We start from the raw sequence: 54,910 nt of genomic DNA, 5'->3' as shown, positions 1-54,910 counted from the left end.
CCTCCATCTATTTTCAGTAGTCGGCTTGAAGGTAGTCCTCAGAGGGCGTCTTGCACTCAGCTTTTCAGGACACAATATTGTGATGCTGGGACAGGAGAATATCGGGACACCCGGCGCTGTTCATCCGCGAAGAACTAACCGCGGTTCGGGGGCGGTGTTCGGCGCGTATGGCGGTGGTCTGCTGCCGGGCTTGAAATGGAACCCGGAGCAATTGTTCATCCTGCTGATCGTGCCGATCTTCATCGCTGCGATAGCGGCCTGGCTGAAAAACCGCAGCAATCGATCGAACATGACCGGGGTGGCGCATTAAACTAGCGCTTCAAACACCCCACTATGCCGTCCTGGATTCCTGCATGAACGTCAATGACGCAAGTTTCGAAGAACTGTTGGACGCCCTGCACGACGGCGTCTACATCACCGACGGCGATGGCAACACACTCAAGGTCAACAAGGCCTACGAACGCTTGACCGGCCTCAACAGTGCCGAACTGGTGGGGCGCTCCATGCAAGTGCTGGTCAATGAAGGGACGATCTCTCAGTCCGCCACCCTGCGGGTTTTACGCGAAGGCTTGCCCGTTTCGGTAATGCAGAGCGTGAGTCACGGGAAAAAGCTGTTGGTCAGCGCAACACCGATCTTCGACAGCGTCAAACGCATCCGTTACGTGGTCAGCACCGTACGCGACATGACCGAGTTATTGCGCATGAAGCATGAGCGTGACGAACTGCATCAGCTCAAACAACTGCGCAACAGCACCGCGCAATTGCATGCCGGTCAACGCGACGAACTGTTGAACTCCCTGCCCGTGGCGGACCAAAAAGTTTCCGGCCGGGTCTTCGCCCTGGCGCGCCAGGTGGCCAGCAGTTCGGTGAAGGTGCTGCTGCAAGGCGAAACAGGAGTCGGCAAGACCCTGGTCGCGCAATACATCCACAATGCCGGCCCCCGTGCCAAGGAGCCGTTTCTGGCACTCAATTGCGGTGCACTGCCGGAAAATCTCATTGAGGCCGAACTGTTTGGCTATGTCCCCGGTGCCTTTACCGGCGCCGGGCCAAAAGGCAAGCGCGGTCTGCTCGAACTGGCCCACCACGGGACGTTGTTTCTGGACGAAATTGGCGATCTGCCGTTGGCGGTCCAGGTCAAGTTGCTTAAGGTGATCGAAGAAAATCGCTTCATTCCGGTTGGCGGGCTGGAGCTCAAGGAAGTGGACGTGCGGATCATCAGCGCCACCCATCATGACCTCAAACAGCGGGTGGCACAGGGGCTGTTCCGCGCGGACCTGTACTACCGACTCAACGTCGTCCCCATCCACATTCCCGCCCTGCGCGAGCGGAGTGAGGAAATCCCGGCGCTGTTGCATTTCTACCTGGAGACCTGCAACGGCCGTTACGCACGCCAGGTGCAGTGGAGCCTGGAAGCGCTCGACTTGCTGTGTGAGTACGCCTGGCCAGGCAATATCCGTGAGTTGATCAACGTGGTGGAGCGGCTGGTGGTGACCACCCTGGGCGACACCATCGAGGCGCTGGATCTGCCCGAAGAGATACTCAACCTCAGCCCGCAGGACACCGACCAGGGCCGCCTGCCGCTGCGCAAGATTGTCGAGAACGCCGAACGCACAGCGATTCGCGCGGCACTGCGCTTGCACAAGACCACTCGCCTGGCGGCGAAGGCCTTGGGTGTGAGCCAGGCCACCGTGGTGCAAAAAATGAAACGCTGGGAACACTCTGACTGACAACGTTTGATTAGTATTTGGATAAAACAGCCCCCAGGCGATCAGGATCCTGATCACAACTCCCCTGCATTAATCCCGCCTGTTTCCCGCAAAGCCCCGCCATCCGGGGCTTTGCGCATTCTGGCACGCCATTCGCTATGTCCAGTTGACACGCCCTTGCGCAAACAACAACTACATAGGACGAGCCGATGACTGCCTCAGCGTTCAAAATCGCCAATCGACTGATTACCGGAGAAGCCGCCATCGAGCAGCTATCCGTTGAACTCACCCGCCTGAATATCAACTTTCCGCTCATCGTCACTGATGTGGTGCTGGTCAAGTCCGGCACGGTAGACCTTGCCCTTGCGCAACTGGGAGGTCGGCGTTACGGCATCTTTGATCAGGTCAAGCCTGAACCCGAGATCGCCATCGTTGAAGACTGCACCCGCGCATTCCACGAAGGCGGCTATGACGGCCTGATCGGCCTCGGAGGCGGCAGCGCCATTGACATCGCCAAAGGCGTCGCGGCCTTCGCCGGGCATGACGGCCCGTTGGCCGACTTGTTCGGCGTCGACCTGGTCAAGCAAAAGGGCCCTGCCCTCATCGCCATTCCGACCACCGCCGGCACCGGCTCGGAAGTGACTAGCGTCGCGATCTTTTCCGACAAGCAAGCGCAACTGAAAAAGGGCATCGTCAGCGACTACCTGCTGCCGGATGTCGCCCTGGTCAGCCCGGCCATGACCCTGACCTGTCCGCGCAGCGTCACCGCCGCCAGTGGCGTGGATGCCCTGGTTCACGCCATCGAAGCTTATCTGTCGGTCAATCGCTCGCCGATCACCGACGCACTGGCACTGGGCGCCATCAAATTGATCGCCAAGGCCCTGCCCAAGGCTTATGCCAACCCGGCCGACCTGCAAGCTCGCGAAGACATGGCCACCGGCAGCCTCATGGGCGGCATGGCCTTTGGCAATGCCGGCGTCGGCGCGGTGCATGCGTTGGCCTACCCGTTGGGCGGTCGCTTCAACATCGCCCATGGCGTGAGCAATGCCTTGCTACTGCCGCACGTGATGCAGTGGAACAAGTTGGCTTGTGTCGAGCGTTTCCGTGATATCGCCGAAGCGATGGGCCTGCGCGTGTCCCACCTGAGCGACCCGCAAGCCGCCGATGCCACTGTGCAGGCCATGGCCGATCTGTGTGAGGCGGTGGAGATTCCCAAAAGCCTGCGCGCCTTTGACGTTCCTGAGGACGCCATCCCGGCCATGGCCGAAGAGGCCAGCAAGATCGAGCGCCTGATGCGCAACAACCCGCGCCGCCTGAGCGCCGTCGATATCGAGAAAATCTATCGCTCGGCGTTTTGATTGGCGCCCTCAAACCGTTCAGCGCTCGATGACTCATCGAGCGCTCACCTACAAGATCAATAAAACAGGTGCAGCCTATGTCCAGTTCCCCTGAATCACGATACGAAAGTCCGTACATTGCCCTTGGCCCTTTCAAGGTGCGCTTGCCGTTTATCCACTACAAATTCGAGTTGCCGGACTACCTGCAAGGTTTGCTGATGTGCGCAGTCGACCTGGCGGCGATCCCGCTGATGACCGAATTGCTCGGGATGCCATTCGAAGTGGCACTGGCAGTGGTCATGCTCAACGGCTTGCTGTACCTCACCCACCACTTGCTCGGCGACCCGACCGTACCGGGCTGGATCACCCCGGCGGTGCCGCTGTTGATGGCCTATTGCGCAACCTTTCCGGTGGGCCCGGAACGTGTCCATGCCTTGATTGCGTTTCAATTGATGCTCGGCGTGTTCTCCATTGCGCTGGGGGCCACGGGGATGGCGAAACGCGTGTTCACCTACATACCGGCGGCCATGAAATCCGGAATCATCGTCGGCGCGGGCCTGAGTGCAGTGATCGCGGTGTTTCAGGTGGGTGGCAAGTTTGACGCGTTCCCATGGACGATCTCCATCGCGGTGGGCCTGGCGTTCTACCTGATTTTTTCCCAGCACTTCCAGGTACTCAAGCAGAAGAACGCGTTCTGGTGGAACTTCGCCAAGCTCGGCATCCTGCCGATTGTCCTGCTGGCGGTGGTCATCGCTCCGCTGTTCAACGAGGCGCCGTGGCCGACCATTCAATGGGGCATCAGCCAGCCGGACTTCATTGGTTTGTGGACCCACTACACGGTGTTCGGTCTCGGCATACCGCCTTTGTCGATGTTCATCTCGGCAATTCCAACGGTGCTGGCGGTGTACATCATCGTGTTTGGCGACGTGCTCAGCGCCAAGGTACTGCTGGACGAAGCTGAACAGATCCGCACCGACCAGAAGATCGACTACAACCCGGACCGCGCGCACCTGATCTTCGGCGGACGCAACGCCATCATGAGCATCTTCGGCCCCGACGTCGCCATGTGCGGACCGAAGTGGGCAGCCATGCTGGTGGTGATCATCGAACGTTTCAAGGGTGGGCCGAAGGCAATGGGTTCGATCATTGGCGGTGTCGGCTCATTCCGCTGGGGGACCAATACCGGGCTGCTGCTATTGCCAGTGGTAACCCTGGTGCAACCGATTCTGGGCGTCGCGCTGTCCCTGACCCTGCTGATCCAAGGTTATGTCAGCGTGCGTCTGGGCATCCTGGAAGCGCGAAGCCAGCGTGACCTGGGTATCGCCGGGGTGATCGGCGCGGTGCTGGCAATCAAGGGCGCGAGCTGGGCGTTCGCCATCGGCGTGGTGTTGTGCTTGCTGATCTACGGCAAGAACTTTTTCCGTGGCGAAAACGACAGGACCTTTGCCCGTGACCTGAACACGCCAGAGACGTTGCCCGAGACGCCGTTGAAACCGGCCACGGTTCAAAGTGTGGCCGAGACGGCGACAGTCGAATAAGGCTTCGATCCTCGTTCATGGCGCGCGGCGTAGTGCCGGCCAGCACATCCAAACATTGATGTTGGCTGACACTACGCCATCGCGAGCAAGCTCGCTCCCACAGGGTATTGGGTGTTTGGAGGATTGCGCTCGGTCAGGCGTTTGCCCCGGCGTAGACGCGACGCTCACCCGCTCGTTGCATCCATCGCTCGCATCGATAGTCACCATCAGCGCAATGAAGTTCTCATAAAAAATCCTCGGCGTAACATCCGCTCCATACCCAACCAATAACACCCCGGAGCACACCATCATGAAACGCCAAATCATCCTCAGCATCGCTTTCTCGGTTTTTGCAGTTAACGCTTTCGCCGCTTCCTCTGCTCACCCGGTCGTCGCTGAAGGAGGTTCGGATCGCCTGATCGAAAACCGCGTCGCTGAAGGTGGCTCGGATCGCCTGATCGAAAACCGCGTCGCTGAAGGTGGTTCGGATCGTCTGATTGAGAACCGCGTCGCTGAAGGCGGCTCGGATCGCCTGATCGAAAACCGCGTCGCTGAAGGTGGTTCGGATCGTCTGATCGAAAACCGCGTCGCTGAAGGTGGTTCGGATCGTCTGATCGAAAACCGCGTCGCTGAAGGTGGTTCGGATCGTCTGATTCAAAATCGTACTGCATGAATGAGTGGCTTTACCGCGACACTCGAAAAAGGAACCGGCCTCATCAGCCGGTTTTTTTTGCGTTTTTTTGCCCAGTTGCATCGTCAGATGGATTATTGTCGATGCTCGCCAAGGTAGCCGAGGGTGGGGTTTCGGCGTGTTGGCGTCTCATCAACTGCAGCAAACGGAGTCACTTACATGGAAGTCATCAATCAGTTGCAACCCGCAGAGTGCGCAGGCATGGAGGACATCCGACGTGAGATCGATGCTCTTGATCAGAGCGTTATCAAGCTGTTGGGCAAGCGTTTTCACTACGTGCTGGCGGCCTCGAAGTTCAAGACCTCGGCGACTTCGGTGCGTGCTCCGGAGCGTTTCAAGGCGATGTTGGCGACACGTCGCGAGTGGGCCGAGGCCGAGGGCCTGAGCCCGGATGCCATCGAGAAGATGTACAGCGATCTGGTGAACCACTTCATTGCCGAAGAGATGAAACACTGGGCGGCCCATCAAGCCGAAACCTGATTATGGTGTCCGGGCTGCCTGTCAGGCAGCCTCGCGACCCTTCAGTAAGTCCCTTCCCGCATCCATCGTCTGACCTCAGCCTGTATGGCATAAGCCGGCGCTTCCACAGCATTGAAATCTTGTGTATAGCGCTGGGCAAATTCCTCTACCCCCCATTCTTGAAACTGCTGCACATGCTTTAGTTCATGAGCCCAGAGCGCGATGTTCTGTTCTGCGGCTTGAGCGTCCCGGAAGAGGATGATGTCGATCAGCGTCACGGCACCGACATCGGGGTTTTGCAGCATGGCAGTGGCGGTGCTGAATTCGCCGTTGTCGCTAATTTTGTAGCGCGCGGTATCGAGGACGCTGGGGTCGTACCAGCGCAGCAGTTGCGCCCGGATGTGCGGTGGAATGGGTTGGAGGCCGGCGTTGGCTGCTTCAGCGCGGGCCTGGGTCAGCCACAGCGCCAGGGCAGGTGTCGCGATCTGATAGATGCCATCTGGCAAGGGGCCGAGCACCTGTCCCGGATCTGGCAGGCAGATGCAGCCGTCCAGGCACACTTGTTTCTCGCCAGCTGGGCAGGCGTTGGTCTGGGCTGGCGCTTCAAGCGTCAGGCAAAGAGCAAACAGCGCCATCAGGCGCGGGGTGATGGGCGACATTGGGCGCTCCAGGGGCGGACGCAGCGCGAACAGTGGATCACCATTGATCGACGACTCGCATAGCTTTAGCGTAGCCCTGAACACACGTTGGCGATCCACAAGGTTACTCAAGCTCCCCTACTCTGCGCGCGCATGCTCCAACACCACTTCCAATGGGTGGCGCAGTTGCCTGTTGGCCTGGCGCTTTACCTGACTGCGGCAGGAGTAACCCGTTGCCAGTGCTTCACCCATCGCGTCCAGCTTGCCGGCCCATGACTGCTCGAAAATGGTCCGCGAGGTGTCCTGGTTTCGCGCCTCATGGCCGTAGGTACCGGACATGCCACAACAGCCGGTCGCCTCAGTCACCAGCTTAAGCCCAAGCCTTGCAAACACTGTTTCCCATTGCGAAGTGCTGGCCGGCACATTGGTCTTCTCGGTGCAGTGCGCCAACAAACGGAATGTCTGGGTAGCGGGATGCGGGTTTTCGGGCAACACATCGAAGAGCCACTCCTGAGGGAGCAAGACTTTCGGGCAATCATTGAGCCCCGGTACTTTTTGATACTCCTGACGGTAGACCAGCGTCATCGCTGGATCCAGGCCCACCAGCGGTACTTCGCAGTCTGCCAGTGCCTTGAGCTGATGGGCGTTGCGGATCGCCGCCTTGGCGAATGCGCCGAGGAAGCCCTGTACGTGCAAAGGCTTGCCGTTGGCGCTATAGGGCGCCAAAAACACCCGATAGCCCAACTGATGCGCCAACTGGATAAAGCTCGCCAGCAACGGGGTTTCGAAGTAACGAGTGAAGGCGTCCTGCACCAGCACCACGCTACGCTCACGTTGAGCAGGCGTCAGTTCTCGCAGGGCCGGCACGCTGGCGACAACGACCTTGCAGCGGGTCAACGTGGCCTGCAAGTCGTAGCGGTTGATCAGCGGACTGTCGAGCATGCCGACGTGTCGCTCAAGCAAGCGGCTCATCCATTTCGAGCCCATTACCGCGTTGTACAGGCCCGGCGCATAGGCCATGTAAGGAATGGTGAACTCCAGCGAGCCGATCAGGTAGTCGCGAATCGGGCGTTGATAACGACCGTGGTACAGCTCCAGAAAACGCGAGCGGAATTCCGGGACGTTGACCTTGACCGGGCATTGTCCCGCACAGGATTTACAGGCCAGACAGCCCGCCATCGCGTCGTAGACTTCGTGGGAGAAATCCGCCTCGCCGCGCGAGCGCGCCAGGTTATTGCGCAACCGCGTCGGCAACCCGCTCAACCACGACAATTTGCCCCGCGCCGCTTCCAGAACATCAATATTGGCCGCGCCTTGCAGACGCAACCACTCGCGAATCAATGACGCCCTGCCCTTCGGCGAATGCTGGCGTTCACGGGTGGCTTTCCACGACGGGCACATCGCATCGTTGGGGTCGTAGTTGTAGCAAGCGCCGTTACCGTTGCAGTGCACGGCGGTGCCGAAACTTTGCCAGACGCGCTCGTCGATTTGCCGATCCAGATCACCGCGCAGTGTCACTTCGTTGACCTTGAGCAAGCCTTGGGCGGCATCCGGCGGCGTGCAGATCTTGCCGGGATTGAGCTGATTGTGTGGGTCGAACGCGCCCTTGAGCGATTGCAGCGCCGGGTACAGTTCGCCAAAAAACTCAGGAACATATTCCGAACGTAAACCCTTGCCGTGCTCGCCCCACAGCAGCCCACCATAACGCAGGGTCAGCTCGGCCACGGCATCGGAAATCGGTTTGATCAGAGCGGCCTGGGCCGGGTCTTTCATGTCCAGCGCCGGGCGCACATGCAACACACCGGCATCGACGTGACCGAACATGCCGTAGGCCAGACCATGGCTGTCCAGCAAGGCGCGGAACTCAGCGATGTAGTCGGCCAACTTCTCCGGCGGCACGGCGGTGTCTTCAACGAAAGGCTGCGGGCGAATCTCGCCTTCGACGTTGCCCAGTAGCCCGACCGAGCGTTTGCGCATGGCGTATACACGGGTCACTGCTTCGGCACCTTCGGCCAACGTGTGGCCCAGCCGCTCGATCGTTGTGTCGGCCTGCAGATGCTCCACGAACGATGCCACGCGAGCGTTCACTTGCGTCAGGTCTTCCCCGCTGAACTCCACCAGATTGATGCCCAGCGTCGCGCGCTCGGCGTCGGTCGGGAAATACTCGGCGACGCTGTGCCAGACAATGTCTTTCATCGCCAGCAGCAACACCTTGGAGTCCACGGTTTCGATGGACAGCGGCTTGTGCGCCAACAGCGCGTTGGCGTCGCGCAGCGCATCCATGAAGCTGCCGTAGCGTACGTTCACCAACACCGAGTATTTGGGAATCGGCAGCACGTTGAGCTTGGCTTCGACAATGTAGCCCAACGATCCTTCTGCACCGCAGAGCACGCTATTGAGGTTGAAACGCCCCTGCTCATCGCGCAGGTGCGCCAAGTCGTAACCGGTCAGACAGCGGTTGAGCTTGGGGAACACCGACTCGATCAAGTCGGCCTGGGTTTCCTGAATCTGCCGCGCGGTGCGGTACACCTCGCCGATGCGGCCGGGCTGCGTACACACCGCCTCCAGCTCCGCATCGGAGAGAGGCTGGCTGTGCAGGCGCTCACCGCCGAGCAGTACGCTGTGCAGCTCCAGCACATGATCGCGGGTCTTGCCATAGGTGCAGCTGCCCTGGCCACTGGCGTCCGTGTTGATCATGCCGCCCACGGTGGCGCGGTTGGAGGTCGACAGCTCCGGGGCGAAGAACAGCCCATGAGGTTTGAGCGCGGCATTGAGCTGGTCCTTGACCACGCCCGCCTGCACCCGCACCCAACGCTCGGCGACGTTGATTTCCAGAACCGTGTTCATGTGCCGCGACAAGTCGACCACGATGCCATCGGTCAATGACTGGCCGTTGGTCCCGGTGCCGCCGCCCCGCGGGGTCAGCTTGATTTGGCGAAAGCGTGGTTCGGCCATCAAGGTAGCGATGCGCACGATGTCGTCCGCGTCCAGGGGGAACACCGCCGCTTGCGGCAAACGCTGGTAAATCGAGTTGTCGGTCGCCAGCACGGTCCGAGTGGCATAGTCGGCACTGAGCTGACCGCGGAAGCCGCTGGCGCGCAGGGCTTGCAGAAATTCCGGGTACTGTGCCGCGGGTTCAACGGTCGTCAACTGGGCGATCATCGCAGGATGGTCTCTTGTAGGTCTAATCACGGAAAAATCAAAACACTTGTCGCCTGAGCATTAATGGTTCAGCCTCAGGTCGTCGGCTGCGCCAATGATCCTGCAGGTTCTGGTGCCGGACAAACGGATAATCCTGCTGCTATCGATGACTTTTACGAATGAATTACCGCCACCTCACCCCCTCGATGTCGTTGCTGCTGGCCTTTGAAGCCGCCGCCCGACATGAAAGCTACACCCGCGCCGCGATGGAACTCTCACTGACTCAAAGTGCAGTCAGCCGCCAAGTCCAGGCGCTGGAACAGCAACTGGGCCTGACGCTGTTTCGCCGTGAAGGCCGGCAGGTGCAGTTGACCGATGTCGGTCGTCTTTATCAGCGGGAAATGACTGAGGCGCTCGGACGCATCCGCAGCGCCACGTTGCAGGCAATGGCTTATCAATCAGGCAGCGGCACGTTGCGCCTGGCCACATTGCCGACCTTCGGCTCGAAGTGGTTATTGCCGCGCCTTCATGACTTCTACAAAACCCATCCCGGTATGCTGGTGCACATCAACTCCCGGATCGACGCCATCGACTTTGAAACCAGCGGCATCGATGCCGCGATCATTGTCGGCAATGCCGATTTACCGGGCCTGATCAGCCATCGCCTGCACGCAGAAGAAATGATGGTGATCATTTCGCCGCAAGCGGCCCAGGCCCATGACGACTGGACACCGGAGCGCATTGGTGGACAGATACTGCTCAATGTCACGAACAATCCCAACGTTTGGGGCGAGTGGTTCAGCCACCACGGCTTGCCCCATCGAATGATGCGCCTGGGGCCAAGTTTCGAACTCACCTCGCACTTGATCCAGGCCGTCAGAGCCGGCATCGGTATCGGTCTGGTGCCGCGTATTCTGGTGGCCGACGAGCTGGCCAACTCAGAGCTGATCAGCCTGGACCTGCCTTTCGCCAGTCAGCGCAGTTACTACCTGACCTATCCGCCGCGCAATGAAATGCTACCGTCACTCATGGCGTTCCGTACCTGGTTGCTGGAACAGATATGAATGCAGTTTTCAATCAGTGCCGACATCTACGCAAAGGGCTTCAAGCAGTACCTGCTCCAGGATGACAAAAAAACATTTGATGTGAGCCTGTTTCAATGCCTGCGGCCGGGTCACCAGATAGACCTCCATATCTGGAAGTTGGAGATCCGGGAACACCCCGATCAGGTCTTTCGCCAGAATACGGGGCAGCACTGCCACGCCCATACCTCGCTTCACCGATTCGAGCTGAACAGCGAATGAGTTCACGCTGATCTGCGTGCGATCCAGCCCCGCAGCCTTTGCCGCACACATTTGCGGCAACATATCCAGCGGAGGAAGCAAGGCAATATTGACCGCAGTGGCTGGCGTCACTCCTGGAAACCGCTTCAGATAACCTGCATCGGCGAAGACACCGTAAGCGAGCCTGCCTATGGGGCGATAAATCAGCGACGGCTCGCCCAGATGAACTGTGCGTATTGCAATGTCTGCGGCGCCGCGGACAATCTTGTGAAAGTCGGCGGTTATCAGCAATTCCACCGAGCATCGTGGGTGCGCAGAGGTGAAGCGACTCGCGGCCTCCAGCACGCAAGACGAGAATCCCTCTCCTGCACTGACCACGACACTACCAGATAGCTCTGTGTGTAACTCGGACATGCCCGTAACGGTTTGACGCCTCAAGCCCGCTTCAGCAGCCAGGGCAACGTCCACGAGGGATTGGCCTCGCGGGGTCAACCAGCATCCTTCAACGCCCCGCTCGACGAGTGGCTCGCCAAGTGCACCTTCAAGCTGGGTCAGCCGTCGCGACACCGTAGACGCAGCGACCCCCAGCAATTGGCCGGCCTGAAGAAAGCTACCGCGCCGCGAGACGGCCAACAGCAGACGAAGATCATCCCAATTTGCTTGCAACGCCATGCTTCATAGCCTCCCTGGTCTGCATATATGCAAAGCCATTATGCAGTAGTCGCTGTTTTTCGACAGAGACCTCAAAGGTATATCTACAGACCCTCGAAACGAATGGAATGGAACGGACTGTATGACTACTGGCCCCAACGACTTTGCGGAACGCGCCGCCAGCGCCTTCAATCGCCGTGATGTGGAGGCGATGCTTGCGCTGGTTTGCGAAGACTTCATCTACTTCGATGGGATGGGGATGCAAACCGGTCGCGAATCCATGCGCCAGCGAGAAACCGCATTACTCGAAGCGTTCCCCGATGCCCAGCTGACCTTCAGCCCATTTGCCGTCGATAACGATCGTTTAGCACTGACCGCCTTCCTGACCGGCACCTTCACCGCACCATTAGTGCTGCCGGACCGGGTGATTCCACCCCATGGTCGCCACATCGCCGTGTACTACGCCGCACACTTCACCTTCAAAGACGGGCTGGCCATTCGTGAAGAGGCCTTCTTCGACAGTGCGGTGTTGATGTCATTTTTTAGCCGATCAAACTGAGGATTGAGAGATGCACAGCGTATTCGTTACTGGCGCAACAGGCTTGCTGGGCAATAACCTGGTGCGTGAATTGGTCGCTCATGGCTGTACGGTCAAAGCGCTGGTCCGATCAAGGGCCAAAGGTGAACAGCAATTCAACAACCTGCCGGGGGTGGAACTGGTCGTAGGGGACATGGCCGATGTCGACGCATTCGCAGCGACGCTGCAAGGCTGCGATACGGTATTTCACACTGCGGCGTTCTTTCGCGACAACTACAAGGGCGGCAGCCACTGGAAGGAACTCGAAAAGATTAACGTGTCTGGTACGCGGTGCCTGCTTAACCAGGCCTACCGCGCCGGTATTCGACGGTTCATCCATACGTCTTCCATTGCCGTGCTCGACGGCGCACCTGGCACGTCCATCGATGAGACATGTCTGCGGGCCGACGCCGATGCGGATGACTACTACCGTAGCAAGATCCTCGCCGACCGTGTCGTCTTGTCGTTCCTGGAGGTCCATCCCGAGATGCATGCCTGCATGGTCCTGCCTGGCTGGATGTGGGGCCCAGCCGACATTGGCCCGACCTCCTCGGGACAGTTGGTCAACGATGTCGTGCGCGGCAAATTGCCCGGACTGATCCCCGGTAGTTTCTCCGTTGTCGATGCCCGCGATGTGGCATTGGCGCAGATTGCCGCCGCCAGGCATGGACGGCGCGGTGAGCGCTATCTCGCGGCGGGCCGGCATATGACAATGCGTGAGCTGGTGCCTGTTCTGGGACGTATAGCGGGCGTCAAGACACCCGTTCGACAATTACCGCTGGCCTTTCTATACACTTTGGCGGCGGTGCAGGAAATCTATGCGCGTATTACCGGCAAGCCCATCCTGCTGAGCATGGCCACGTTGCGCCTGTTGGTACGAGAGAAGGACCGCTCGTGTTTCAACCACAGTAAAAGTGAAAAAGAGCTTGGCCTGAGTTTCCGGGCGCTAGAGCTGACAATCACCGACACCGTGGCGTGGTACCGTGATCACGATTGGTTTGAAACACACACCAGGACAAGGACGTAAACATACTGTGAGCAGGAAAATAATCCTGATGCGCCACGGCCAGCCAAAGTTGGTCGCAACCGAAAAAATGTCAGCACTCGATATGAAAGACTGGATCGAACACTACAACCAGTCCGAAATCACCAACCAACCCGTCCCGGATGCCAGCATGCAGCTCGCCGCAACCGCCACGGTGGTTGTCTCAAGCGACGCGCCTCGTGCGCTGACTTCCGTCCAGGCGCTTGGCCTGAAGCCCGCCCTCGTCGACGCGCTTTTCCGTGAAGCGCAACTGCCTTATGGTCACTGGAAACTGCCACGGCTATCGCCGTTTACCTGGGCATTTATCCTTCGAGTCTTATGGTTGTGCGGTTACTCACGCAGCGTCGAATCCGTCGGCACGGCGAGGATGCGCGCCAGCACGGCAGCTCAACGACTTCAGTCCCTTGCCAGCGAAGGACCGGTTCTGCTGCTCGGTCATGGCATTATGAATCGAATGATTGCCAAACAACTGGTGGCAGATGGATGGACTCGCCAAAACCGTAATGGCAGCCAGTATTGGAGTGCGACGGTGTATCAACACGGCGGTGTTTAATAGGTGCCTGTTGAGCGACATTGCGCCAGACCTGCACCAGCATGGTCAACCGGGCCGACGCCAAGGCTCCATAGGTAATGGTTTAGCGTTGATCTATAAGGGCGACTAAATTACAGCGGAGCGAGCAGCTTTCGACCCTGAACTGACGTTGACGAGTGTCCGTTCAGGGTCGATTGCAGCCCTTTGTGACCGGCAGAAATCAGCCAAAAGGAGCCAGTCGCAAGTGTCCAGCAACAAGATTCGAAGGACCTGTATTTATTTTCATTAGTGTCAGGATGCCCCACTACACGGCATAAAAACGTTTGCTCACTGTTGAAAGTCTCCTGGACTGCTCTACGCTTCACGACAGGGCGCCCCGACCAACTCGCAGGCTTAGGCTGACGTTGGTGCCCTATTGTCAGTAATACTCAGCCCCCAAGACTGTACTGAGGCCCTCAGCTGATAACAGGGGTGCGCCCTGCCTTTTCACCACGAATTATGTCAAATGGAGAATTGCAAATATTCGGCCTATAGGTGGTCCCTAAATTGAACGAATTCATTCCTGACGCTGTGCGGTTGTCGCAAATCTTTTCACAAGCAACAGCCCCGACGTTTTTCCTTGGTGCAATAGCTGCGTTCGTTTCGTTAATGACTTCGAGGTTATCAGCTGTCATCGACCGTACACGGGTACTCAATGCGATCCCCGAAGACGACCAGAGGCGTGCGCACCTCAGGGCCGATCTGGAGCGATTGAGGCGGCGGGCTGACTTATTGAACGCTGGTATCCTGTCTTCTTTGCGCGGCGGACTTTGCGCCACCCTGCTGCTCGCTATCATCTTTGTAACTGAGTTCATGGGCTTCAAGTACGCTTATGGTGCCGGCCTTCTTTTTGTAATTGCCACATTCTTCCTCGGTGTGGGTCTGTTTCGCTTCGCCCAAGAAGCTAAAATCAGTGTCAGTGCGGCGGATGAACACCTTTGACCGATTCAAATTCTTGGTGCTAAGTCCGGAGCCCCGGAGGCACGGCCCCCAGACGCGACGAATTCCCCCTGACTTCGGGGGCATCTCTGATAGTCCGCTATGGGTTCATTACAACCCTTCGTGACAGACTGCAATCGGCCGATTGTGACGAAAAAGTCGGCCGGGCCTGGCTAGCAATGCATTGAACGGTGAAAGTGTCTTTTTTTGCACGCGGCTACATCAAATCTGGCCCTGAATCTTCTGCGCAAGTCTCGGACTTCAATCTCAAGCGCGTACTTTTCAGCCATGACAACCGAAGTCGACTTTTTCAACAGAATTGGCTCAATGTGAAGTTTCCCTGGTCATTGCTCGAATCAAAAGTACCGTCATGACTCCGTGCAGAATGACCACGGGCCACAAGAGAACCCCACTCGAATTGCCCGAGATGCCAACGTAGGTGAGATACACCGTCACGGCTGCGTTATAGATCAACATGCCGAACAAGGGTGAGCGGGGCCAGCAGGCGACGCCCAATGCGATGAGGGCGATACCGGCAACGCGGACGATGACGCCCGTTAGTTCGATGCCAAGCAAAAGTTGCCCTACCAGCGACGGGACAAGTATCAGCGCCACGCCAGTGGCTGCCTCGATGATTGCGGCGAAAACAAGCAGTCCTTTCATCCTATGGGCGCTCCATCCCGGGCTGCATGGGTGCAAGACTGCACAGCCCTGAGGAATTGGTTAATCCGATTGCGACTAAGCCTTAGTGCTTATCGTGATTAGCCTTGGTGGAAAGTTCCAATCCTGCAGCAATACTCCACTGTGCTCGAAAACCATTCGAGTATAGCGTGGGGTAATAAGTCATGAGCTTAAGCGTCTGCGAAGTGAAAGAATCTCGTCTTTCGTTAATCAAGCGATGCCTTCGCCAGCCGTTATTGCACTTTCTAATCGCCGGTTTTGCGCTCTTTGTGCTGTACGGAGGTTTGCACCGTTCACCCCTCAATCAAGATCCGCAACGCATCGAAATTACCCCTGAAGTTGTTCAGCGGATCGCGATTTCCTGGCTGGCACGATGGCAACGACCCGCATCGGAGCAACAGTTGCAGGGCATGATTGATGAATATGTGAAAGAGGAAATCCTTTTTCGCGAAGCACTGAAACTTGGCCTGGATAAAGACGACACCATCATTCGTCGCCGACTGGCGCAAAAAATGGATTTCCTCGCAGAGGATGTAGCGTCGCTTCGCGAACCTGCACCCGGCGTACTTGAGGCTTGGTACAACCAGCATCAGGACCAATATGCCCCACCGCCACTTGCGACCTTCCGTCATTTGTTCTTCGCCATGGACAAACGCGGCTCGGATGCGCGAATGCAGGCTCAGGCTGCATTAAGTGGCCTGACAGACAAAAACAGTGGTGAAGGCGATGCCTTCATGTTTAAAAACGCCTACACAGAACAATCCCAGGATCAGGTGGCGCGGGTCTTTGGTTCAACGTTCGCCATTTCATTGTTCAAGCAAACGCCGGGTAGTTGGGTGGGGCCTGTGGAGTCAGGTTTTGGTTGGCATCTAGTGTGGATTGATACGCTGGCCAAACCACCGGCACCGCCCTTCGAAACCGTGGCCCAGCAGGTCAAGTCCGATTGGTTGTCCAAGCAACGCAGCGAATCGAAACGCGCCAATTTCGAGGCCCTGAAAGCACGCTATGAAGTCGTGGTGATGATGCCGGCATCGACCAGCGGGATTGTTTCCACTCAAACGGGGCGGCCGTGATGAGGTGCACGGTCTGGCTGCTGTTGGTGCTTTTGTTCATGGGGCAGGCGGCCATGGCCCATGAGTCCCGCCCCGCTTACCTGGAAATCAACGAAACGGCCGCCGGGAGCTATAACGTACTGTGGCGCACGCCGGTGCTTTCAGGTGTGCGATTGCCGATTGCGCTCCGGTTTGCCGAAGGTGTGCGCACTGTCGTTGAGCCCGTGGAAAGCGAACTGAACGATTCACTGATCGAGCGTCGAGTCATTGATACCGGTCCCGCAGGACTGATCGGGCAACGCATCGAATTTATCGGCCTGCAAGCGAGCATCACCGATGTGCTGGTGCGTGTCTCGCGCCTGGACGGCAGCCTGACGACCACCCTTGTCCACCCCGCGCAACCCTGGATAGAGATCGCCGCCACGCCGGGAGCGTTCTCGGTGGCCGGTGCATTTCTGGTTCATGGCATACAACACATCCTGGGGGGGGGCGATCACCTACTGTTCGTCTTCAGCCTCCTGCTGCTGGTGAGTAATGGCTGGATGCTGGTGAAGACCATCACCGCATTCACCCTCGCCCATTCCATCACTCTGGCACTCGCGACACTGGGTGCGGTGCGGCTGCCCGGCCCTCCTGTTGAAGCGACGATCGCGCTGAGCATTCTGTTGCTGGCAGTTGAAATCGCCCGCAAGAACCGTGGTGAAATCAGTTTCACCACCCAATGGCCATGGGTGGTGGCGTTCTGTTTTGGCTTGTTGCACGGCTTTGGTTTTGCCGGTGCGCTGGCGGAAATTGGCTTGCCGCAACGTGACCTGCCCCTGGCGCTGTTCACCTTCAATGTCGGCGTGGAAGTCGGCCAGTTGATGTTCGTCGCCGCTGTGCTGAGCCTTCGCGCACTGTTACTGCGTTTTCGACTGGCACTGCCCATCGCACAAAAGCTGATTGTCAAAACCCCGGAGATTTCAATCGGGTGTTCAAATGGATCGTCGGCAGCTTGAGCCACCCGATCAAGGAGCTGATTGATCCGAAGGTTGCCGGCAACATCTGGCAGCAGAGCATCACCATTGCCGACAAGTACTACAAGCCCGGCAAGTTCACCACGTTTGTCGCCTATGAATGGACCTCAGCCCCCAACAATCAAAACATGCACCGCAATGTGTTTTTCCGCGATTCGAAGAAGGTGCCGGATCTGCCCTTCACGGCCATCGATTCGGACAAACCGGAGGATTTGTGGGGATGGATGGACGATCAACGCAAAAAAGGCAACGAGGTGCTGGCGATCTCCCACAATGCCAACCTCAGCAACGGCCTGATGTTTCCGGTGGACGTAGATGACCGTGGCCGCCCCATCGATACCGCCTGGGCCGAGACGCGGATGCGCAATGAATCCCTCACCGAAATTCACCAGGTAAAGGGCACCTCAGAAACCCACCCCGAACTGTCGCCGACAGACGAATTTGCCAATTATGAAATCATGAATTTCCTGCTTGGCATCGACAACAGCACATCGAAACTCAATGGCAGTTACGTCAGGCAAGCCTGGCAAAACGGAATGGCTTTGCAGCAAGCTCGTGGATACAACCCTTACAAAATGGGCGTGGTCGGCGCCAGCGACTCGCACAATGGGGTGATTCCTTATTCGCAGAGCAACAACTTCGGCTCCCACGGCTTTACCGACAGCACCCCGGCGGCGCGTCTTTCCGGCAAACAGAATTCGGGCTTGATGGCCTTGCAAACCAGCACGTCCGGTTTGGCCGGTGTCTGGGCCGAAGAAAATACCCGTGAATCGATCTTCGATGCCATGAAGCGTAAAGAAGTCTATGGCACCAGCGGCGTGCGCATCCCCGTGCGCATGTTTGGTGGCTGGGGCTTCGACAGCAGTGTGTGGAATGAAAAAGACTGGGTGCATGCCGCCTACGCCAAGGGCGTTCCCATGGGCGGCGACTTGCCGGCAAAACAGGGTAAACAGACTCCGTCCTTCGTGGTATGGGCGGTCAAGGATGCCGACGATGGCAACCTCGATCGAATCCAGATCATCAAGGGCTGGACCAAAAACGGCCAGACGTTCGAGAAGATCTACGACGTCGCCTGGTCAGGTGATCGCCAACTGGACCAAGACACCGGCAAGGTCCCACCGGTGGGTTCCACGGTCGATGTTTCCAAGGCGACTTACACCAATAATATCGGTGCCACCGAGCTGAAAAAAGTTTGGGTCGATCCGGATTTCGATCCGGCCCAGCACGCGTTCTACTACACCCGAGTGCTCCAGATCCCGACACCGCGTTGGAGTACCTATGACGCGGCCAAGCTGCAAGTACCACCTCCGGCTGACGTTTCGGCCACCGTCCAGGAACGCGCGTGGACTTCGCCGATCTGGTACACGCCGAATGCTGAGGACAGCAAGCTTGTCGCTGGTGGCAAAACCATCGATCAGCTGAAAACCGAAGGTGCCAAAGCGCTCACTAACGACCAGTTGCAAGCCTACGTGGAGGGCAAAACCTTGAAGGTGCGCAACACGGTCACCGGCCAGACGTTTGAAATCGTTTATGGCTCCGACGGACAACGCCTGATCATCAGTGTCGATGGCAAGCCGCCTGCGCAAGGGGAATACCTGAACATGCTGCATGACGGACAGTTTGGCGTGCCGGCCAAATATGAAATAAAGGATGGGCATCTAATGACAACACTCGGCGGCACACCCTTCGAGGTCACGGTATTCGAGCAAAACGGCAAATACATGGCGGCTCGCAGCAATGAGTTCGGCTATGCGAATTATGAGGTTGAAGAGGTCAAGTAGCGCCGAGGCCCAGGCCACCGAGCAGTGGTTGTGGAACTTCGGCGTGGCCTACGACAGCAGCGCCGTCTCGGACAGCAACCGCAGCGTGGTCGTGCCGATGAACGAAGAATGGCGCATTGCCACAGGCGCCACCTATGCTCTGAACAAGGACACCGATGTCAACGTCAGTTGGGTCATGGCATGGCTCGGCGATATGCCGGTGGAGCAGACCAAATCCGTATCGGGCAATCGAGTATCCGGTCAATTCGACAATGCCTGGATTCAAGCCCTGACCGGGAACATGACCTGGCGATTCTGATGCACAGTAAACGAAAGAACGACAATTTCATCCAAGGAGTAAACACCACTATGAACCTGTCCCTAAACCTGCTCGCCGGCGCCGTACTGACCGGTCTGATGCTCAGCGGTTGCACCTCGCAAGTCACCGAACAAGATCAATACTCCGGTTTCCTCCCCAACTACAACAATCTGCAAGAAGTAACGACTACCACTGGCGAGAAAGCCATGCGTTGGGTGAGTCCGTCATGGAACCCTAATGCGTATGACACAGTAGTGTTCAACAAACTCGAACTCTATCCGGCGCCCAAACCCAACGAGCGGGTCAACCAGCAGACACTCGACGAATTGCAGGCCTACATGACCCACAAGGCCAAAGGCGTGCTGGGCCAGAAATACCGAGTGGTATCGAACGAGAGCGCAGCACCCGTCGGGTCAACCCCTCTGATCCTTCGCGCAGCGATCACCGGGGTGAGCGCCTCGAATGAAGGCATGAAATGGTATGAAGTGGTGCCGGTTGCGGCCGTAGTCGGGGCGACCCAAGCTGCCACTGGTCATCGTGATCAGGACACTAACCTGTTCATCGAAGCCGAGTTCATCGACGCGAAAACCAATCAGAGCGTGGCCAAAGGAGTGCGCAAGGTCTTTGGCAGCCAGCTTTCGAACGAGAGCCAGAAAATCACCACGAAGGATTTCAAAGCCGCGATCGATAAATTGAATGCTGATCTCCGGGCGTTTATCGGCAGTTGATTTCTGGCGCAGACGACCGCTTATGTCGGGGGTCGAGCATCCCGCACCGACCCTGTCCAACGAAGCCCAGGTATTACGCACAGAACCGACGCGCCCCAATGTGCGGCTGGGCGAAATCCTGATCGATGCCGCGATCATGAAGCGATTCATCGAAGGTGAGACTCGGACGTAAGTGACGCTTCTGCCGGAGTGCCTGGACGATTACGTAGCCAAAGAAAATCCAGTCCGAGTGGTCGACGTTTTCGTCGACTAACTCGACCTGGGTGTACTTGGGTTTGAAGGTGTTGATCCTGCTGCAATGGGGCGTCCGGCCTACCATCCTGTGATAGCGCGGCTTGCCGGTCTTTATCCATCGAATCAGACCAGGTGACTCTCGATTTTCCTGAGCCACCACCGGGCATTAGTAAACAACCAGCATCAGACAAATGTCTCACTAATGCATGAATGGAATGTAGCGTAAGCCCTAAGTTTCAAAGCCCTCCGCCGAAGCGATACTGCCAGACGATGCCAATGACATCGTATTCGCTGCCCGTGCGAGTATGTCCGCCATTACTCGCATTCAGCTTCACCGAATGGTTCCGGTTCAACGGCAGCGTGAGGGTGCATCCGTAGCGTGTGTTTTCCTGAAAATCGTGGTTACCGACGCCATCGATTGAAGTACTCCCGCCAGCGAAGTAGGTCCCATCCAGCGCAGCCCAAACACCGTTGCTAAAGGCATAGATAAGATGCCCCTGTACCTGGTAAATCGGGTTCTGGGAGAATGTGTGGCCACCGAGGAACTCGTCATTGTCGGTGTAAAAGGTTCCCGCGCCGGATAACTCCACGGTCACTGGCCCCAGACGCTTGGAAATCCCTAGTTCAGGCTTGAATGACCAGCGGTTGTTGCCGAGGTTTATCAGCTTGCTCGCATCGTATTGGCCGAGTGGCGCCGTGATCGCCAGGCTGGCGCCGATAATCACATCCTGTTGATAGCTGGGGAATTCAGCCAGGGACAGCGCCGGGGCGCCATATAAGTTGACCGAGAACCGGAATCTTGGATCGATCAACCCCGTAACATTACGCTCCTTGGGTTCACCGGCGAATAGGGCAGAGCCAGTCAATCTTGCCTCAGGCACGATGATATCGAACTTCCCGGAGCGGCCCCAGACGTCCAGGGATCTGGCAAAGGCAAACACGACAGTCTTGATGTTGAGTTTGGCATCCTGGAGCGGGACAGAGGGGTTGGCCGTCACGTTGCCATGGAGATCGCTGTAGCCCATGAGCAAGAAATTGATACCGACCGGCGTATTGGCGTAGGACCTAGGTTCGAGATCCTCTGCGCCTGCACCGGGAGTTACGATGATGAGCGAAGCGGATGCGAACCGAACCAGCCTGACGACGCAGAGTTTGGGTTTCATCCACATTCGCTCGCTTCCTGTCAGGCCCCCAGAGTTCTATGTATTGTTGTAGCGCATCTACATTCGTTTGGCACTTACAGCTGCCACCAGCACCGTGTGGCCGCGCTTACTGTTTGATCGGATACTCCTGGCCAATCAGTTCTTGGGCATACGCTCATTGGATGAGTTTGCCCTCACCTGGTTTCGTGGACAACTCGAAGTCTTATAACAAGGCGCGGCAAGAGACAGATCGTCTGGGTTTCCTCAGACGAAATTGACAGGCAGCTGTTGGCCGTTTTTGACTATCGCCACCGGCAGCAATGGGTCGGATACAGCCCTTGGTGACAGGCAGAAAGCGGCCAAAAGCAGCCGTCCAGCCCATCAAAAGACGGACGATTGATGCATTTACTGATTCGCCATGGGGTGACAGAAATGGGCTACCTTGTTGACCCATTTACTCATAGCTCAGGGAGAGCGCCATGTCTGTAGAAATTCAGCTTTCGGAAAATGCGACTGAAGCAGAGCGGTTAGGAATTTTGACTCCATTACTGGCCCATAATCTGGCCAACGGTGGGGACGATGCCCATGAAACATTTGCCCTGTTGCTACGAGACACTGACAGTAACGAAGTTATAGGCGGGCTGTACGGCAAGGTCTCATATCAATGGCTGCTCATTGATCTTGTCAGCGTTCCCGAGTCGATGCGTGGCCGAGGTATCGGAGAACGGCTAATGCGCATGGCCGAAGATATCGCTCAGAAAAAGAACTGCACTGGTATCTTGCTGGAGACCTTCAGCTTTCAGGCGCCAGGCTTTTATCAAAAACTGGGCTACTCCGAATTCGGACGCCTGGCAGACTATCCACCGGGACATACCCGACTCTATTACCAGAAGCTGTTGTGCTGACAACGTTTTGATCTTGGCCCGATAGCTAATCGGCCAATTTCAGCCAATGCTGACCGGCTGCTTTGGGTCCAGGCTGTGTGAAAACGCATGCGCCGTTTTGAAGTCTGCGTTGCTACGTAAAATCTGTCGGCGTTTGGCTTGGTCAGCCAGACCTAAAATTTGCATAGGAACGCGATTTTTGTTCCGATTCTGACTGTCAAACTTGCTCTAAAACGTTTTCACACAGCCTGGGTCGTTGGCGGCCACTCGCGATAGGCCGAAATCGGCCTGACGCAGCCTCTTGGGGCGCCCGCGCGCAGCCGCAAACACGTTAGTTCAATCAAGAATGGGACGAAGGAAACTGCGCTCGTAGCTCAGGATGAGTTTTTGCTCGGTAGCCTGCGTCACCAATTGAACGCACTCAGGGTCTACTCCGGCCTCCCTACGGTACTGCTCATAATCTGCCAGGCTGGAAAAGCTGAATAGACAGTAAGCAATGTTGTTGGCGCCTTCGGCTGGTAGAAAGTAGCCGTGGTGCTTTCCTCCCATACGGGTCACCACACGAATCCAATGGCGAGAATAGCTTTCGAAAGCCGGGATCTGGTAGGGATCGATTACATACCTGACATGGCAAGTGATCACTGGATCATTCCTTTGAAAATGGGGAAACCGCTATTCTACACATGCCATAAACTCTGCCCGGTCGAGTCAGGTCTTAAAAAGCTCCGCGCTCATGAAGTCGATAAACACACGCAGTTTCGGCGCCAGGTGCTTGCTCGACGGCCAGAGCAAGCGGAAGGTGCCGTGATGCTGGTTGAAGTCGTCCAGCACCGTCAGCAGTTCGCCGGCCGCTATGGCATCGCGCACCATGAAATCCGGCAGACAAGCGATTCCAAGGCCATCGCGGGCGACATGAATCAGGGCTTCGGTGGTGTTGCATACCATCGAGGCCAAGAGGATGGGTTCTGCTTCGCCCTCCTGCATACGCAAGGGCCAGGATTCGAACTTGCCGGTACTCGGGAACTTGTGTTGCAAGCTGGCATGGCCCGCCAAATCGGCGGGCACACGCGGCGTGCCGCGATCGGCGAGGTATCGGGGCGAGGCGACCAGCAGCAGCTTGAAGCTTCCCAGTGGACGGGACATCAACCGGGAATCCGTCGGTTCTCCGGTGCGAATGACGGCATCAAATCCATCCTCGATTACATCGACCATCCGATCCGAAAAATCCACGTCCAACTGGATGGCCGGGTACCGGCGCATGAAAGCCGTGAGCGCCGGCATCACCAAGCCGCTGACCAGCGGCAGACTCACGCGCAACTTGCCTTGGGGTGCCTGCCGAGTCTCCGACAGTTCCAGCTCGGCCGCTTCGAGCTCGCAGAGGATGCGCCGGCAACGCTCCAGGAACAACGCGCCCTCGGCGGTCAGCGTAATGCTGCGCGTGCTGCGGTGCAGCAGGCGCACGCCCAGCCGCTCCTCTAGCCTGGCCACGCTCTTGCCCACGGCGGAGGACGAAATGCCGAGCACTCGGCCGGCTTCCGAAAAGCTACGGGTTTCCGCCGCCTGCACGAAGAATGCAATGCCATTCAGAGAGTCCATTTTTCCGCCAAATTTAAGAAATATTGTCCGATATGTTCGGAACCTTAGCCCATTTTTCTTAATAGCGCGCACCCCTACGATGACGGCTGCGTAGGCTGGACACGACTGTCTTGATTTTCGAGATACGGCTTTGACGCGCGCCTGTTTCTCCCCCGGACTCTTTACGGATATTTTCTATGACTCAAGTCTTGGCCGCCACAAGCGGCCCCACTGGCCGTGACTGGCTACAACTGCTGGCCGCCTGCCTTACCGGCATCCTGATCCCGCTGTGCTTCACCGGGCCGGCCGTCGTGCTGCCGTCCATCAGCCAGGAGCTGGGCGGGACGGCAGTTCAGCTGAATTGGGTGGTCAACGGCTACATCCTGACCTACGGTAGCGCCATGATGGCGGCCGGCAGCCTGACCGACATCTATGGCCGCAAGCGCGTGTGGTTGGTCGGTCTGGCGCTGTTCGCAGTGGTTACGTTCATCATTCCGTTGGCGCCGAGGGTGATCTGGATCGACGGCCTGCGCCTGCTGCAAGGGCTGGGCGGCGCGGCCGCCTTCGCGGGTGCCATGTCCTCGCTGGCACAGACCTTCCCCGGTCCGATCCGCACCCGCGTATTCAGCCTGCTCGGCACCACGTTCGGCATCGGCCTGGCCTTCGGGCCGCTGGCAGCGGGCTGGCTGGTGGAGGTGGCAGGCTGGCGTTGGGTGTTCCTGGCGACGGCGATGATCGGCGTGGCGGGTTTCGGGCTGGTATGGGCCAGCGCTACGGAATCCCGAGACCCGGAGGCCACCGGCTTGGACTGGCCGGGCGCTATCAGTTTCACCGCCGCGCTCGCCCTGTTCACCTATGGCGTCCTGCTGGCACCCGAAAAAGGCTGGCGTAGTGCCACGGTCATCGGGTCGCTGCTGGTTGCGGCCGTGCTGTTCATGGCGTTTGTGCGCATCGAGCGGAAAGTGGCGCGGCCGATGCTCGACCTGTCGCTGTTCGGTCGTGCGCGTTTCGTCGGCGTGCAAATACTGGCCGCGTCGCCGGCCTTCTTTTTCGTCACGTTGATCGTGATGCTGCCGGGACGCTTCATCGGTATTGACGGCCTGGGAGCGCTTGAAGCGGGACAAATGATGATTCCCTTGGCCGCGCCGCTGCTGGTCGTGCCGTTTCTTGCCGCGTTGCTGTCGCGATGGTTCACCGCCGGCATGTTGTCCGGTGTCGGGCTGTTGCTGGTAACGGTCGGGCTGGTCTGGGTGGGCCAGGTGTTGTCCGGCGGGGCTGGCCCTGCGCTGGTAGCACCGCTGGCGCTGATCGGCGTAGGCATTGGACTGCCTTGGGGATTGATGGATGGCATGGCTGTGAGCGTGGTGGAGAAGGAACGTGTTGGGATGGCGACGGGCATCTTCAACTGCGTGCGTGTTTCGGCTGATGGCATCGCCATCGCGGTGGCGGGCGCGCTGCTGGCGTTCCTTATTCAGGGCGGGTTGCTCGGGGCCTTAGGCACAGCCGATCCAGCCGCTGTGATCGAAGCCGCCAATCGCGCCGCGCTCGGCGATCTTGCGCAGGCCGGCGCCCTTGTAAGCGGAGAACGCGCTTTGCTGCTGGCGACCTACGACCAGGCATTCCGCTGGGTCTTGTACGTCCTGGCCGCATCATCGGCACTGACTGCGTTGCTGGTGTTCGCCTTGCTGGGTCGAGCGCGTACGCATGAAGAAGCAAGAGCGGCTGCATGAATCCGATTGAGACAGGCTCTTTGCTCGCCGATCGTGCACGGCATCGGGCTTTATTCAGGAACCAAAGGAATGAACCAGTAGCCTGCGACCGAGATCAATCACAGATCAATTCGGCTGAGACAACTCCAAAGCCTGCTCAATGAGCACCAAAGCAGGCGAGCGCAGCATCGATAAATCGTCGGAGTTTGGCTGTTCTCTGACGATTGGCCGTGTAGAGCAAATGCATTTGTCGGCTCGGTGCCTGGTAGTCAGTTAACAGTCGAACTAACCCGCCGCGGCGCAACGCGGGCTCAAGAAAGTCTTCCGGTCCAAGGACAATCCCGAACCCCTCCAGTGCTGCCGACAGCAGTGCTTTGCTCTCATTGACCTGCAATCGACTGACGACTTGTACCCGTTCAACTGCGGAGCCTTTACAGAATACCCATTCGCGGTCGGCCGGCCGGGACCAATAGGCATACCCCAGACACTCATGGTACTTCAGATCATCCGGTATTTGCGGCACTCCGCGGTCGGTCAGATAGCTCGGTGCCGCACAGGCTACCAACCGGTAAGGCGCCAATGGCCTGGCGGTCAAACTGGATGCGGCCAATGGGCCAATCCTGAAAGCCACTTCATACCCCTCCTCCACCAGATCGACGAAGCGGTCGGTCAAATGCAGATCGATTTCAACCTCCGGGTGTTGACGCAAAAACTCCGTCACAAAGGGCATGAGGCTATAGGAGCCGAATGTTACAGGAGCGCTGATTCTCAGTTTGCCGCGCGGGGTGTCGTTCATGATCTGCGCAAGGGAGTCGGCAGCCTGAGCCTCGCTCAGAATGTGCTTACAGCGTTCGTAGTAAGCGCTGCCCAACTCAGTCAGGCTCTGGCGTCGGGTGGTACGGTTCAGTAGCCTCGCACCTAGCCGCTGCTCAAGCGCGGAAACATGCTTGGCCACCATTTGCGGCGACAGGCCCAATCGCTCGGCGGCGCTGGCATAGGAGCCGGATTCCGCCGCCATCACAAACGCCCCCATGCTCGTCAGGCGATCCATCATTCAACACTCCTGGTAACGAGACTAAGTAGCCGATGATTATTTATCTGCCCTTGGTTGGCAATCATCATGGTTTCTTCTTACCAACCAGCGGAGCAAGGACATGCGTATCGGCATTATTGGGGCAGGCTTCATCGGACGTGCAGTGGCACAATTGGTCATCGCGGCGGGACACGAGGCGATGCTCAGCAATTCACGTGGGCCACAGACCATGAGCAGCGTGCTCAGTGGCATTCCTGGCAGTCAGGTAGGCACTGTCGAGGACGCAGCACAATTTGGCGACGTTGTACTCGTGGCCATTCCTCTTGAGCATTACCGGAGCGTGCCGGCCAAGTGGCTAGAGGGCAAAATCGTGCTGGATGCCAACAATTACTACCCGGAACGCGACGGTCACATTGCCGTTCTCGACCGATTCGAAACCACCACCAGCCGCCTGCTCGCCGAGCATCTGCCCCACTCCAGCGTGGTCAAGGTATTCAATGCAATCCTCGCCCAAGACCTGCTGCAGGACTCGCGCCCGAAAGCAGCGCCCGACCGACGCGCACTGCCGATCGCGGCGGATGATCCGGCGGCGAAAGCGTTGGTAATCACGTTGCTGGACGAGATTGGATTCGACGCGGCAGATGCGGGCAGCCTCGATGAAAGCTGGCGATTCGAACGGGCTAAACCCGCCTACTGCATACCGCTGGATAAAGAGGGGCTGAAGGTTGCCTTGGCTGCGGCCTATCGGCAGGTCGAATTGCCCGAGGGATCGTGGCGCCGCTGAATACCCACAACCGACTGGATCGAGAGAAGACTTGGAGCTGACTGAGGACAACGTCAGCTTCGGATCGATTGCAGTCCTTCCCGACAGACAGCTGTCGGCCAAAAGTAGTCATTTACCAAGCGTGTGACGAGGCAAGGCAATCGAAATCAAAGCTGCAATCAGCACGAATCCACTCGATATCCATAAGCACGCTTCCAGTCCATACACCTGATAGACCCAACCGGAAAGCACCGTGCCGATCAGGCGGCCCATGGCGTTGGACATGTAATAGAAACCCACGTCCAGCGACACGCCGTCTTCCTTGGCGTAGGACACGATCAGGTAGCTGTGCAGCGAAGAGTTCACCGCGAACAGCGCACCAAAAACCATCAATCCGCCGAGCAGCCCCCCCTGTTGCGATAACCCGGTGTTCAGCCCTAGAGCAATTGCCGCAGGCAGGCCCGCCAGTGCAAGTGCCCACAGAAATGCCGCACGACCATCCGGTACGTGCCCGCGTTTCTTTCCAGTGATGTTGGGCGCGAAGGACTGCACGATGCCGTAGCCGATAACCCAGGCCGCAAGAAATCCGCCAACCTCCCAGAAGTCCCAGCCGAAGACACTGCTCAGGTACACCGGCAAGGCCACCACGAACCAGACATCGCGGGCACCGAACAGGAACATCCGCGCCGCTGAAAGGATATTGATCGCCCGGCTCTTGGACAGGATGTCGCGAAATTTTGGCTTGGCTTTGGCCTTGCCCAAGTCCTTCTTCAACAGAATCAAGCTGCTGATCCAGATCAGCGCCAGAACACCGGCCATGGCCAGCAAGGCGCCCTTGAAACCGATCAACGCCAGCAAGGCTCCGCCAAGAAAAAAGCCGACACCTTTGAGTGCGTTCTTCGAGCCGGTGAGGATTGCCACCCACTTGTAGAGTTTGCCCTGCTGCCCATCAGGAACCAGAAGTTTGATGGAGCTTTTGGCACTCATCTTGTTCAGGTCCTTGGCAATCCCCGAAAGCGCCTGAGCGCCCATCACCCATGGAATCGTCAGCCAGGCCACTGGCACCGTCAGCATCAACAACGCCACAACCTGCATTCCCAGCCCGATGTTCATGGTCCGGTTCAGGCCCAATCGGGCGCCGAGATAACCGCCCACCAGGTTGGTGATCACACCAAAGAGTTCGTAGAACAGAAACAACGCCGCGATTTGCAGAGGGCTGTAGCCCAACGCGTGAAAGTGCAGCACCACCAACATGCGCAAGGCGCCGTCGGTGAGGGTGAAGGCCCAGTAATTGCCTGTCACGAGCAGGTACTGTCGCACTTGCGGCGCGAGGGCTGACAACGCTTTCATCACCGCTCCTTAAACGGCCAGGCCGACCATTCTGGCCAGTTCGACGGTGCGGTTGGCGTAACCCCATTCATTGTCGTACCAGGCATAGAGTTTGACCTGGGTGCCGTTAATGACCATGGTCGACAGCGCATCGATGATCGATGAGCGCGGGTCGGTGCGGTAGTCGATGGACACCAGCGGACGCTCCTCGAAACCGAGGATGTCTTTCAGTTCATTCTCGGACGCGTCCTTGAGGAACTGATTCACTTCTTCGACAGTGGTAACGCGCTCGACTTCAAAGACACAGTCGGTCAGCGAAGCGTTGGCCAGCGGCACACGCACGGCATGGCCATTCAGACGCCCGCGCAGTTCCGGGAAGATTTCGGCAATGGCGGTGGCCGAGCCGGTACTGGTCGGAATCAAACTCATGCCCGATGCACGCGCACGGCGCAGATCCTTGTGCGGCTGATCAAGAATGCTTTGAGTGTTGGTCAGGTCGTGGATGGTGGTGATCGAACCGTGGCGAATGCCCAGTTTCTCGTGGATCACCTTTACCACCGGCGCCAGACAGTTGGTGGTGCACGACGCGGCGGTAACGATGCGATGTTCCGCCGGATTGAACAGCTGATGGTTGACGCCCATGACAATGTTCAGCGCGCCCTTCTCCTTCACCGGCGCGCTGACCACTACACGTTTAACGCCCTGGTCAAGGTAAGCCTGAAGCACCGCAACGGTCTTCATCTTGCCGCTGGCTTCAATCACCAGATCGCAGCCCGACCAATCAGTGTCGGCAATCGCCTTGTTGGCAGTGACTTTGATGCGTTTGCCGTCGATGACGATGCTGTCGCCTTCGGAGTCGGCCTGGTAATTCCAACGGCCATGCACCGAGTCGAAGTTCAGCAGGTGCGCATGCGTGGCTGCGTCACCTGCCGGATCGTTGATCTGCACGAACTCGAATTCTGGCCAGCTCCACGCGGCGCGCAAAGCGAGGCGACCGATCCGGCCAAAACCATTGATACCCACTTTGATAGTCATGTTGTTGTGCTCTGTATCCGTTGTCAGTAGGCGTTCGACTGGGTGTCGAACCGGCCGATGTATTCGATATGGGCAGGATGCTGAATGGCGCGAGGGCGCAGCGATTGAACATCGCGGATAGCATCGCTAAATGGCACACCGCTCTCGATCAACAGCTGAGCGGCGACCAAACCGGTACGGCCTGAGCCACCCTTGCAATGGATGGCGATGGTCTTTCCTTCGGTCAGTAGCCGCGTGAGTCGCAAATGGTGCTGCTCCCATGCGGCCTTGAATGCTTCGCCAGGAGCTTGATCGTCGTCTACGGGCAGGTGAAACCATTCGATGCCGAGCATCTGACATTCTTCGGGCAGCAGGTCGATCTCGTTCTGAAGCAACTCCTCGGTCGGCATCAGCGTCAGCAAGGCAGATGCCCCCGCATCCTTAAGGGTTTGCAACGCCTCAAACGGCTTGGTGCCCTTCGTGCCTGGGCACGGGGTAAAGATCAATTGGCCAGTGAACTGTGCCAGGGGTAGTACGGAATATGGGTGTTGTTGCACAGTAAAAAATCCTCAAATTGAGCGCTGATTGACCCGTTTCATGAGTTGTTCCGCCGACTCCTTGCGCTCGGAGTAACGATCAACCAGATAGTCCTGACGGTCGCGAAGCAGCAGCGTGAATTTCACCAACTCTTCCATCACATCAACGACACGGTCGTAGAACGGAGAAGGTTTCATCCGGCCGTTGTCGTCGAATTCCATATAGGCCTTCGGTACGGAGGATTGGTTAGGGATGGTAAACATGCGCATCCAGCGACCCAGCACTCGCAACTGATTGACCACGTTGAACGACTGCGAACCGCCGCACACCTGCATCACGGCGAGGGTTTTGCCCTGGGTCGGGCGGACTGCGCCCATGGCCAGTGGCACCCAGTCGATCTGAGCCTTGAAGACCGCACTCATGGAGCCGTGACGTTCTGGAGAACACCAGACCTGCCCCTCGGACCACAGCATCAGCTCGCGCAGTTCATTCACACGTGGATGATCGTCAGGTGCGTCATCTGGCAACGGCAAACCTGACGGATTGAAAATCCGCGCCTCGGCGCCGAAGTGCTCCAGCAACCGAGCGGCTTCCTCTACCAGCAGGCGACTGAAGGAGCGCTCACGGGTCGATCCGTACAGCAACAAAATGCGCGGTTTGTGGATGGAAGTCATTTCGATACCCAGCTTGTCTGCCGATGGGAGATCAACCAGTTCGGTATCAAGTTGGGGGATAGGGTCATCAAACATAGTCTTTGTCCTGCGCAACGGCGCTGTTGGATTCATCGAGCCAGGGCCAGCTCTGCCTTGCGAGCGATGTCGTATTCGAAGGCGGAATCAGGCGATTTAGCTTTCACAGCAGGCGAGTGCCCGTTCAGGACGGTCGCCCATTTCATCGAGGCGTTTGGCCTCAGGGCTCAACCAATGTTTGTTGTTTTCGAGCACAGTGGTCAGCACTTGATGGACCCAATCGGGGAGATTCGGGTGCAGTCGGTAATACACCCATTGGCCTTGCCGACGGTCCGACAGCAAACCGCAACTGCGCAGCTGTGCAAGGTGCCTGGAGACTTTTGGCTGACTCTCATTCAACGCGCAAGTCAGCTCGCAAACACATAACTCTCCTTCACGAGTGATGAGCATCATCGTGCGCACCCGAGTGTCGTCAGCCAGGCATTTGAAAACGGTGGTCGGTGTCAGATGGTCAGCCATATCGTTTCTCAGTGTTTGCTTTTGACCAAGACGAACATCTTGATGCGCTCATGGATTTCGTGAAGGGTGTGACGGAAGGCATCGGGTTTGGCACTGGTGACCGGATCCTCAAAACTCCAGACCAACGACTCACCGGCTCCAGGTAAAGACAGGCATTCCGCTGCGGCTTTATCACACAAGGTGATGACGTAATCGAAACGCTCACCACGGAACTCGTCTATCGACTTACTACGTAATCCTTCGGTGCTCACACCAATGTGTGAAAGCGCCTCAAAGGTGCGCGGGTCTACCTGAGTCGGAGCAGTGCCGGCACTGAACGCCTCGAAATGCTCCGAGTCGGTATGCCTCAGCAACGCTTGGGCCAACTGAGAGCGTGCAGCGTTGGCGGTACAGACGAACAGGACACGGACTTTGCTGGTCATTGTGAAGTCTCAGCTCATATACGGTTTAACGAATATATGGTTTTCCGTATACAAGGTAAAGAACAGTGTTAAGCAGAAAAAAGACTCGGCATCAAGCGAACACTGGGGACGATGCATCGTGGATGAAGCACATCAAACTAGGGATGATGTGAGAAGCATCTGGCCCAACGCCTCTGAGGGTGGCCGAAGCAAAGTTGCGCTGTTTCGGCAACCCCACAAAATACAAACCCGGCACGTGCTCCGCCTGCCCGTTGCGTTGCCTCAGGCGTTCATTGCCCGCCACGTGCAGACCTGCCAAAAAACCAAGGTTCGGACGAAACCCGGTCGCGAAAACCAGACTGTCCACTTCGGTGTGCTGCCCATCGGCCCAGATCACGCCCGTTGACGTTACCTCCGTGAACATCGGCTTACGCTCAAAAAGTCCCTGCTTCATGGCTCGACGATAGGTGCCGTCATCCAGTACAGGGGTACTTTGGTCATTCAGCCAACGAGTCTTCTCCATCCCTGTCCACTTGAGCCAAGCATGAAAATCCACACCGAGGATCTTTTGCGGAAAAAACCGAATCGATTCCCTCGTCGCCAATACGACGCTGCTGACTTGAGCCAACTCATGGGCAATTTGTACCGCTGAGTTGGCCGCACCTATGACCACTACTCGTTGATCACTGAAGCCGTCGACATTTCGGTAATCAGCACTGTGTAAACGTTGCCCGCGAAAACTCTCCAGCCCTGGAATGTCAGGGATGAACGCCTGATTGAATCCGCCAGTGCAAACGATCAATGCTTTTGAGCGCAAACGCTGACCATCAGATGTCTGAAGCAAAAATAGTCCATCCTCCCTACACACTTTCTGGACTCGTATGTTCTGCCGAATGGGTAGCTGGAAAGCGTCCGCGTACTGCTCCAGATAACGTACAACTTCATCGCGTAGCGGATAATGCTTGGCTTCAGCGGGAAAGGGCATCCCAGGTAGCGATGAGTAAGCAGCAGGGGAAAAAAGTCTCAGGCTGTCGTAGTAGTTGCGCCAATTTCCACCTGGCTGGCTCTCGGCATCCAGGATGAGAAACCTGAGGTTCTGCTGCCGCAGGTGCCAGCCACACGCGAGCCCGGCTTGGCCCGCACCAATAACGATGGCGTCCATGGGCTCATTTTTTACATTCATGTATGCGCACCCATGCATATATAGAGATAATAAAAAACCTACTCTGGCACGCCAGGGCAGCAAAACGGGGCCAGACTCTTCATGTGCTGAAGAATGGCTTCGAGCCGTGTCACCACCGCCGGCCCATCCACCTCGTAGAACATCTGCCGGCTGACCTTGGTAGCACGGACGATGCCCGCGTCTAATAGCACTTGCAGATGACGGGACACCACTGAACGCTCTTGAGGTAATCCTTCGGCAATCTCGCCGATATCCGCACGCCCCAGTTGCATGACTCGCTTGAGCACAGCTACCCGCGACGGCTCGCACAGAGCTTTGAAGAAGGCTCCATCGAGAGAGTTGATTGCGGCATCAATTGCCCGTGAACGTGTAGAAGCTCGGTTTGTCATACGGATGACTATATGTGCAGATCCATGCACACGTCAATTTGTCGAATCAACGCCACCACAAATATCTGTAGAGCCTGATCAATGCCTGCACGGCCACAATAGCGAGTCCACAGTCGATTCCGGACCTTCGCGACAGGCAGCAATCGACCTGAAGCGGTATCTCGACAGCCGCACACCCATCGTCGAGAATGAGCCGGGTTTTCAGCGCCCAGCACTACTCAGGGAAGAAGCCGTCCATAGGACTTGCGAGGAAGGACATGATCGACGGTTCCGCCGTTTTGACAGTTTTTTTGGTTTACTTGGCAGGCGTTGTTATCCCTGGGCCAAATTTCGTCGCAGTGGTCCATAAAGCGGTGGCTGCTACACGGTCAGAAGCTCTGGCCTTGGTAGCGGGTATCGTACTGATCAACTTGTTCTGGTCCACCTGTGCAATTGCAGGTCTCGGGGTTGTATTTGCTGCGCTCCCCTGGGCTGCGTTTGTGGTAAAGATTCTGGGGGCCACTTACCTGATATGGTTCGGCTTCCGACTGCTGATCAACGCGGGGAAGAATGCGCTGGGCCCGCTAAATGATGGCGTCGCCGGTAGTTGCAGGCAGTCCTTCATTCAGGGGGTGATTACCAACATTGGCAACCCCAAGTCCATGGCCTTCTATGCCGCTGTTTTTTCAGCCGCAGCCCCCGCCCACGTTTCGCCAGGCACGTTTTTGTCGATGCTGGCAGTTGTAGTGGTGGTTTCAACGACCTGGTATGGAATGGTCGCAATCGCTCTTTCGCAACCTAAGATTGCTTCCGCGTATCAAGGGAGGAAAAAAGCAATCGATCGACTGTGCGGTGGTTTGATTTTGTCTCTAGGGATCCGCCAGCTGGTTTAGCACTTGGTCTGCTGCGCATCAGCGTTTAACCGATCACCAAAACCTGCACAATTGCCGGCTTTTTTCGCGACAGGAATCGGTCGACTTCGTCTACGCTGGCCGTTTAAATTGGCTGTCTCCTCGTCTGAAGGTGCTCCCCTACATGAATGCCCCCTTCTCGGGCAGCTGCCTTTGCGGCGCCGTCAAATACCAAATCTCTTCACGACCTAAAGCACTTTCTCACTGCCATTGCAGCCAATGCCGCAAAAGCCATGGGGCCGCATTCGCCAGCTATGGCAGCGTGTTGCGCGGCAATCTGCAGCTTATTAACGGTGCCGATTGCATTAAGTCGTTCCAGACTTCTGAGTCAGTCCTGCGTCAGTTTTGCGGCCAGTGCGGTTCGTCGCTGTTCTGGTCAACAAGCCAAGGTGAATACTCTGGCTGGATCTCGATCGCCTTGGGCACCTTGGATACAACATTCACCTCTGATAAACAAAAGCACGTTCAGGTCCCATCCAAGGCCTCGTGGTATGAAATCACGGATCATTGGCCGCAACACCAGTGACAGCTTTGGGTCGATTGTGTTGAAAAAGTCGGTCCTTCCAGACTGCCCGCATACTGACTGCTGAAAACGCTTTTTTTGCACGCAGCTATGCGAAATCTGAGCCCGGAATCCTCTGCTCAAAGTAAAGATTTCAATCTCAAGCGCGTACTTTTCTGCCGTGGAAACCATGGCCGACTTTTTCAACAGAATCGGTCGATTGCAGCCCTTCACGACAGGCAGCAATCGGCCATCCATACCAATAATTTCCCTCACTGCACGAACCTCGGTATTCGGCTAGAGTGCTGATTCATGGAGCTTAGGGATATGCAATGAAACTGAAACACAGGCCAGTGAAGGCGGACGACATTAAAACGATCTGCGGCTTTCCTCAGAACGCCCAAGAGTTGTTTTTCATGTTTCCGAAAGCGCACTACCCGCTAACAGAAGCGCAATTGATCACTGCGATCACCCAACGCTTCGACTCTACTGTCGTTGAGTTTGATGGAGCCGTCGTCGGATTCGCCAATTTCTATCGGGCTGAACGCAATGGCGTTTGCTGTATCGGCAATGTCATCGTCTCGCCGACCGCTCGGGGCAAAGGTGTGGCCACGTTTATCGTAGAGACAATGACACGCTTGGCATTCGAGCGTTATGAAGCCAACGAGGTGCAGATCTCCTGTTTCAACGAAAATACGGCTGGGCTATTGCTCTACCCCAGGCTTGGGTTTGTGCCTTATGCCATAGAGGAACGACCTTCGTTGGGAAACGGTCGATCAGCCCTCATACAAATGACGCTGGTTCCGCAGCCATAGGCCGAAGGCACCTGGAAGGCCACAGATTGAGGTCAGCGTCAGCCACCTAAAGCGTCACTGCACGCTTTCGATCAAGGCTGTCGCCAAAGCCACGGATCACCTCCAACAAAGACTTCACCCGCAGCGGCAGATTCCCGGCCGGGTACACAGCGTGCATCTGCGGGCTCTCACCGCCGCTGGAGGTGAGTTTGTACTCGGGGCAGACCCGAAGCAGGCGCCCCGCTTGCACTTCGGGCTCCGCCATCCAGTCCGCCAGACGGGCGATTCCGACACCCGCCAGGGTCGCCTGGAACACTGCCAAACCGGAGCTGAAACGAAATTTTGGATGAACCCGAAAGCTGATGGCCTGCTCCTCACTGCGAAAATTCCACTCCTTGAGAATCCGTGGCGCCGTATGCAGGATCAGTGAGTGCGACTCCAGGGCCTCGATGGAGTCGGGCATTCCGCGTCGCTCCAGATACCCGGGGCTGGCATACAGGTAACGTGAATAACTCCAGAGTGGAAAGCCGATCAGGTCACTGGATTGCGCAAACGCGCCGCGAATCGAGAAGTCCAGCTTGTTCTTGGCCGGGTCAATGGTTTCATCGGTGAAAATCACATCGACGTTCACGTCTGGATAACGCTCGCAGTACTGCGCGATCAACCGGGGCAATACTCCGTACCCGAGAAACTCGGGGGCGGAAAAGCGGATCCAGCCACAGGCCAGGCCACTGAGACCGGCCAGGTCTTCCTCCGCCTCACGTTGCAGATCCAGCATTTTGTAAGCGTGAGGCATCAAGCGCTCACCCGCCTCGGTCAAACTCACGGCATTGGATGAGCGATTGAACAGCTTGACCCCGACACTTTCCTCCAGGGCTTGAACGGCGCGGGTCAGCGCACTGGGGGAGCGCCCCAGAGTACGTGCCGCCGCGACAAAACTGCGCTTGCGAGCCACCGTCGCGAAGGCTTCAAGTTCCCCCAACATATTCAATGCCACTGACCACCTCATTGCACTTTTCACAACGTGGCATTGCAACACAAAAAAGGCCCTTCCGTTAACCTTCCCGCTCAACCCACAAGGATGGGGCAAACAGGAGCAGAAGGACGTGTCGAAGCTGGATGAAATAGTCGGAAAATCCGCGGCCCATATCGGTGAAGAAGTTCATGAATGGCTGGAAAAAAAATCAGCGACTCCGACCCGACAGGAGATACCGCAAATTCATCTGTCATTCGAAGAACAGCGCACACTGCAAACCGGCCTGGCATCGCTGGCCGTGACCGACAGCGCCTCGGGCATCCGCCACATGCCGGCCTTGGGGCAGTTGCTGGAAAGTGTCCTGTGCGCCGAGAAATTCCAGCAGTTGCGCCACTTTCCCCAGGCCCGAGAAGTGGCAATGATCGTCAGGGGATTGCCGCTGGACCCGCAACTGCCCGCCACGCCCTACGACATGGAGCCGGGTATCGAGAACGTATCGGTTCTGGCCGGGGCTATCCTGTCCGTGCTGCAAACCCTGCAAACCTGTCCGCTGGCGTACGAGGGTGAAAGCGACGACACAGTGTTCCGCCACGTATCGCCCAAGCACAAGCGAGAGACCGAAAAGAGCTCCTATGGCTCGCGCGCGGACCTGGACATGCATGTCGACAACCCTCACCTGCCCTTGACCTGCGAACCCGTCTCGCAGTTGTCGGCTTGTCCGGAGTACCTGTCCCTGACCGGCCTGCGCTGCGAGCCCGACGTGCCGACGCGCATCGTCGCCATTGACGACGTGCTGGCCATGCTGCCGGCCAGCGTCGAAGAAGAATTGTCACGACCGAACTTCGCCATTCGCCGACCGGCCTCCTTCGGCAAACAGGGTAATGTGCTGGAAAACGTCCCACTGCTGTACAGAAGCGCAACCGGTGGCCTGTATTGCCGCTACAACAAAGCGAGTGTCGAAGCGACCTGCGCCGATGCGCAGTTTGCCCTGCAACTGTTCGCCGCCGCCGCCAATCATCCCGATGTCGTGCACCACATACTGCTGCAACCGGGGGACATGCTGATCTTCAAGAACCAGCAAACCCTGCATGCCCGGGACGGTTTTACCCCCCGCTACGACGGTCGCGACCGCTGGATGCTGCGTGTCTTCGGGGTCAACGACCTGGCACGCGTGATGCCGCTGGACCCTCACCTCCCCTTCATCGTCAGAGCCTGATTTCATGGTCGATATTGTCATCCTTTGCGTGTTCGCCTTCGCCGCCGGCCTGATCGATGCGGCGGTGGGCGGCGGCGGACTGATCCAGATACCCGCGCTGTTCAACGTGCTGCCCACGGCACAACCGGCGGCGCTTCTGGGTACCAACAAAGTCGCAGCGGCCTGCGGCACCGCATTCGCGGCCCGGTCCTTCGTGCGCAAGGTGGTGATCAACTGGAGTCTGGTGATCCCCGCCGCCTGTGCGGCCTTTGTCATGGCTTTCTTCGGAGCGGCCACGGTGTCGTTCGTACCCCAGTCGATGATCCGGCCGGCGGTGCTGGTGTTGATCGTACTGATGGCGATCTACACCTTCTGGAAAAAGGACTTCGGCGCCCTGCACAAACCCATGCGCATCGGTACCAAGGAAAAACTGTTGGCGATCATCATCGGCGGTGCCATCGGCTTCTACGACGGACTGTTCGGTCCCGGCACTGGCAGTTTCCTGATCTTCCTGTTTATCCGCTTCTTCGCCTTCGACTTCCTTCATGCCTCGGCATCGGCCAAGCTGGTGAACATCGCGACCAACGTAGCGGCGCTGATATTCTTCATTCCGACGGGTAACGTGCTCTACCTGGTTGCAATTCCCATGGCGGCATTCAATATCCTGGGCGCGCTGACCGGTACCTGGCTTGCGGTTCATAAAGGCGTGCCCTTTGTCCGGGCCCTGTTCCTGGTGTTGCTGGTGATCCTGATCAGCAAGCTGTCCTACGACCTGTTCCTGTAAACCTGAGGAAAACCACATGCATCCCATGTTCGATCGCCTGGTGGCGCTACTCGATGCCCGCGCAGCCTCCTACCGAGTGTTGATGCACGATGCCGAGGGCCAGTCGGCGCGGGTCGCCGAAATCCGTGGCACCGAGCCCGGCCAAGGCGCGAAGGCCATGCTCTGCTCGCTCAAGGGTCAGGCCGAACCGTATGCCCTGGTGATATTGCCAGGCGACCAGAAGCTCGACATGAAGAAGGTCGGAGCGGCCCTGGGCGGGAAAAAAGCCGAACTGGTGAAGGCCGAAACCGCCATGGGACTGACCGGATGCCAGATCGGCGCGATCCCTCCTTTCGTCTTCGATGAGCGGATTCAATTGATCGTCGATCCGGCCCTGACCACAGGCTATAGCGAAATCGCCTTCAACGCTGGTCGGCTGGATGCATCGATGGTGCTTGATACGCAGGATTATCTGGCGATTGCCAAGCCTCGGTTGCTAGACATCAGCCAGGCTTGAGAAACAGTTAGGCATTATCGGCAAACCTGCCTGGTTAACTGTGATTTGCCACTCAATTAACAAGACAAGGAATGCCCGCTCATGAAATTTGGCTACATGATCATCTACGTCCCGGACGTCGTTGCCTCACTCCAGTTCTTTTCGTCAGCCTTCGGGTTTAGCGTTCGCTTCCTCCATGAATCCAACACCTACGGCGAACTCGAAACAGGGGAAACGGCGCTGGCATTCGCCGCCGATGAACTGGCCGCGATGAACTTCAGTACGGGCCATGTCTCGGCACACTCCTCCCCCAAACCACTCGGAATCGAAGTAGGCTTGGTGACCGAGGACGTTCCGGCGGCGCACGCCAGAGCGTTGAAGGCGGGAGCCACCGAAATTTCCTCACCAAGCGCCAAGCCCTGGGGACAAATCGTCTCTTACGTTCGATGCCCTGACGGAACGTTGGTAGAACTCTGCACGCCGGTACAGCAGTAATCGGGGATCGACGAGTCGGCATCGCCTCTATAGGCGATGCTGGCGTGTCTTTCTTCGAACGTCCAAAACCACGTTGCATAAAATTGCTTTCATCACAGAACTGCATGACTTCAGCCAACAAGCCCTTCGTCTCGCCGCTGAATCATCCAAAACGACCGTCCGTAACTCTGCCCCGGCAGCCTCTCACCCTTCGCTATTCTTAACCACACACCACCGCTGGCACGGCTGAACGCAGGGCTTGCGGCATCATCGTCAGGAGTAGGGATCAGGGTAAGGAGCACGCCACTTCAACAGAGTATCGAATAATGAAAATGCTACTGATGGTCGAGTTTCCCCATGAGCCTTTCAACGCGCTTGTCAGGTCGGGGAAAATCGGCGAAATCATGAACCGCGTCCTGGAAACCATTAAGCCGGAGGCGACTTATTTCACTGAGCACGATGGCATGCGAAGTGGGATTTTTCTGATCGATATAGAAGACCCTTCCGAAATTCCCGGCTATGCGGAACCTTTCTTTCTCAACTTCCAGGCCAACTGCAAATTCCGAGTGGTCATGAGTGCGCAGAACCTGCAAGACGCGGGTCTGGAGGAGCTCGGAAAAGCTTGGGGATGAGGTACGATCAATGAGTGAGAAACCTGTGGCGAGGGAGCTTGCTCCCGCTTGAGTGCGTAGCGCTCACAAAAATCGGCAATTGCTGTCGGATTTTGGGGGCCGCTACGCAGCCCAGCGCGAGCAAGCTCGCTCGCTCGCTCGCCACAAGCGTGCTCGCCACAATGGCAGAGCCTGTCGCTTACTGAACAGTTTTCAGCTTGACGACATCACCGGAGATTGTGGTGGTGTAACCAGTCAGGACCCAGGCCCAGAACCAGTTTTCCTGAACCTGGGTGTTGATCATGGCGTCGCCGCCCTTGGCCTTGATCGCGGCGTTCTGAGCGCGGATGAAACGGTTGTTCTGCTGGATCGGGATGAGGCCAAACAGCAGGAGGCCAGTGGCGGTCGCTTCACTGTGGCCGACAACGGTGTACTGGCTGCTGTCGTACTGCTGAGTCTTCATCGGGGCGCCGGTGCAACCCGCCAGAACCAGACCGAACAGGGCTACGGCAACAACTTTGCTGAGATAATTCACTGAGTCACTCCATTAGAAATACCCGGGATCCATCTCTCGGGCGGCGCATACTTTAACGGATGAAATGGCTCGTTGATATCACCTATACAGCCTTTACGCGGCAATCATTTTGATGAGGCACAAATTATTGCGGCTGAAATGTCTGAAGGTAGGCCAACAGGTTTTCGATCTTCTCCGGATCGCTGAGGCCCCAGAAAATCATGCGGGTTCCGGGGACCACTTCTTTGGGCGCTTCGATGTATGCGGTGAGTGTTTGGCGGGTCCAGACGACGCCTGATGATTTCATCGCGGTTGAGTACTGATAGTCCGTCGTGCTTCCCGCAGGGCGCCCGAAGATGGCATTGAGTTGCGGACCAAAAGAACCCCGCGCCGAAGTCCCTACTTGATGACAGCCGCCGCAGATACGGTTAAATAGTTTCTGACCGGCTTCAGCATCCCCCGCCGCTTCGGCTTGCATGCTGAATAACCCGGTATTGAGCATCAAGGCGAAGGTAAGGATGGCGGCGTTTTTCATGTGGTGCTCCAAATCAGGTGTTGCTGGCAGCAAAAACGGGCGGCTATTTCATCATGACTGGCGGCTACACCGAAGCCTCGAAGCTAATCTCTAACGCTCTTTGTCCTTTTAACTCGTTGCAGGAGGCCAGGATGAAACCCGTCGAACCTTTTTTCCGGGACTCAGGCGTGGGCCCGGGTGTTGTTTGCTTTCATGCCAATGCGAGTCACTCGGTGCAGTGGCGTGGACTGCAAGATCACCTGGCCGCAACGTTTCGGGTTCTGGCGCTCGATTCGTTTGGCGCCGGCAAGAGCCCGGCGTGGCCCACCGATCGAATTGTCACCCTCAGTGAAGAAGCGCGCTTCGCCGAGCCGGTGCTCGCCCGCGCCGGTGAACCGCTCATTCTGGTCGGTCACTCTTATGGTGGGGCGGTGGCGTTGATCGCGGCGTTGCAGAACCCCGGCCGGGTGCGCGCCATGGCGTTGTATGAGCCAACATTATTTGCCCTGCTCGACGCCGAATCGCCCCCACCCAATGAGGCGGATGCCATCCGTGAAGTCGTCGCAGACGCCGGGCTGGCGCTTGAAGCGGGTAACCTGGACGCAGCGGCCCAGCACTTCATTGACTACTGGATGGGTGCCGGGGCCTGGGAGCAAACCCCGGAACAACGCAAGCCCTCCATCGCCGCCGCGGTCGCCAATGTGCAGGGCTGGGCTCACGCCTTGTTGAACGAGCCAACGCCATTGCAGGCGTTCGGCTCGCTCAACCTGCCGGTGCTTTTCATGGTCGGCAAGGACTCACCGGCATCGTCACGGGCAGTGGCGCGGCTGCTGACCGGCGCACTGCCGAACGTTGAAGTGGTAGAACTCGAGGGGCTCGGTCATATGGGGCCGATTACGCATCCCGAGATCGTCAATCAGGTCATCGTGAAATTTATTGAGCGCAGTTGACCTGATTCCACACCGTTACAGCGCAGGACGCTGCAGGTTGACCCATTCCTGCACCGCAGGCCGCTGCCATTGACACTGCGCGTATTCCACCAGCGCGGGTGGCACGGTGTCACCATTGAGTATCAGCCGGTTGAGCATCAAGGCCAGGTCCACATCGGCGATCGACCATAGCCCGAACAAGTTCTCGCGGCCGTCAGCCAGTAGCGCTTGCGCGGCACCGATCAGCTTGCGCGCGGCCGACTCGGCAGCGGGCGACAAGGGCGCTGATTTGAGGCCATAAAACACCACCAGTGTGGATCGCTCCTGCCGAATGGGTAGCAGGTCACTGCGCAGCCACGCCTGGACTTGTCGTGCCTTCGCGCGTTGCATCAGGTCTTGCGGGTAGACCGGCGTCTGGGGGAAAACGTCTTCCAGGTATTCAGTAATCGCCGACGATTCAGACAAGGCAAAATCGCCATGCACCAGCGTCGGTACGCGCTGGGTCAGCGAGAGGCTGGCATAGTCTTCTGACTGGTTTTCGAACGCGTCGAGGTCCAGCGGGCTCAGTTCGAATTCGATGCCCTTTTCGCGAAGGGCCACGAAAACCGACATGGCATAAGGACTGGTGAATTGAGCATCAACGTACAGGCGCAGGCGGGAATCATTCACGGGGGTCATCTCCATATGGGGAGCAGACACGCTACGAGATCCAGAGTCATAAAGAAAATTCATGATTTTTATGGGGGCATTCCTGAGCGGAATACCTGCGATTGAAAAGCCGCTCAGCTCGCACTCGGTTGAAACTTCTTCCGGTAAGCCGCTGGAAGCAGGCCCACTCGCTGCCGAAAAAGCCTGCGAAAGGAGTTGCCATCCTCGTAGCCGACTTTGTAAGTGATGCTGTCCAGCGTCATTCGTGTTGATTCAAGCAGCTGCTTTGCCCTCTCCACGCGTAGCGCTTGCAGGTAGGTCAGCGGCGTATAACCAGTGGCTTCCTTGAAACGCCTTTTGAAGTTCCTGACGCCGAACCCGAATCGCTGGGCCACGTCATTGATCAACAGCGGCTGATGAAAGTGATCCTCCAGCCAATCTTGAACTCGCAGGATATCGCCATCCCCATGGTTCTTCGGCAGTGACCACATGACATAGACCGATTGCTCGCTACGCACGTTGTCGACCAACAAGTATTTGCCACACTTCTGCGCCAACTCCAGGGAAGCGAACCGGCGGATGAGGTGCAGCAAAAGATCCATGGCAGCGCTCGCACCCCCGCAGGTAATGACGCGATTGTCCTCGCAAAGGATTTGCGCCTCCTCCAGACAGACCGCGGAATACCGACGGCGAAAAAGATCGGCAAATGCCCAATGCGTGGTGGCACGAATACCGTCCAGCATTCTCGCTTCGGCCAGCATGAACGCTGCTGTACACATTGAAGCCACAACGGCACCTTGCGCGTGCTGTTGGCGCAGCCACGGCCCATAACCTGGAAATGCAGGCAAGGCGTCCTTCAACGTGAAGAGGAATCCCGGGATCACCACCAGATCGGTTCGGCAGATTTCGTCGATGGATCGGTCTACGTGTAGCGTCTGCCCGCCCCACGCGGCAACGTCACCGCCATCCAATGAGGCAACGACCACATCAAACGGCGCACTGGTGGTGTCGGCGAACAGGTTGGCGGCACTGAGCACCTCCAGCGCCAAGGTAGTGCTGGCGGCGGAACATTGATCAGCCAATAGCAGAGTAACGTGCATGAATGAATGATCCATATTGCGCTTTTCGCATGAAAAAAGTCATTTGTGCACCTACCTTATCCGATTTTTCCGCCCTAAAGTGCACCGCTCTACTCCAGCCCTCGGCGTACTTATGAATCTCTGGTTTCGACTTATCCTCATGCTGTTTCGTCGCCCATGGCGCAAGCCGGTTGATGCGCTGGCCACTACCGTCATCCGCATGCGCGTCTGGCCGCTCGATCTCGACCTCAACCGGCACGTCACCAATGGCCGCTATTTCACCTTGGCCGACGTGGGCCGCATGGACTTCGTCCTGCGCAGCGGTGCCTATCGAGTGGCCCTGCGTAACAAAGCGGTGCCGATCGTTGGGGATACCTGGGGCAAGTTTCGTCGTGAGCTGAAGCTGTTCGAATCATTTGAGATTCATACCCGAATACTCGGCTGGGACGAGAAGTGGAGCTTGATGGAACACCGCTTCGTGAGCAAAGGACGGGTGATTGGCGTCGTCATCATGCGGGGTCTGTTCCGCGCGGCCAAAGGCACGGTCCCACCTGCCGAGTTTGTCCGGGAGCTGGGATTGGCCGAACAGTCACCCGAGATGTCGCCGTGGCTGACAGCCTGGTCGCAAAGCTGCGACGACATGAGCCGCCAACTCCGAGAGGAAGAAGGCCTGGCGCCTCAGGTTCATCCTGTCTCCGAACCCTAACAGGCGGCCAAATAGAAGCTAATATTTCTCTGAATCCCCTGCCAAGGACTGCAACCATGAGCCGGCTCGAGCTACTGACCAAATGGAATCGCATGATCGTTCGGTTGCAGATCGAACACGAAATCAGTGCCCGGGATTTCGAGAAATTCAGTTGGAAACTGGGCATCCCCTGCGTTGTTCTGTCGGCGATCGTCAGCGCCAGTGTCTTTGGCTCGATCAGTGACTCCTCGCCCGTATGGCTCCAATACGTAGCCGGCGTCCTGTCACTCCTGACCCTGGTGTTGAGTTCGGTTCAGACCTTCCTGAACTTTGACACCCGGGCTGCCGGGCACAAGGACACCGCCGAGAAACTCGGGGCGATATCGCGTGAGATTCAGGACGAAATCGCCAGCGGCAAGGACGAAGCGATCCTGGGCCCAATCGTTTTGGACATCCGCAAGCGCATTGATTCGATTCTTCTTGATGCCCCGACCTTGCCCAAGTCGACGATCAGAAAACTGGGGGATGTTCGCGTCCATACAGAGACACCGCCAATAGAGCAAGACACCGTCCCGGCTTGATTAAAGGCCTGACTCTGGTCCGCAACATCGTGAAAGGAGGCGTTTGAAATGCAACTCATCACGTTGAAAATCGACAAGCCGCAAGAGACGAACTTCATTTTGGGCCAGACGCACTTCATCAAGTCCGTCGAGGACATCCACGAAGCGTTGGTCAACGCCGTGCCAGGTATCCAGTTTGGTGTGGCCTTTTGTGAAGCCTCCGGTAAATGCCTGGTGCGATGGTCCGGCACCGATACCGCCATGATCGAACTGGCGCAGAAAAATGCGCAAGCCATTGCCGCAGGCCATAGCTTCATCATTTTTCTGGGCGACGGTTTCTATCCGCTGAACGTTTTGAACACCGTCAAAATGGTTCCAGAGGTGTGCCGCATTTTTTGTGCAACGGCCAATCCAACCGAAGTGATTCTTGCTGAGACGGAACAGGGACGAGGGATTCTGGGCGTGGTGGATGGCTTCTGTGCCAAAGACATTGAAGGTGATGAAGACATTCTGTGGCGCAAGAACCTGTTGCGGCAGATCGGCTACAAGTTGTGATTTGAGTCTGTGTAAACGAAGTCAGTTAAGCCGTAATGCGATCCGTAGCAGCTGCCGAAAGCTGCGTTCGCTGTAGCAGCTGTCGAGCTCCAGCGAGGCTGCGTTCGGCTGCGAAGCAGTCGTGAATCCGGCTGACGCGGTTTGCCTGACGCAGCGCAATCTCTGGTTTTACGACTGCTGCGCAGCCGAACGCAGCCTCGCAAACTCGACAGCTGCTACAAGGAGTGCGCCGCGGCTGAAATTGCTCATTACGCCTAGGCTTTTAGGCTCACCTGCCCGAATTCTGCACAAGTTGCTCAACGAAGAACTCCACATGCCCTCTCGGATGAGTCGGCAATGGCCAGGTGTCGACGTTGTGAGCCAGGGCCTGGAAGGCTTGAGCGCATTTGGAACGGGGGAAAGCTTCAAACACCGCACGCCCCTTCTGCACGGCTTTATGCGCACATTCGTCATTCGGCACCGCGCCGACGTATTGCAGAGAGACGTCCAAGAACATATCGGTAATCTTTTCCAGCTTGGCAAACAGATTACGGCCCTCCGACGGACTGCCCGTCATGTTGGCCAGCACGCGAAACCGATGCAGGCCGTAGTTCAGGTTGAGCAATTTGATCAGCCCGTAGGCACCGCTGATTGAGGTGGGTTCATCGCATACAACTATTATCACTTCCTGCGCCGCACGGATGAAATTGACCACTGAGCCACCAATACCCGCGGCCGTATCGATGATCAGCACATCCAGCTTATCGCCAATGTCGCTAAAGGACTGGATCAGCGCACGGTATTGCGCCGGCTCCAGATGAATCATGCTCTGCAAACCCGAAGAGGCCGGGGCAACACGAATACCTCCAGGCCCCGGCAACAGCGCGTCGGACAGCTCACAACGTCCTTCGATGACATCGGCCAGTGTGTAGCGCGGAGTCAGCCCCAACAGAATATCGATATTCGCCAGGCCCAGATCGGCGTCCAGCAATACGACGCGCCGCCCCATTTTTGCCAGCGCCAACGAAAGGTTAACCGCCACCGTTGTCTTGCCCACGCCACCTTTACCGCCCGTTACAGCGACAACTTGCACGCAATGCACATCATCCATTTTGTCTTCCCTTCCTTGCGCATTGTGTGCCAGTACGAAATGGCACCATCTTGATACCGGAAGAATAGCTGAAAAGCGCAAAATAGCCGCGTTGCCTTCCGACGAGAGGCACTTCGCCACATGCCATCGACCGTTTTACTGAAAAACGCCGTTAATGACACTGCGCTCCTGAATGCTCACTGGCAGATGAACCAATACCCAGACGTCTAAATCCAGACGTCATTGATTGCGGTTCTTTCTCCGTCCTGATCGCCGGTATTCATCACGCCACGCGGCTCGATCAGTAGCATCTTCACCTCTCGATCAGCATAAGGCTTGTGTTCTACCCCCTTGGGGACGACGTACATTTCTCCCTGCCTTACCACGACGGCGCCCTCTCGAAAATCAATGCGAAGTTCCCCTTCGAGAACGATGAAGGTTTCATCGGTATCGGCATGGGAATGCCAGACAAAGTCGCCTTCGATTTTCACCACCTTGAACTGGTAATCGTTCATTTCGGCAATGACCTTGGGTGCCCATTGCTCACTGAACAAAGCAAATTTTTCGGCAAAGTTAATCGCGGTGCAGGTCGTTACGCCGGGTTGGGAATGCATGTGGGTCGCCCTTTCTAGCCAAGTTATCGAGTTCTGACTTTAGGAGAGGAGCAGCGCTGCGTATTGCATGATTGTGCAAGTAGCCCGACAACATTCTCAAGCAAGACCCAGCCGCTTCATCCACCGGCCGGGAGAGACGCCGTAGGTCTGGACGAACTGACGCGTCATGTGGCTTTGATCGAAAAAGCCTGCGGATACGGCCGCCTCCGCCATCGAGTAGCCCCCGAGCATCAGTGCTCTTACCAGATCGAGGCGTCGTTGAGTCATGTATCGATAGGGGCTCGTGCCGTACAGCGCACGAAAATCACGGCTCAGGCTCCAGCGGTCTCGGCCACTCGCCTGCGCTAACTCCTCCAGGGTAATGACGCGATCCAGCGACTCATGAATAAGCGCACGCGCGCGCTCGGCCGCTGCAAAATCAAACGACTTGCGCCGCCCGCGTTGACCGCAGAGCACATCCAGCGCTTGCGCGAGGTCATAAATGGCATCGTCTTCTTCCAGAGGTTCGATGCAAGCGTCGAGGTTTTGCAGCAGCACCTGGGTCGCGGCACCAAGCCGTGGGTCGCTGGATAAACCACCCTCGATGAAGGGCAAGGGCTTGCCGCCCAATACTTGCTGAATCAAGGCAGGTTCGACGTAGATCATTCGATAATGAAAACCCGCTTCGGTACCGGCTTCACCGTCATGCACCTCGTCCGGATGCAAAACGATGGTTTTTCCGGGCAGGCTGTGACGCTTGGCGTTGCGGTACTGAAAGCTTTGTACACCCGACAGCGTTCGTCCGATGGCGTACGTATCGTGGCGATGCGGCGTAAACCCATGGCCGCCAAAAAAGGCTTCGATACGCTCCATCTTCAACGGCTGAGCCGAGCGCTTTACCCAATCCATGTCGCCCCTGGTTTTAGTCATGTCCCTGTACCGCCCGAATGATGTCAGCACGGTACCAGTCCGGACGCCTGATGTCCTTGAGTGACTAGCCTGAATCCCCCCACGGCCTCGTCGTTAAATTTGTCTCTTCCCGTCGTGAACCAGTCTTCAGACCCGCAGTCTTAGCCGTGCCGTAAAAGAAGCTCACCCAACGAAGCGCTCCTACGGTCATTGCTCGTTCCTATCCCCCCCTTTCGTCGTCATCTCATCAGAGCTGTCCGTTCATGCGCCCAACCGTCCGCCGCTGTCGCTTTATCTCTCTGTGCCTGATGCCTTTGCTTCCGTTACTCGTCAGCCCCGCCCATGCAAGTGGAGAGCGGCAACTGGTGGAAGTCATCAACGACTACCGCGCCGATCCCGATCGCTGCGCAGGGCGTTCGGTCAAGCCGTTGCGGCCGCTGTCGCTGAAATCGAACCTGGCCTTGCCGGTCGGCTATGGCGGCGGTTTGCGCAGTGCCTTGAAAGCTAAAGGCTATCAAGCGGTGACGGTGCGCACCATTCGCCTGGTCGGCGCACAAGATGCCGATGAGGCGTTTGACATGCTTGAGAGCGACTATTGCGGTGCGCTGCTCGATGCCCAGTACGCCGACATCGGCGTCACTCGCGCCCGCAGCGAATGGCAAGTGGTGCTTGCACAACCGGTGCTCGATGGGCGTATCGGCGATTCGCGAGCAACGGGTAAGACGTTGCTGGCCGAGGTCAATGCGGCACGGGCCAGGCCGCGGCTCTGTGGGCGCCAGCGCTTCGCCGCCGCACGACCATTGACCTGGAATGCGGCTTTGGGGGCCGCCGCACAAGGGCACAGCAAGGCGATGGCCTACGGCAATTACTTCGCCCACCGCGATCCTGATGGTGATATGCCGGCAGATAGAGCCCGAGCTGCCGGCTACCGGGGCCGGCAGATCGGCGAGAACATCGCCGCCGGGCAAGGTTCGCCGAGCAAGGCGATGGCCGGCTGGCTGGCCAGCCCCGGGCATTGCGCCAACCTGATGAACCCGATGTTTACTCAGGTGGGCGCGGCCTACGCCGCCGATTCGCGCAGTGACAAGGGTGTTTATTGGACGATGCTGTTTGGCGCGCCTTGAGAACAGCAGTCAATCCTGAATCCGTAGGAGCCGGCTTGCCGGCGAAGGCGTCGCCATGGGCGCTGCACGACGTGAGGCCGTCTTCGCTGGCAAGCCAGCTCCTACCCATTTGTGCACCCACCGTTATTGTGTGAACACCGCCGAACTTCAAATACTCGACGGCGCTGCCACGCGTTGCCGCCCTTTGAAGGCCAGCGAAAAACAGAAAAATATCGCCAACGCGAACCCGGCCGGGAACAGCCAGATGTTTTTCCAGTCATGGCTGTCAGCCGATGCATAGTGATCGGTGACCGTCCCGGCCACCCAAAAGCCAATCAGCATGCCCAAGCCGTACGTCGCGAGCGTGATCAACCCTTGCGCGGAGCTTCTGAATCGCTCCGAGGCTTTGGCATCGGTATAGATCTGTCCTGAGACAAAGAAGAAGTCGTAGCAGATGCCGTGCAGAGCGATGCCGGTGAACAACATGAAGGCGAGGTCGCCGTTGTTACCGTAGGCGAACAACAAGTAGCGCAACGCCCACGCCAGCATCCCCACCAACAGCGCGATTTTGATGCCGAAACGCTGGATGAACAGCGGCAATAGCAACATGAACAGCACTTCCGAGACTTGCCCGATCGCCATCTTGGCGGTTGGATTGGTCACGCCGATTTCCGCCAGAAACGGGTTGGCATTCTGGTAATAAAACGCCAACGGAATGCAGATCAAAATAGAGGCGATGAAGAACACCAGGTAACTGCGGTCCTTCAACAAACCCAAGGCATCCAGCCCCAGCATTTGCTTTAGGCCGACGCTGCCCGGCTCAGGTTTGAGCGGCGCGGTACGCGGCAGGCTGAAGCTGTAGAGCCCGAGTACGAGGGAGGCGATGGCCGACATCAGAAACGTGTTGCGCAAGCCACCCGATGAGATCGCGTGTTGCGAATCCCAGGCAAACACAAAGCTGATCACCACGCCCGCCACAATCCAGCCGATGGTGCCCCACACTCTGATCCGCGAGAACTCCAGGGCCGGGTCGCGCATCTGCCGGAACGCCACCGAATTCACCAATGCCAGTGTCGGCATGTAGATCATCATGTAGGCCAGCACGAACGGGTAAAAGGCACTGAAGTCAGGCGCTCGATAGAGTTGCAACAGCAGCACCGCGCCGATCAGATGCAACACCGCAAGGATGCGCTCGGCATTGAAGTAGCGGTCGGCAATCAAACCGATCACAAAGGGCGCGATGATCGCACCCCAGGACTGCGTCGAGAACGCCATGCCGATCTGCCCGCCACTGGCCCCAAGATTACTGGAGAGGAAGGTGCCGAGGGTCACGAACCATCCGCCCCAGATAAAGAACTGCAGGAACATCATTACGCTTAATCGCGCAGTCATCGTGGTCATATCAGTCACCGTCTTATTGTTTTTTTGCGGAGAGAGGAACGAACAAGGTTGTATTCAGGCGTCGGGCAAACCCAGCAGTCGACGATTGAAACCTTCGTCGGACGTCACGCTGGCGAAATCGTCGAACGCCTTTCGAGTCTTGGTGATCATGTGCTGCTGGATAAAGGCCGCGCCTTCTGCGGCGCCCTGCTCCGAATCCTTCAGGCAACATTCCCATTCCAGAACCGCCCAGCCGGCAAAGTCGTACTGAGTCAGTTTGCTGAAAATCGATTTGAAATCGATCTGCCCATCGCCCAAGGAACGGAAGCGGCCAGGCCGCTCGACCCAACCTTGATAACCGCCGTAGACACCCGAACGGGCATCGGGCCGGAACTCGGCGTCCTTGACGTGGAACATGCGGATGCGCTCGTGGTAGCGATCGATGAAGCCCAGATAGTCCATTTGCTGAAGCAGCAGATGGCTCGGGTCGTAGAGAATCGCGGCGCGCGGATGGTGATCGACGGCCTCAAGGAAACGCTCGAACGAGGCGCCGTCGTGCAGGTCTTCGCCGGGATGGATCTCGTAACAGAGATCGACTCCAGCCTCTTCGAAACAATCGAGGATCGGCAGCCAGCGCTTGGCGAGTTCGGCAAAACCCTGCTCGACCAGACCGTTCGGGCGTTGCGGCCACGGGTAGATATAGGGCCAGAGCAGCGCACCGGAAAACGTCGCGTGCGCCTTCAACCCCAAGCGCTGACTGGCACGTGCGGCGAGCTTCAACTGATCGATGGCCCACTCGGTGCGTGCCTGAGGCTGGCCGCGCAAATGCGCGGGGGCGAAGTCATCGAACAACGTATCGAACGCCGGATGCACCGCCACCAGTTGGCCCTGCAGATGCGTCGACAGCTCGCTGATTTCGACACCTGCCTGGGCGCAGACGGCTTTCAACTCGTCACAATAATCCTGACTGTCGGCGGCGCGCGCCAGGTCGATGTACTGCGTGCCCAGGGTCGGCAATTGAATGGCTTTGTAACCCTGCGCTGCGGCCCAGCGGGCAATGTTGGCGAGCGTGTCGAAGGGCGCTTCGTCGGACATGAACTGCGCGAGGAAAATACCCGGGCCGCGCAGGCCTGCCGGTGTTGGGGAGGTGTGGTTCACGGGAGGGTTCTGCGGATTCATGGATTGCACACCAGTTCGGTCCACTTCGCGTCGCCGCGATGATTGGCGATCACTGCCTCGATGAACGCCATGCCACGCAACCCGACGTCGATGCCCGGCACGCCGGGGGCATCGTTGCCTTCGACGTTGCTGCGGATCGCGGTGGCGAAATCACCATAGAGATTGGCCATGGCCTCGAGATAACCTTCGGGATGCCCTGCCGGCAAACGCATGCGCTGGCTGGCGGCCTCGCATAGCCAGGACTGACCGACACCGGAACGAAGGATGCTCAACGGTTGATCGAGGGAACGATGGATCAGGCTTGCGGGCTCTTCCTGACGCCACTCCAGCCCGCCCTTGTCGCCATAGACGCGGATCTTCAACGGGTTCTCTTCGCCGGCGCAGACCTGGCTGGCGATCAATACCCCGCTGGCCCCGGCGGCCATCTTGAACAGCATCGCCGCGTCATCGTCCAGTTGTCGCCCGGCAACGTGCGCACCCAAGGTTGCGCACACCTGTTCGATGGGTTGGTCCGCGACGAATTCGGCCAGTGAAAAGGCATGGGTGCCGATGTCGCCAATACAGCCGCCCAGCCCGGACTGCTCAGGCTGATCGCGCCAACTTGCCTGCTTGTTACCCTGCCCGGCCACATCCCGGCTCAGCCAGCCCTGCGGGTACTCGACGATGACCTTGCGCACAGCACCGATCACCCCGGTACGCACCATCTTGCGCGCCTGCCAGACCATCGGATAACCCAGATACGTGTGGGCCAATCCATAGAGGCGGTCACTGCTTTTCACCACTGCCTTGAGCGCCAGCAACTCGGACAGATTCAGTGCCGCGGGCTTTTCGCTGAACACATGAAAACCCGCATTCAGTGCCTGGCTGGCGATCGGCGCATGCAAGTGATTGGGCGTGACGATGACCAACAGCTCCATGCGCTGATCGGCAGGCAGTGCACGCTCGCTATCCAGCATCTGCTGCCAGTCGCTGTAGCAGCGTGAGGCGGACAACCCCAGCGCGACGCCGGTGTCCTGATTGTTGCGAGCGTCTCGGCTGAAGGCACCGCACACCAGTTCAAAACGACCATCGAGGCCGGCGGCCTGGCGGTGGGCTTTGCCGATGAAAGCACCCTCGCCGCCCCCGACAAACCCCATTCTTATTTTTGCCATTGCAACATTCATCGCGAATTTTCTCTTGTTCGGGGCAGATTAACGCTCAGGTTTGACTATGATGTAACCGGTTACATCATGCCGGAAATTTAGGCTCAGTTACTTCAGGTGTCAAACCTTGGATTAAAAATGAAGGTCATTTCAGCGCACGGCCGGACTGCGGTAAGCTCGCCGGCCACGTTTACATCTGCCGGTTCGATAACGAGGTCGTCTTGTCCAATATCCGTGAAGTAGCCCGGCTGGCCGGCGTCTCGGTGGCCACCGTGTCCCGAACGCTGAAGTCGCCCGAGCGCGTACTCCCCGACACCCGGGACAGAGTCAACGCAGCCGTGGAACAGGCTGGCTACCGGCCGAACCTCATGGCTGTGCAGTTTCGTTCGCGCAGAACCGGCAATCTGGTGATTCTGGTCCCGGCCATCGCCAACACGTTTTTCGCACGGGTGATCAGCGGCGCCCAACAGGCGGCACAGACGGCCGGTTACCGCCTGCTGCTGTGCGACACCCAGGGCCGCGAGGAAATCGAACGGGAATTTGCCGCGCTGGTGTACGCCCACCAAGCCGACGGCGTGATTCAGTTGCGCGCCTACGACCCGTTTGAATCGCCTTTTCCCCACGGCGAGTCACTGCCCTTGGTCAACGCCTGCGAGGTGATTCAAGGCGGGCGGCACCCGACGATCAGCCTCGACAACCGGGCAGCGGCCAAGGCCATGACAGAGCATCTGATCGATCTGGGCCATCGCCGGATCGGCCTGATCAAAGGCCCGAAAAGCAGCCCGCTCACCCGCGACCGCGTGGCCGGTTATCAAGATGCATTGCACCAGGCCGGTATCGAGTCGGACCCGCAATTGATCTGCCACGGCGACTTCACGTTGCAGGCCGGTTTTGATGGCGCGGGAATGCTGCTGGATTTGGCCGACCGTCCGACCGCATTCTTTTGCGAAAACGATGAAATGGCGATCGGTGCCTTGAAGCGCATCAAACAACAGGGTTTGCGGGTACCCGACGATATTTCGTTGGTCGGTTTCGATGACATCCCGTTCGCGGCCTACTGTGATCCGGCGTTGACGACCATTGCGCAACCCGCCGAAATCTTCGGCCAAAAGGCTGTTGAAATGCTGATCGCCCTCATTGAAAAAAGGCCCATCCCGGAGCGCCATGTGGTGCTGCCGTTCACATTAACCGTGCGTAACAGTACGACCGCCCGAAAGGGATGAGGGAGAGATCATGGACATCAAAACCGACCTGCAACGCATCGCGCTCCAGGAAGAAACCCTGAGGTTCGAGCGCTTCGACAAAGCGACGGCCTGGGACTTGGGCACCCGTTTGAAAACCGCCTGCGAAGAGCAAGGCGTGTCCGCCACGATTGAGGTCAGGCTGGCGCGGGACACGGTGTTTTTCTACTCGATGCCAGGAACCTCCGCCAGCAATGCCGACTGGGCACGACGCAAGCGAAATGTCGTGGAACTGATGGAACTCAGCTCATACCGCGTAGGCCTGTCCTTCAAGCTTCAGGGCGATTCACTCGAAGGTTTGATGGGGTTGCCGCTGCGTGATTACGCCGATCATGGCGGTAGCTTTCCGGTGTCGGTCAAGGGCGTGGGGTGCATTGGCGCCGTCACCGTTTCAGGGCTGCCCCAGCGCGAGGATCATGCCTTGGTGGTTCAGGTGTTGGCACAGATGTGTGGGGTCGAGCCGAGCGAACTTGCGCTTGAGGGCGAGTAACCTGCAGTCACCGCCGAATCTTACCCATCAATGCCCGCGCCGCAGGCGGGCATTGGAGTCTCCCAACTGATCGATTACTTCGGTTGCGCCACCGTGCGCAAATAAGG

At 57.7% G+C, this 54,910-nt stretch carries 62 protein-coding genes and 2 pseudogenes (2 of these 64 only partly in view); 36 read left to right on the top strand and 28 right to left on the bottom strand.

Annotated elements, in window-relative coordinates:
• From CKW20_RS29095 to CKW20_RS13020, 6 genes are all read left to right on the top strand, one after another.
• Positions 1-310, top strand: partial view of a hypothetical protein gene (locus CKW20_RS29095; RefSeq protein WP_141228942.1) — the 3' portion only. Its footprint begins 32 nt before the window's first position; 310 of the gene's 342 nt are visible here — the last part of the coding sequence; its start codon lies beyond the left edge, outside the window; it ends in the stop codon at positions 308-310.
• 43 nt (positions 311-353) lie between these two features.
• Positions 354-1,727, top strand: a complete 1,374-nt coding sequence (locus CKW20_RS13045) for a sigma-54-dependent Fis family transcriptional regulator (RefSeq protein WP_095053253.1) — start codon at positions 354-356, stop codon at positions 1,725-1,727.
• 188 nt (positions 1,728-1,915) lie between these two features.
• On the top strand, positions 1,916-3,064 hold the full coding sequence (locus CKW20_RS13040) for an iron-containing alcohol dehydrogenase (RefSeq protein ID WP_095053252.1): 1,149 nt from the start codon (positions 1,916-1,918) through the stop codon (positions 3,062-3,064).
• 77 nt (positions 3,065-3,141) lie between these two features.
• Complete coding sequence (locus CKW20_RS13035) at positions 3,142-4,581, top strand: hypothetical protein (RefSeq protein WP_256585039.1); 1,440 nt, start codon at positions 3,142-3,144, stop codon at positions 4,579-4,581.
• A gap of 289 nt (positions 4,582-4,870) precedes the next feature.
• Positions 4,871-5,233: a hypothetical protein gene (locus CKW20_RS13025; RefSeq protein WP_095053250.1), complete on the top strand. Its 363-nt coding sequence runs from the start codon at positions 4,871-4,873 to the stop codon at positions 5,231-5,233.
• A 177-nt stretch (positions 5,234-5,410) separates the two neighbouring features.
• Positions 5,411-5,731 carry an isochorismate lyase gene (locus CKW20_RS13020; protein ID WP_095053249.1) on the top strand — a complete coding sequence of 107 codons (321 nt, stop codon included), beginning with the start codon at positions 5,411-5,413 and terminating at the stop codon, positions 5,729-5,731.
• 41 nt (positions 5,732-5,772) lie between these two features.
• On the opposite strand, the gene CKW20_RS13015 is transcribed toward CKW20_RS13020, so the two are convergent.
• On the bottom strand, positions 5,773-6,369 hold the full coding sequence (locus tag CKW20_RS13015) for a DUF4157 domain-containing protein (protein ID WP_095053248.1): 597 nt from the start codon (positions 6,367-6,369) through the stop codon (positions 5,773-5,775).
• A 117-nt stretch (positions 6,370-6,486) separates the two neighbouring features.
• The gene (locus CKW20_RS13010) at positions 6,487-9,510 is read right to left on the bottom strand and encodes an FAD-binding and (Fe-S)-binding domain-containing protein (protein ID WP_095053247.1); all 3,024 of its coding nucleotides are present in this window, start codon (positions 9,508-9,510) and stop codon (positions 6,487-6,489) included.
• A 158-nt stretch (positions 9,511-9,668) separates the two neighbouring features.
• Here CKW20_RS13010 and CKW20_RS13005 point away from each other — a divergent pair, with 158 nt between their 5' ends.
• Positions 9,669-10,553, top strand: a complete 885-nt coding sequence (locus CKW20_RS13005) for a LysR substrate-binding domain-containing protein (protein ID WP_095053246.1) — start codon at positions 9,669-9,671, stop codon at positions 10,551-10,553.
• Positions 10,554-10,562: 9 nt separating this feature from the next.
• Here the strand turns inward: CKW20_RS13005 and CKW20_RS13000 are convergent, their stop codons facing one another.
• The gene (locus CKW20_RS13000; protein ID WP_095053245.1) at positions 10,563-11,444 is read right to left on the bottom strand and encodes a LysR family transcriptional regulator; all 882 of its coding nucleotides are present in this window, start codon (positions 11,442-11,444) and stop codon (positions 10,563-10,565) included.
• Positions 11,445-11,565: 121 nt separating this feature from the next.
• Between CKW20_RS13000 and CKW20_RS12995 the strand changes: the two genes are divergently transcribed.
• From CKW20_RS12995 to CKW20_RS12980, 4 genes are all read left to right on the top strand, one after another.
• Positions 11,566-11,982: an ester cyclase gene (locus CKW20_RS12995; protein ID WP_095053244.1), complete on the top strand. Its 417-nt coding sequence runs from the start codon at positions 11,566-11,568 to the stop codon at positions 11,980-11,982.
• Between the two features lie 10 nt (positions 11,983-11,992).
• A complete protein-coding gene (locus CKW20_RS12990) occupies positions 11,993-13,027 on the top strand; it encodes an SDR family oxidoreductase (RefSeq protein ID WP_095053243.1) in 1,035 nt (344 codons plus the stop codon).
• 28 nt (positions 13,028-13,055) lie between these two features.
• Positions 13,056-13,598 (top strand): histidine phosphatase family protein, encoded by a 543-nt coding sequence (locus CKW20_RS12985; protein WP_095053242.1) that lies wholly within the window; start codon positions 13,056-13,058, stop codon positions 13,596-13,598.
• 525 nt (positions 13,599-14,123) lie between these two features.
• A complete protein-coding gene (locus CKW20_RS12980) occupies positions 14,124-14,558 on the top strand; it encodes a DUF2721 domain-containing protein (protein ID WP_176466889.1) in 435 nt (144 codons plus the stop codon).
• 321 nt (positions 14,559-14,879) lie between these two features.
• Here CKW20_RS12980 and CKW20_RS12975 read toward each other — a convergent pair whose 3' ends face one another.
• Positions 14,880-15,218 carry a hypothetical protein gene (locus CKW20_RS12975; protein ID WP_095053240.1) on the bottom strand — a complete coding sequence of 113 codons (339 nt, stop codon included), beginning with the start codon at positions 15,216-15,218 and terminating at the stop codon, positions 14,880-14,882.
• A 182-nt stretch (positions 15,219-15,400) separates the two neighbouring features.
• Here CKW20_RS12975 and CKW20_RS12970 point away from each other — a divergent pair, with 182 nt between their 5' ends.
• The 7 genes and pseudogenes from CKW20_RS12970 to CKW20_RS12945 all read left to right on the top strand — a co-directional run.
• Entirely contained in the window at positions 15,401-16,309 is a 909-nt protein-coding gene (locus CKW20_RS12970; protein ID WP_095053239.1) for a peptidyl-prolyl cis-trans isomerase, read from the top strand.
• Positions 16,309-17,286, top strand: a complete 978-nt coding sequence (locus CKW20_RS12965) for a HupE/UreJ family protein (protein WP_256585038.1) — start codon at positions 16,309-16,311, stop codon at positions 17,284-17,286. Before CKW20_RS12970 ends, CKW20_RS12965 begins: the two co-directional genes overlap by 1 nt.
• Positions 17,259-19,085, top strand: a complete 1,827-nt coding sequence (locus CKW20_RS12960; protein ID WP_256585037.1) for a DUF3604 domain-containing protein — start codon at positions 17,259-17,261, stop codon at positions 19,083-19,085. Before CKW20_RS12965 ends, CKW20_RS12960 begins: the two co-directional genes overlap by 28 nt.
• Positions 19,078-19,383 (top strand): annotated as a pseudogene (locus tag CKW20_RS12955) (outer membrane protein transport protein); the annotation flags it as partial. The gene CKW20_RS12960 and the pseudogene CKW20_RS12955, both read left to right, overlap by 8 nt.
• Positions 19,384-19,433: 50 nt before the next feature.
• On the top strand, positions 19,434-20,111 hold the full coding sequence (locus CKW20_RS12950; RefSeq protein ID WP_095053238.1) for a DUF3313 domain-containing protein: 678 nt from the start codon (positions 19,434-19,436) through the stop codon (positions 20,109-20,111).
• Between the two features lie 22 nt (positions 20,112-20,133).
• The gene (locus tag CKW20_RS29830) at positions 20,134-20,283 is read left to right on the top strand and encodes a hypothetical protein (RefSeq protein WP_256585044.1); all 150 of its coding nucleotides are present in this window, start codon (positions 20,134-20,136) and stop codon (positions 20,281-20,283) included.
• A pseudogene (locus CKW20_RS12945) lies at positions 20,284-20,439 on the top strand (IS5/IS1182 family transposase); the annotation flags it as partial.
• Between the two features lie 142 nt (positions 20,440-20,581).
• Here the strand turns inward: CKW20_RS12945 and CKW20_RS12940 are convergent.
• Entirely contained in the window at positions 20,582-21,508 is a 927-nt protein-coding gene (locus tag CKW20_RS12940) for a transporter (RefSeq protein ID WP_256585036.1), read from the bottom strand.
• 458 nt (positions 21,509-21,966) lie between these two features.
• On the opposite strand from CKW20_RS12940, the gene CKW20_RS12935 reads away from it, so the two are divergent.
• The gene (locus CKW20_RS12935; protein WP_095053236.1) at positions 21,967-22,392 is read left to right on the top strand and encodes a GNAT family N-acetyltransferase; all 426 of its coding nucleotides are present in this window, start codon (positions 21,967-21,969) and stop codon (positions 22,390-22,392) included.
• Positions 22,393-22,707: 315 nt separating this feature from the next.
• On the opposite strand, the gene CKW20_RS12930 is transcribed toward CKW20_RS12935, so the two are convergent.
• Together CKW20_RS12930 and CKW20_RS12925 are read right to left on the bottom strand one after the other, a co-directional pair.
• Positions 22,708-23,013: an NIPSNAP family protein gene (locus CKW20_RS12930; RefSeq protein WP_095053235.1), complete on the bottom strand. Its 306-nt coding sequence runs from the start codon at positions 23,011-23,013 to the stop codon at positions 22,708-22,710.
• Positions 23,014-23,079: 66 nt separating this feature from the next.
• Positions 23,080-23,967, bottom strand: coding sequence for a LysR family transcriptional regulator (locus tag CKW20_RS12925; protein WP_095053234.1), 888 nt, complete (start codon positions 23,965-23,967; stop codon positions 23,080-23,082).
• Between the two features lie 176 nt (positions 23,968-24,143).
• On the opposite strand from CKW20_RS12925, the gene CKW20_RS12920 reads away from it, so the two are divergent.
• Entirely contained in the window at positions 24,144-25,676 is a 1,533-nt protein-coding gene (locus CKW20_RS12920; protein WP_095053233.1) for an MFS transporter, read from the top strand.
• 136 nt (positions 25,677-25,812) lie between these two features.
• On the opposite strand, the gene CKW20_RS12915 is transcribed toward CKW20_RS12920, so the two are convergent.
• Positions 25,813-26,709: a LysR family transcriptional regulator gene (locus CKW20_RS12915; protein WP_176466888.1), complete on the bottom strand. Its 897-nt coding sequence runs from the start codon at positions 26,707-26,709 to the stop codon at positions 25,813-25,815.
• 100 nt (positions 26,710-26,809) lie between these two features.
• Here CKW20_RS12915 and CKW20_RS12910 point away from each other — a divergent pair, with 100 nt between their 5' ends.
• Entirely contained in the window at positions 26,810-27,472 is a 663-nt protein-coding gene (locus CKW20_RS12910; protein WP_095053232.1) for an NADPH-dependent F420 reductase, read from the top strand.
• 108 nt (positions 27,473-27,580) lie between these two features.
• Here the strand turns inward: CKW20_RS12910 and arsJ are convergent, their stop codons facing one another.
• From arsJ to CKW20_RS12870, 8 genes are all read right to left on the bottom strand, one after another.
• The gene (gene arsJ, locus CKW20_RS12905) at positions 27,581-28,801 is read right to left on the bottom strand and encodes an organoarsenical effux MFS transporter ArsJ (RefSeq protein ID WP_095053231.1); all 1,221 of its coding nucleotides are present in this window, start codon (positions 28,799-28,801) and stop codon (positions 27,581-27,583) included.
• Positions 28,802-28,810: 9 nt separating this feature from the next.
• The gene (locus CKW20_RS12900; RefSeq protein WP_095053230.1) at positions 28,811-29,815 is read right to left on the bottom strand and encodes an ArsJ-associated glyceraldehyde-3-phosphate dehydrogenase; all 1,005 of its coding nucleotides are present in this window, start codon (positions 29,813-29,815) and stop codon (positions 28,811-28,813) included.
• A gap of 23 nt (positions 29,816-29,838) precedes the next feature.
• A complete protein-coding gene (locus CKW20_RS12895; RefSeq protein WP_095053229.1) occupies positions 29,839-30,351 on the bottom strand; it encodes a tyrosine-protein phosphatase in 513 nt (170 codons plus the stop codon).
• A gap of 12 nt (positions 30,352-30,363) precedes the next feature.
• A complete protein-coding gene (gene arsH / locus CKW20_RS12890; protein ID WP_095053228.1) occupies positions 30,364-31,080 on the bottom strand; it encodes an arsenical resistance protein ArsH in 717 nt (238 codons plus the stop codon).
• Between the two features lie 96 nt (positions 31,081-31,176).
• Complete coding sequence (locus tag CKW20_RS12885; RefSeq protein WP_095053227.1) at positions 31,177-31,539, bottom strand: metalloregulator ArsR/SmtB family transcription factor; 363 nt, start codon at positions 31,537-31,539, stop codon at positions 31,177-31,179.
• 8 nt (positions 31,540-31,547) lie between these two features.
• Complete coding sequence (locus CKW20_RS12880; protein WP_095053226.1) at positions 31,548-31,961, bottom strand: arsenate reductase ArsC; 414 nt, start codon at positions 31,959-31,961, stop codon at positions 31,548-31,550.
• Positions 31,962-32,052: 91 nt separating this feature from the next.
• Positions 32,053-33,123: an NAD(P)/FAD-dependent oxidoreductase gene (locus CKW20_RS12875; RefSeq protein WP_095053225.1), complete on the bottom strand. Its 1,071-nt coding sequence runs from the start codon at positions 33,121-33,123 to the stop codon at positions 32,053-32,055.
• A 38-nt stretch (positions 33,124-33,161) separates the two neighbouring features.
• On the bottom strand, positions 33,162-33,512 hold the full coding sequence (locus tag CKW20_RS12870) for a helix-turn-helix transcriptional regulator (RefSeq protein WP_030131001.1): 351 nt from the start codon (positions 33,510-33,512) through the stop codon (positions 33,162-33,164).
• Positions 33,513-33,769: 257 nt separating this feature from the next.
• On the opposite strand from CKW20_RS12870, the gene CKW20_RS12865 reads away from it, so the two are divergent.
• The 3 genes from CKW20_RS12865 (at position 33,770) to CKW20_RS12855 (ending at position 35,719) form a co-directional block, all read left to right on the top strand.
• Positions 33,770-34,384, top strand: coding sequence for a LysE family translocator (locus CKW20_RS12865; protein ID WP_095053323.1), 615 nt, complete (start codon positions 33,770-33,772; stop codon positions 34,382-34,384).
• A 142-nt stretch (positions 34,385-34,526) separates the two neighbouring features.
• A complete protein-coding gene (locus CKW20_RS12860) occupies positions 34,527-34,928 on the top strand; it encodes a GFA family protein (protein ID WP_095053224.1) in 402 nt (133 codons plus the stop codon).
• A 308-nt stretch (positions 34,929-35,236) separates the two neighbouring features.
• On the top strand, positions 35,237-35,719 hold the full coding sequence (locus tag CKW20_RS12855; protein ID WP_095053223.1) for a GNAT family N-acetyltransferase: 483 nt from the start codon (positions 35,237-35,239) through the stop codon (positions 35,717-35,719).
• Positions 35,720-35,765: 46 nt separating this feature from the next.
• On the opposite strand, the gene CKW20_RS12850 is transcribed toward CKW20_RS12855, so the two are convergent.
• A complete protein-coding gene (locus CKW20_RS12850) occupies positions 35,766-36,695 on the bottom strand; it encodes a LysR family transcriptional regulator (RefSeq protein ID WP_095053222.1) in 930 nt (309 codons plus the stop codon).
• A 109-nt stretch (positions 36,696-36,804) separates the two neighbouring features.
• On the opposite strand from CKW20_RS12850, the gene CKW20_RS12845 reads away from it, so the two are divergent.
• The 5 genes from CKW20_RS12845 (at position 36,805) to CKW20_RS12825 (ending at position 40,234) form a co-directional block, all read left to right on the top strand.
• Positions 36,805-37,890 carry a TauD/TfdA family dioxygenase gene (locus tag CKW20_RS12845; RefSeq protein WP_095053221.1) on the top strand — a complete coding sequence of 362 codons (1,086 nt, stop codon included), beginning with the start codon at positions 36,805-36,807 and terminating at the stop codon, positions 37,888-37,890.
• 4 nt (positions 37,891-37,894) lie between these two features.
• Positions 37,895-38,653: a TSUP family transporter gene (locus tag CKW20_RS12840; protein ID WP_095053220.1), complete on the top strand. Its 759-nt coding sequence runs from the start codon at positions 37,895-37,897 to the stop codon at positions 38,651-38,653.
• A gap of 16 nt (positions 38,654-38,669) precedes the next feature.
• Positions 38,670-39,149 (top strand): YbaK/prolyl-tRNA synthetase associated domain-containing protein, encoded by a 480-nt coding sequence (locus CKW20_RS12835; protein WP_095053219.1) that lies wholly within the window; start codon positions 38,670-38,672, stop codon positions 39,147-39,149.
• Between the two features lie 81 nt (positions 39,150-39,230).
• A complete protein-coding gene (locus CKW20_RS12830; protein WP_095053218.1) occupies positions 39,231-39,623 on the top strand; it encodes a VOC family protein in 393 nt (130 codons plus the stop codon).
• Positions 39,624-39,928: 305 nt separating this feature from the next.
• Entirely contained in the window at positions 39,929-40,234 is a 306-nt protein-coding gene (locus CKW20_RS12825; protein ID WP_095053217.1) for a panthothenate synthetase, read from the top strand.
• Between the two features lie 178 nt (positions 40,235-40,412).
• Here the strand turns inward: CKW20_RS12825 and CKW20_RS12820 are convergent, their stop codons facing one another.
• The gene (locus tag CKW20_RS12820) at positions 40,413-40,748 is read right to left on the bottom strand and encodes a hypothetical protein (RefSeq protein WP_095053216.1); all 336 of its coding nucleotides are present in this window, start codon (positions 40,746-40,748) and stop codon (positions 40,413-40,415) included.
• Between the two features lie 124 nt (positions 40,749-40,872).
• Positions 40,873-41,262, bottom strand: a complete 390-nt coding sequence (locus CKW20_RS12815; protein ID WP_095053215.1) for a cytochrome c family protein — start codon at positions 41,260-41,262, stop codon at positions 40,873-40,875.
• A gap of 131 nt (positions 41,263-41,393) precedes the next feature.
• Between CKW20_RS12815 and CKW20_RS12810 the strand changes: the two genes are divergently transcribed.
• Positions 41,394-42,191, top strand: a complete 798-nt coding sequence (locus CKW20_RS12810; RefSeq protein WP_095053214.1) for an alpha/beta fold hydrolase — start codon at positions 41,394-41,396, stop codon at positions 42,189-42,191.
• 15 nt (positions 42,192-42,206) lie between these two features.
• On the opposite strand, the gene yfcF is transcribed toward CKW20_RS12810, so the two are convergent.
• Together yfcF and CKW20_RS12800 are read right to left on the bottom strand one after the other, a co-directional pair.
• Positions 42,207-42,839: a glutathione transferase gene (gene yfcF, locus CKW20_RS12805; protein ID WP_095053322.1), complete on the bottom strand. Its 633-nt coding sequence runs from the start codon at positions 42,837-42,839 to the stop codon at positions 42,207-42,209.
• 113 nt (positions 42,840-42,952) lie between these two features.
• The gene (locus CKW20_RS12800; RefSeq protein WP_095053213.1) at positions 42,953-43,918 is read right to left on the bottom strand and encodes a GlxA family transcriptional regulator; all 966 of its coding nucleotides are present in this window, start codon (positions 43,916-43,918) and stop codon (positions 42,953-42,955) included.
• Positions 43,919-44,030: 112 nt separating this feature from the next.
• Between CKW20_RS12800 and CKW20_RS12795 the strand changes: the two genes are divergently transcribed.
• Genes CKW20_RS12795 through CKW20_RS12785 form a run of 3 tightly spaced genes read left to right on the top strand, consistent with a single transcriptional unit; the run spans position 44,031 to position 45,697 of the window.
• Positions 44,031-44,603, top strand: coding sequence for a thioesterase family protein (locus tag CKW20_RS12795; RefSeq protein ID WP_095053212.1), 573 nt, complete (start codon positions 44,031-44,033; stop codon positions 44,601-44,603).
• 56 nt (positions 44,604-44,659) lie between these two features.
• Complete coding sequence (locus CKW20_RS12790) at positions 44,660-45,163, top strand: SLATT domain-containing protein (protein ID WP_095053211.1); 504 nt, start codon at positions 44,660-44,662, stop codon at positions 45,161-45,163.
• Positions 45,164-45,211: 48 nt separating this feature from the next.
• Entirely contained in the window at positions 45,212-45,697 is a 486-nt protein-coding gene (locus CKW20_RS12785; RefSeq protein ID WP_095053210.1) for an adenosine-specific kinase, read from the top strand.
• Between the two features lie 268 nt (positions 45,698-45,965).
• Here CKW20_RS12785 and CKW20_RS12780 read toward each other — a convergent pair whose 3' ends face one another.
• The 3 genes from CKW20_RS12780 to CKW20_RS12770 all read right to left on the bottom strand — a co-directional run bounded on the left by CKW20_RS12780 (position 45,966) and on the right by CKW20_RS12770 (position 48,289).
• Positions 45,966-46,787 carry a MinD/ParA family protein gene (locus tag CKW20_RS12780; protein WP_095053209.1) on the bottom strand — a complete coding sequence of 274 codons (822 nt, stop codon included), beginning with the start codon at positions 46,785-46,787 and terminating at the stop codon, positions 45,966-45,968.
• A gap of 206 nt (positions 46,788-46,993) precedes the next feature.
• The gene (locus CKW20_RS12775) at positions 46,994-47,380 is read right to left on the bottom strand and encodes a cupin domain-containing protein (protein WP_095053208.1); all 387 of its coding nucleotides are present in this window, start codon (positions 47,378-47,380) and stop codon (positions 46,994-46,996) included.
• A 96-nt stretch (positions 47,381-47,476) separates the two neighbouring features.
• Entirely contained in the window at positions 47,477-48,289 is an 813-nt protein-coding gene (locus CKW20_RS12770; protein ID WP_095053207.1) for an AraC family transcriptional regulator, read from the bottom strand.
• A gap of 242 nt (positions 48,290-48,531) precedes the next feature.
• On the opposite strand from CKW20_RS12770, the gene CKW20_RS12765 reads away from it, so the two are divergent.
• Positions 48,532-49,392, top strand: a complete 861-nt coding sequence (locus CKW20_RS12765) for a CAP domain-containing protein (RefSeq protein ID WP_095053206.1) — start codon at positions 48,532-48,534, stop codon at positions 49,390-49,392.
• Between the two features lie 147 nt (positions 49,393-49,539).
• On the opposite strand, the gene CKW20_RS12760 is transcribed toward CKW20_RS12765, so the two are convergent.
• The 3 genes from CKW20_RS12760 to CKW20_RS12750 are packed head-to-tail and all read right to left on the bottom strand — an operon-like array spanning position 49,540 to position 53,093.
• Entirely contained in the window at positions 49,540-50,772 is a 1,233-nt protein-coding gene (locus CKW20_RS12760) for a nucleoside permease (protein ID WP_095053205.1), read from the bottom strand.
• A 54-nt stretch (positions 50,773-50,826) separates the two neighbouring features.
• Entirely contained in the window at positions 50,827-51,930 is a 1,104-nt protein-coding gene (locus tag CKW20_RS12755; RefSeq protein ID WP_095053204.1) for a sugar phosphate isomerase/epimerase, read from the bottom strand.
• Positions 51,927-53,093, bottom strand: coding sequence for a Gfo/Idh/MocA family protein (locus CKW20_RS12750; protein WP_371857426.1), 1,167 nt, complete (start codon positions 53,091-53,093; stop codon positions 51,927-51,929). The genes CKW20_RS12755 and CKW20_RS12750 overlap by 4 nt, the downstream gene beginning before the upstream one ends.
• A 200-nt stretch (positions 53,094-53,293) precedes the next feature.
• Here CKW20_RS12750 and CKW20_RS12745 point away from each other — a divergent pair, with 200 nt between their 5' ends.
• Together CKW20_RS12745 and CKW20_RS12740 are read left to right on the top strand one after the other, a co-directional pair.
• Positions 53,294-54,295: a LacI family DNA-binding transcriptional regulator gene (locus tag CKW20_RS12745; protein WP_095053202.1), complete on the top strand. Its 1,002-nt coding sequence runs from the start codon at positions 53,294-53,296 to the stop codon at positions 54,293-54,295.
• 10 nt (positions 54,296-54,305) lie between these two features.
• On the top strand, positions 54,306-54,803 hold the full coding sequence (locus CKW20_RS12740; RefSeq protein WP_095053201.1) for a heme-degrading domain-containing protein: 498 nt from the start codon (positions 54,306-54,308) through the stop codon (positions 54,801-54,803).
• Between the two features lie 74 nt (positions 54,804-54,877).
• Here the strand turns inward: CKW20_RS12740 and CKW20_RS12735 are convergent, their stop codons facing one another.
• Positions 54,878-54,910, bottom strand: the end of a protein-coding gene (locus CKW20_RS12735) for a peroxiredoxin (RefSeq protein ID WP_007904854.1). It continues 621 nt past the right edge of the window; the window shows 33 of its 654 coding nt (coding positions 622-654); its start codon lies off the right edge, out of view; the stop codon is at positions 54,878-54,880.

The organism is Pseudomonas sp. Irchel s3b2 (assembly GCF_900187445.1).
In the GTDB taxonomy this organism is placed as follows: Bacteria; Pseudomonadota; Gammaproteobacteria; order Pseudomonadales; family Pseudomonadaceae; genus Aquipseudomonas.
The sequence above is the reverse complement of the archived record's forward strand: the minus strand, read 5'-3'. Positions and strand labels throughout refer to the sequence as shown.

Bases quoted from the DNA above. Each gene is read 5' to 3' on its own strand.
- CKW20_RS12835 (WP_095053219.1), top strand. From the start codon at position 38,670: ATGCATCCCATGTTCGATCGCCTGGTGGCGCTACTCGATGCCCGCGCA.
- CKW20_RS12825 (WP_095053217.1), top strand. From the start codon at position 39,929: ATGAAAATGCTACTGATGGTCGAGTTTCCCCATGAGCCTTTCAACGCG.
- CKW20_RS12785 (WP_095053210.1), top strand. From the start codon at position 45,212: ATGCAACTCATCACGTTGAAAATCGACAAGCCGCAAGAGACGAACTTC.
- CKW20_RS12920 (WP_095053233.1), top strand. From the start codon at position 24,144: ATGACTCAAGTCTTGGCCGCCACAAGCGGCCCCACTGGCCGTGACTGG.
- CKW20_RS29830 (WP_256585044.1), top strand. From the start codon at position 20,134: ATGTCGGGGGTCGAGCATCCCGCACCGACCCTGTCCAACGAAGCCCAG.
- CKW20_RS13015 (WP_095053248.1), bottom strand. From the start codon at position 6,369: ATGTCGCCCATCACCCCGCGCCTGATGGCGCTGTTTGCTCTTTGCCTG.
- CKW20_RS12940 (WP_256585036.1), bottom strand. From the start codon at position 21,508: ATGAAACCCAAACTCTGCGTCGTCAGGCTGGTTCGGTTCGCATCCGCT.
- CKW20_RS12830 (WP_095053218.1), top strand. From the start codon at position 39,231: ATGAAATTTGGCTACATGATCATCTACGTCCCGGACGTCGTTGCCTCA.
- CKW20_RS12875 (WP_095053225.1), bottom strand. From the start codon at position 33,123: ATGAATGTAAAAAATGAGCCCATGGACGCCATCGTTATTGGTGCGGGC.
- CKW20_RS12770 (WP_095053207.1), bottom strand. From the start codon at position 48,289: ATGACTAAAACCAGGGGCGACATGGATTGGGTAAAGCGCTCGGCTCAG.
- CKW20_RS12855 (WP_095053223.1), top strand. From the start codon at position 35,237: ATGAAACTGAAACACAGGCCAGTGAAGGCGGACGACATTAAAACGATC.
- CKW20_RS12990 (WP_095053243.1), top strand. From the start codon at position 11,993: ATGCACAGCGTATTCGTTACTGGCGCAACAGGCTTGCTGGGCAATAAC.
- CKW20_RS12815 (WP_095053215.1), bottom strand. From the start codon at position 41,262: ATGAAAAACGCCGCCATCCTTACCTTCGCCTTGATGCTCAATACCGGG.
- CKW20_RS12790 (WP_095053211.1), top strand. From the start codon at position 44,660: ATGAGCCGGCTCGAGCTACTGACCAAATGGAATCGCATGATCGTTCGG.
- arsJ (WP_095053231.1), bottom strand. From the start codon at position 28,801: ATGAAAGCGTTGTCAGCCCTCGCGCCGCAAGTGCGACAGTACCTGCTC.
- CKW20_RS12880 (WP_095053226.1), bottom strand. From the start codon at position 31,961: ATGACCAGCAAAGTCCGTGTCCTGTTCGTCTGTACCGCCAACGCTGCA.
- CKW20_RS12975 (WP_095053240.1), bottom strand. From the start codon at position 15,218: ATGAAAGGACTGCTTGTTTTCGCCGCAATCATCGAGGCAGCCACTGGC.
- arsH (WP_095053228.1), bottom strand. From the start codon at position 31,080: ATGTTTGATGACCCTATCCCCCAACTTGATACCGAACTGGTTGATCTC.
- CKW20_RS12840 (WP_095053220.1), top strand. From the start codon at position 37,895: ATGGTCGATATTGTCATCCTTTGCGTGTTCGCCTTCGCCGCCGGCCTG.
- CKW20_RS12860 (WP_095053224.1), top strand. From the start codon at position 34,527: ATGAATGCCCCCTTCTCGGGCAGCTGCCTTTGCGGCGCCGTCAAATAC.
- CKW20_RS12950 (WP_095053238.1), top strand. From the start codon at position 19,434: ATGAACCTGTCCCTAAACCTGCTCGCCGGCGCCGTACTGACCGGTCTG.
- CKW20_RS12795 (WP_095053212.1), top strand. From the start codon at position 44,031: ATGAATCTCTGGTTTCGACTTATCCTCATGCTGTTTCGTCGCCCATGG.
- CKW20_RS12900 (WP_095053230.1), bottom strand. From the start codon at position 29,815: ATGACTATCAAAGTGGGTATCAATGGTTTTGGCCGGATCGGTCGCCTC.
- CKW20_RS13000 (WP_095053245.1), bottom strand. From the start codon at position 11,444: ATGGCGTTGCAAGCAAATTGGGATGATCTTCGTCTGCTGTTGGCCGTC.
- CKW20_RS12800 (WP_095053213.1), bottom strand. From the start codon at position 43,918: ATGCACGTTACTCTGCTATTGGCTGATCAATGTTCCGCCGCCAGCACT.
- CKW20_RS13045 (WP_095053253.1), top strand. From the start codon at position 354: ATGAACGTCAATGACGCAAGTTTCGAAGAACTGTTGGACGCCCTGCAC.
- CKW20_RS12995 (WP_095053244.1), top strand. From the start codon at position 11,566: ATGACTACTGGCCCCAACGACTTTGCGGAACGCGCCGCCAGCGCCTTC.
- CKW20_RS12925 (WP_095053234.1), bottom strand. From the start codon at position 23,967: ATGGACTCTCTGAATGGCATTGCATTCTTCGTGCAGGCGGCGGAAACC.
- CKW20_RS12885 (WP_095053227.1), bottom strand. From the start codon at position 31,539: ATGGCTGACCATCTGACACCGACCACCGTTTTCAAATGCCTGGCTGAC.
- CKW20_RS12740 (WP_095053201.1), top strand. From the start codon at position 54,306: ATGGACATCAAAACCGACCTGCAACGCATCGCGCTCCAGGAAGAAACC.
- CKW20_RS12935 (WP_095053236.1), top strand. From the start codon at position 21,967: ATGTCTGTAGAAATTCAGCTTTCGGAAAATGCGACTGAAGCAGAGCGG.
- CKW20_RS12970 (WP_095053239.1), top strand. From the start codon at position 15,401: ATGAGCTTAAGCGTCTGCGAAGTGAAAGAATCTCGTCTTTCGTTAATC.
- CKW20_RS13040 (WP_095053252.1), top strand. From the start codon at position 1,916: ATGACTGCCTCAGCGTTCAAAATCGCCAATCGACTGATTACCGGAGAA.
- CKW20_RS12755 (WP_095053204.1), bottom strand. From the start codon at position 51,930: ATGAATCCGCAGAACCCTCCCGTGAACCACACCTCCCCAACACCGGCA.
- CKW20_RS12760 (WP_095053205.1), bottom strand. From the start codon at position 50,772: ATGACCACGATGACTGCGCGATTAAGCGTAATGATGTTCCTGCAGTTC.
- CKW20_RS12965 (WP_256585038.1), top strand. From the start codon at position 16,309: ATGAGGTGCACGGTCTGGCTGCTGTTGGTGCTTTTGTTCATGGGGCAG.
- CKW20_RS12865 (WP_095053323.1), top strand. From the start codon at position 33,770: ATGATCGACGGTTCCGCCGTTTTGACAGTTTTTTTGGTTTACTTGGCA.
- CKW20_RS12810 (WP_095053214.1), top strand. From the start codon at position 41,394: ATGAAACCCGTCGAACCTTTTTTCCGGGACTCAGGCGTGGGCCCGGGT.
- CKW20_RS13005 (WP_095053246.1), top strand. From the start codon at position 9,669: ATGAATTACCGCCACCTCACCCCCTCGATGTCGTTGCTGCTGGCCTTT.
- CKW20_RS13025 (WP_095053250.1), top strand. From the start codon at position 4,871: ATGAAACGCCAAATCATCCTCAGCATCGCTTTCTCGGTTTTTGCAGTT.
- CKW20_RS12915 (WP_176466888.1), bottom strand. From the start codon at position 26,709: ATGATGGATCGCCTGACGAGCATGGGGGCGTTTGTGATGGCGGCGGAA.
- CKW20_RS13020 (WP_095053249.1), top strand. From the start codon at position 5,411: ATGGAAGTCATCAATCAGTTGCAACCCGCAGAGTGCGCAGGCATGGAG.
- CKW20_RS13010 (WP_095053247.1), bottom strand. From the start codon at position 9,510: ATGATCGCCCAGTTGACGACCGTTGAACCCGCGGCACAGTACCCGGAA.
- CKW20_RS12780 (WP_095053209.1), bottom strand. From the start codon at position 46,787: ATGGATGATGTGCATTGCGTGCAAGTTGTCGCTGTAACGGGCGGTAAA.
- CKW20_RS13035 (WP_256585039.1), top strand. From the start codon at position 3,142: ATGTCCAGTTCCCCTGAATCACGATACGAAAGTCCGTACATTGCCCTT.
- CKW20_RS12870 (WP_030131001.1), bottom strand. From the start codon at position 33,512: ATGACAAACCGAGCTTCTACACGTTCACGGGCAATTGATGCCGCAATC.
- CKW20_RS12775 (WP_095053208.1), bottom strand. From the start codon at position 47,380: ATGCATTCCCAACCCGGCGTAACGACCTGCACCGCGATTAACTTTGCC.
- CKW20_RS12910 (WP_095053232.1), top strand. From the start codon at position 26,810: ATGCGTATCGGCATTATTGGGGCAGGCTTCATCGGACGTGCAGTGGCA.
- CKW20_RS12750 (WP_371857426.1), bottom strand. From the start codon at position 53,093: ATGAATGTTGCAATGGCAAAAATAAGAATGGGGTTTGTCGGGGGCGGC.
- CKW20_RS12765 (WP_095053206.1), top strand. From the start codon at position 48,532: ATGCGCCCAACCGTCCGCCGCTGTCGCTTTATCTCTCTGTGCCTGATG.
- CKW20_RS12985 (WP_095053242.1), top strand. From the start codon at position 13,056: ATGCGCCACGGCCAGCCAAAGTTGGTCGCAACCGAAAAAATGTCAGCA.